Origin of the sequence: Halodesulfovibrio spirochaetisodalis, assembly GCF_001672295.1 — a bacterium.
GTDB classification, from domain to species: Bacteria; Desulfobacterota; Desulfovibrionia; order Desulfovibrionales; family Desulfovibrionaceae; genus Halodesulfovibrio; species Halodesulfovibrio spirochaetisodalis.
Window position 1 is genome coordinate 1 of sequence record NZ_JXMS01000027.1, and the last position, 52,974, is coordinate 52,974.

A 52,974-nucleotide genomic window follows, 5' to 3' on the forward strand; every position below is an offset into this window, starting at 1 on the left:
TCCAAAACGTGGCAACCACGCATTATTCCTTAGCTACATCTAAGCCTGCTTCGGATTTTTTAACGAAACTGTCTCGCGCAATTGTCTCAACACCAGCAGGTTTGACAGCAGGAACCCTCAGGCATATTCCCACGTTTTTTCCAATTTTCTCTTTGCGGAGGGCTCATGTCGCAAAAACTGTTACGCAATGCACTTATCTTATCCATGAATGACAAACGCGAGATGTTTGTTAACGGTGATATCCTTATTACTGGCGACCGCATCAGCGCTGTCGGCACAGTAGAACCCGAGCTAATCTCACCGGATGCTGAAGTCATTGACTGTACAGATTCCATCATTATTCCCGGTCTTATCAACACACATGTTCACTTGTGCCAACAACTCGGGCGTGGACTGGGAGACGATGTAGACCTCCTCACATGGCTGCATGAACGAACATGGCCCTACGAACTGGCTATGACAGAAGAAGACGTTGAAATTTCAGCTCTTGCCTGCTGTGCAGAACTCATCCGCTCAGGTGTGACCTGCTTCGCAGAGCCAGGAGGACAACATGTGGACGCAATGGGACGGGCTGTCACAAAAGCCGGTATCAGAGGCATCCTAGCCCGCTCCACCATGGACTGCGGTGAGGGAATTCCAGAAAACAAACAGGAAAGTACAGACGAAGCACTCAATATCCAGCTTGACCTAATCAAACGCTGGAACGGCGCTGAAAACGATCGTATCCGTTGCTGGTTCGGGTTAAGAACCATCTTCAACAACTCCGATGAACTTATCGTGCGTACCAAGAAGCTTGCTGACGAAATGAACCTCGGCATTCATATGCACGTTGCTGAAATCAAAGAAGAGGTTGATTTTGTACGCAACACACGCGGTGCCACCACTGTCGAACACCTTGCAAAGCTGGGTGCTCTCGGCCCGAACCTTCTTGCAGTACACACAGTGTGGCTTACTGAACGTGAAATTGAACTTTTTGCCGAGCACAATGTTAAAGTCTCACACAACCCGGGTGCAGCCATGCGTGTCCTTGGCTTTGCACCGGTTCCTGAAATGCTTAATAAAGGTGTTTGTGTGAGCATTGCGACGGACGGTGCACCATGCAACAACCGTATGGACATGCTGGACGAACTGTACCTGACTGCCCTTATCCATAAAGGCCGCACGCTTGACTCAACGACTGTTCCAGCGGAAACCATTCTTGAGATGGCAACTGTAAACGCTGCCAAGGCACTGTTGTGGGAGGATCAGATTGGCTCTTTGACTTCTGGGAAAAAGGCAGATCTCGCAATCATCAAACCTTCACTCAAACCGGGCTCTGTGCCAGTGCACGACCCTGTGTCCAGCCTTGTTTATTCAATGCACTCATCTAATGTGACGCATACCATGTGTGACGGGCAGTGGCTTATGAAGGATAAAGCTATTGTCACGTTCGACGAAAGCGCTCTTCTCGAAAAAGCACAACAGCATGCAGATTCCATCAGAGAACGTGCCGGAATACAGTTAAAACCACGCTTCCCTGTTGTGCGCGTCCGTTAACTCATGCATGTATCGTTCGCTGTTTTTGCATATAGCTATCAGCAACGCAAAAGTAGTAAAAAAATACATGTGAAATACACATGCGTTTTTTTTACGATTAAAGTGACAAGGTTCGCTATCAGATTGAGACCATGTTAATCCCCCCTCCCCTTAAAGCAATATTCCCCCATCCTACGCATAAATTATTCTTGAGATTCTAACACAACAGTGCGCAAACGTATCATTAACCAGAAAGCCCATGTGAAATTCACATGGGCTTTGTCGCAGATAAGGGCTCGAGGAGAGCGTAACTACTAAGGGGGAGGAGTTACTGTCCCTTTCTGCCTAGTGCATGGTTAGGAAAATATAAGTCCCGCCTGAAATTACAATTCAGGGAGTACCAGAACTGGCACTCCCTGAAGGAATTACGCTACCTGTTCTCGAATCTTAAACAGGATTACATACAGTGTTGGTACAACAATAAGCGTTAACACGGTTGCGAAAGTAAGACCTGCCATAATTGTTACAGCCATTGATACAAAGAATGCATCGGCAAGCAGCGGGAGCATGCCAAGTACTGTTGTACTCGCTGCCATCATAACAGGACGGACACGACTTACTGAAGCATCAAGCACCGCTGTAAACGGCTCCTTGCCCTCACGTATCTGCAAGTTTATTTCATCCAGCAATACAATTGCGTTTTTAATGAGCATCCCCATAAGGCTCAGGAAGCCAAGCAACGCCATAAAGCCGAATGGCTGCCCTGCCCCAAGGAGTCCCCACGCAACACCGATGATTGCAAGCGGAACAGTTAGCCAGATGATAAGCGGCTCCCGCAGAGAGTTAAACAATCCGATTGTGATAAGAATCATCAACACAATTGTTGTAGGAATGGTTGCAAACAACCCTGCCTGCGCCTTTGTGGAGTCCTCGTACTCACCGCCCCATTCCATAGTGTATCCAGCAGGAAGCGGTATTGCTTCAATGTCGGCACGAAGCTCTGCAAATAACGCAGTCGGCTGTCCAACTTTTGCTTCACATGACACAGTAATGGTCGGCTTTCTGTTTCTTCTATGTACCGCGTTATTCTGAAACTCAGTTTTAAACTCAGAAACGAGCTGCCCGAGTGGAATCATACTGTTGGACACCGGACTGAACACCTGCACAGAGTTCATTGAGCCTGCATCTGTTCTTTCGTCTGCCGGAGGACGCATTACGATCGGAAGAAGTGTATCATCTTCACGGTAGGTACCAACAGCAGTACCAACGTATGCCCCTTTCAGTGCTTTTGCGATATCAGGACGGTCGAGTCCTGCGCGGCGAACAGCTTGCTCGTTCAACACCGGAACAATAACTTTGGCTTTCTGTCGCCAGTTGTCGCGGATACCACGGGAGTTACTATGTGACGCAAAAATAGCCTGTGCTCTCCTAGACAACTCTCTGAGAACCTCAGGATCTGAACCGGAGAAACGCACTTCGATCGGGTCATCACGCCCAGGGCCAAGACGAACTTTTTTGAATTTAAAAAAGGCTTCAGGAAACGTATTACTTGCATACGTTCTGTATTCGTCAATCATTGCCGGAACATCATGATAGTCCTTAACCGTAACAATCAACTGTCCGTAGTTCGAATAATTCTGCTCAGGGTTATATACGAGCATAAATCGAGGCGCACCAGCCCCAACGAAGGTTGAGGTAAATACCACGCGCTTATCTTGAGCAAGCTTCTTCTCGAGGATTTTCAAATCACCATTTACAGCACTCAGATCTGACCCTTCAGGCTTCCAGACATCGATAAAGAACTGTGGCTGTGTGGATGCCGGAAAGAACATCTGATCCACATATTGCATTGCATAACCGGAAACAAACATCAGCCCAAGCAACGATGCAACGGTAAGCCATCTAAAGTTAAGGCAGAAACGCAGGCAGCTCCGGTATGCACGGAACAAGAAACTTCCGTACGGATCAACATCTTCACCACCATCTTTTTTATGCAAAAACATTTCGCATAAAAGTGGTGTAATGGTCAGGGCTGTTACCCAGCTCAGCATCAGCGAAATAAGCAATACCCAGAACAAAGAGCCACAGTATTCACCAGTGGAGTCACTGGAAAGACCGATAGCAGCAAAAGCCAAGACTGCAACCACAGTCGCACCAAGCAGCGGCCACATGTTCTGCGAGACAACAGCGCGTGCTGCCGCCAACTTGTTCTCGCCCTGCTGAATTCGTATAAGCATGCCTTCTGTGACAACAATGGCGTTATCAACCAGCATTCCCAATGCAATAATCAAGGCACCCAGAGAAATCCTTTGAAGCTGGATATCCATCATCTTCATAAAGATAAAAGAGCCGCACACCGTAATCAACAATACGGCACCAATAAGCAGACCACTTCGCAGTCCCATAAAGATCATAAGAATAACAACTACGATGCCGACAGCTTCAAGCAAGCTGATCGCAAAGCCGTCAACAGCTTTTGTTACGTAATCCGGCTGGAAATAAATCGGTTCAATCTGGAACCCGACAGGAGTAGAGGCATCAAGCTCTGCCAGGCGGGCTGTTACACGTTCACCAAGGTCAACAATGTTACCACCCGAGGCAAGAGAAACACCGACTGCGAGAGCGCGCTTACCGTTCTGTCGCATAATGTTTGTGGAAGGTTCGATATACCCACGGGTAATCTCCGCAAGATCCTGCAGGTAAACAAGCTTACCGGAAGAAGAGTCTGTTATGTAAATGTCACCCAGCGCTTCTACAGAGGTAATTCCGCCCGAGGGAGATATACGAATGTATTCGCTACCCACATGAACATTACCGGAGTCAGCAACAAGGTTTCGCTGCTGCAGTGCATTCATGATTGATTGCGTGGACACACCCAGTTGACGCAACTTAGCGCGGGGGATTTCAATAAATACAGCTTCCTGCTGGTCACCCCAGACCGTTACTTTTGCGACATCCTTGATGAGCTGCAGCTCTTTACGTAAAAAGGTAACGTAATCCTGAAGCTCTTTATATGAATACCCCTCCGCGGTGATTGAGTACAAAATGCCGTACACATCACCAAAGTCGTCAACAACAACAGAGGACTGCGCTCCTGGAGGTAAGTTCTTTTGAGCATCGCCAACCTTTCTGCGCAACTCATCCCATACTTGAGGGAGTGTTTCTTTGTCATAGCTATCTTTTATTTCAACAGTGACAATAGATTTACCCGGAGTTGATACAGAGGTAATTTTATCAAGCTGTGCAAGCTGCTGGATCGCACTTTCAATCGGTTCAGATACTTCTGATGCAACTTCTTCCGCGGTTGCCCCCGGATATGTTGTTACAACCAGCGCCTGTTTAATGGTAAATTCAGGATCTTCTAATCGCCCCATGGACTGATATGCGAACAGCCCACCAACAATAAGTACTACGGTCAGAGTAAGCGTTGTTACACGCTTACTGATCGCCCATTCTCCGATACTCATGGCAGCTATTCTCCAATCTCACCCTGCAGCACACGCACAGTTTGTCCTTCTTGAAGGTAGTGAACACCCGCAGTTACAACCTGTGCTCCAAAATCAAGACCGGATTTGAGGAGATAGTCATCCTGCTGCATTGCACCAAGAACAACAGAAGTCCGTTTTACGGTATTGTCTTTTTGAACAACCCACACAAAAGGGTTTTGTGCTTCATCAACTGCGACAGCACTTACAGGAATTCGTACCCCATCCCCCTGATTCGCAGAATCACCCGGTAAGTATCCGATAACTTCAGCGGTCATACCTGAATAAATGTTTACACCTTCCGGCTGTGGAAGTGTAACTGTTACAGTGTAGGTTCTTGTTGCCGCGTTAGCAGTTGTCTCAAATTCTTTAAGAGTTGCTTCGTACAGACTATCCGGCATAGCAGCAAAACGGACAGAAGGTTTAGGAGCATCCTTTTTAGATTTGAGAAGAGCAATAATCAGCTCAGGCACTTCAACTTCAACATCAAGATGTTCCACATCATCCAGACGTACAATACGTTGCTGAGCCTGAACGTTTTCGAAGTTCTTCACGTAGGTCTGTGCAACCACACCGTCAAACGGAGCGCGGAGCTCAGTATACTCTAAATTCAAGCGAGCCTGCTCGCGCTGCTGCTCAAGCTGCTTTACCTGAGCACGTGCATTTTCAAAACTACTGTGCGCACTGTCATAGGTTGCCTTGGAAACAATATCATCCTTCAGCAACACAGAATTACGTTTAAAATTCAACTCAGCTTCAACTAAAGATGCACGAGCTCCTTCCAGCTGAGAATCAAGGCCGCGCAGCTGGGTTTGAAAATCGCTGGTATCAAGTGTCGCAATTGTCTGTCCGCGCTCAACTCTTTCGCCAGCCTTCACAAGCAGCTCTTTCAACTGCCCTGCTACACGAAAACCAATTTCAGCTTTTTCACCTGCAACAACTGTCCCCGGAAAGACTCTTTCCACATATCCAGCATCGCTATTAACTGTGATCACCTTTACAGGCTTAACAACCACTGTTTCCTCAACAGCTTTGTCGCTGTTACAGCCTTGAAGAACCAATAGCAGTAATCCTGCAATAACAAATACTAAACTTTTAACGTTCAAACGTTCCATGAAATGCTCCCCAGCAAATACAGCACCTCTCCTCGAGTTATTAAAGGTGCTGTAATCATGAATGTATAGTGTTAAAAACAAGGGTGATATAGATCTGGTCATTCCATAACAGCCCGTTTCAAAAATAAAAAAGACTGCCGAAAGGTCCGATGCGGGAACCTCCCGCAAAATAACAGTTGTTGTATCGCACTCCCGTTGATTGACTCATCGTCGATCAACACGGCGAATCGTAAGCCTTCATCAACAACCTGATGATAATGTGTTGTTTTTTTAATTTCGGCAGCTGGCGTATAAAAGCAATCTGCATGCCAAAAAAATATTTCCAAAAAATGAGCACGTTACAACTAAAAAGAATCGTACCCCATCAAAAACTGTTGTATTTAACAGATTGGCTGTTATATTTAACAGAACATAAAAAAGCTGCCATATATGACAGCTTCTCTTTTGTGCGGGGGAACTATGCCACAAACCGATTTTTTTAAAAGCGTTACCCAAATAACGTGCTCAACACTCAACCTGCAAAAGGCCATTACTGACCTATATCGTTTTTTGCAGGACAGAGTACCTGTAGATGCCATCAGCTTTGACACCTATGATGATGAAAAACAGATACTGCACAACATCATTTCAATGCACAAAGGAGAGCAACGATTAGTCGCTGATCTAAAAGTCAACGACGACCTCCACGAACTGTTTATGGCGGATGCCAATAACGACAGTCTTCTCTCTGATTACATTCCCAACTCCGCAGAACTGGAGATATCTGAACAGGTGACAAAACGTTTCAGTTCACGAATTTTTTCTGGTGTAATCTGCTACTTGCGCATTGAAGGGGAAATACTCGGTGTAGCAGGCATTACGCGTGATGTTCCAAATGCATTTAGTAATGAAGAGGTGGAATTACTTTCATCGCTAACTGTTCCGCTAACTATTGCTCTCGTAAATGCTCTGCGCTTTGACGAACTCAAAGCTGTGAAAGATCAGTTGCAAGATGACAACAAATTCTTGCAACGGGAACTTGCCAAGCAAGCCGGAGAAACCGTTATTGGTGCCAACTCTGGCCTCAAAACAACGCTCAACATGCTATCGCAGGTGGCAAACACAGATGTTCCTGTCATGCTTTTGGGGGAAACAGGCGTCGGCAAGGAAGTTCTCGCAAACGCACTGCACCGCATGTCTCCAAGACGTGACAGCCCATTCATAACTGTAAACTGTGGTGCCATACCAGAATCACTCGTAGACAGCGTTCTATTCGGGCATGAAAAAGGTGCCTTTACCGGAGCCGGACAACAACGAAAAGGTCGTTTTGAGCGTGCTAATGGCGGTACACTTCTCCTTGATGAAATAGGAGAACTACCACTGGACGCTCAGGTCAGACTACTACGCGTACTGCAAGAAAAGAAAATAGAACGCGTCGGTGGCGATACAGAAATCCCTATTGATGCCCGTATTATTGCTGCCACTCATAGAGATTTGAATAAATTGGTTGAGGAAGGAAAATTTCGCGAAGATTTATGGTTTAGGCTAAGTGCGTTTCCAGTCGTCATACCACCACTCCGAGAACGTAAAGATGATCTGCCATTACTTCTTGCGCACTTTTTACGAAGCTGTTCAGCAAAGCTTGGAATTTCACCACCACCTGTAACACTGGAAGGTGTGGATAATATCAACAACTATCACTGGCCGGGAAACGTCAGGGAAATGCACAACGTAGTTGAACGACAAATTATCCTGAGCCAAGGTGAGCCACTCACATTTGCATCACTTGCGACATCTAGCAAAAAGTCGCAACCTGCACCTGAGCCTTCTGTGACAATAGATATTGCGGACTCAACCGACGCATTAATTCCAACTTTCCCAGTATCCCCTGCATCATTTCCCACGCTGGATGAAGTAACCCGCATGTATATTGAAAAAGCCCTGCAGCATTGCAAAGGGAAAATTGAAGGGACAGACGGAGCCGCAGCGCTGTTGGGGATTAACCCTTCCACTTTGCGACACCGAATGCGCAAGCTCAACATTACATTCGGTAAAAAACGATAACAGCATCAGGATATCTGCCGACAACTTGCTATCCATACGACCAAGCACTGGTACAGCAAAAGGGTACAAGAAAGCCTAGCCCTCACACTCTTTTTGAGTGCGAAGGCTAGGCTTTTTCATTTACATTTATTTATACGCGATCAAGAACAGAAAGGATATCTGCCGGCTCCATACGGATTGTATAGTCCGTATCAATAAAGTCATACAGAATGGTTCCGTCTTTATCGACAATGTAGACTGCAGGAACAGGAAGCTCCCACTTGTCATTTCCGTTCGCTTTTTCAAGATCGAGCCCGAAGCCTTTATAGACCTCACGCAACTTTTCATCAAAGCTGAATACCAGTCCGAATTGACGGGCAATTTTGTTATCAGGATCTGTCAGCACCTCAAAAGGAATCTGCTGTTTTTCTTCATCTGACAACGAATTATCTGGAAGCTCTGGAGAGATGGCAATAAGCACTGCATCTCTGGATTCAATATCTTGCTGCACCTCGCGTAATGCCTTCAACTGAAGGTTACAATACGGTCACCATCCACCTCTGTAAAAGCAAATCACGACGCGATGATTCTTGCGTAACGCCACAAAATCTACCGAACTACCAGTTACGTTCTGTAATACAAAATCAGGAGCACGATCACCTGTATGCTTTGCACCATCTGTAATACCGGACTCTTTAAGCATTGCAGCGGAGTTTCGCATGACGTCCTGTGCAGATTGTGGTGCCATGCGGGCAAATTCTTCTCTGCGCGCTGCAAGTTGGTCGGCTAATCGTTCAGACATATCTATTCTCTCCTACTAACTATGGAATTATGTCGGAGTAACTACATTCCGATATCGCAAAACATCATAGAGTTCCGTCAAGGTAGCAACAGTCAATGTCGGCTCCACACCCCATGGATCATATATAGAAGCTGAGGAGCGTTTAATCCATACCGCCTGTAGCCCAGCTACCTTTGCACCGATGACATCAAACGGATTAGAAGAGACCAGCCAGACGCGTGTACGTTCTTCGTATGAAGCAGAAGAATTCTGCCTAGCCACTGTGTTCTCCTGTTCTTCAAGCCCCGCTTCCACATAATGGAGACATCCTTGCGGTGAACATTGAAACACACCCACAGACTTCGCCTCTTCAGAACCGACCGATGCCACCTTACGCGCTCTTCTATCCCTGCCTTCCTGATAAGAGGCGATACGCTCAAGCAGATACGCATATGCAATACGTGACGGCTTAAATACCTTCACGGCATCTACACTTATGACATCCTGAAAATATGGCCTGATATTGGTAGCAGTTAAGACTGTTTCAATCTCGCTGACTGTTCCGTTGCTAAAGGCAAAACACGTAGCATCAGTCTGAGATAGTTTTTTTAATGCATCTTCCGCATCATCGAAGGCAGGAAAAGACAGACTGCGTAAAAAGAGTGCTTCCTTTTCTTGCTCAGAAAAAACCACACCAAATTCTTCACATGTATACTCAAAAGCATACCGTGCGCACTGAGAAAATGGCTGATACCAACGCATCAACCCCATTCTATAGGCATACTCAAGCTGCTTGTTACGCCACTGCTTAACAAATACAACAGCACGTTCACCAAGCTTCGTTTCAAGAGCTGCTGGTATACTCGTCGTATCAACCAACGTTCCATATACATCAAAAACAAGAGTATGCATGTCCGCTCCTGCCTGTATGAATGTTCTTTCCGATACTGCACAATACCACAGGAGCAGCGGGTCAGCGATATTTTTTTCGTATCCAACAAGTCGACAAGCTGAATGTGCCAAGGTGGGGAGCAAGAAAAGCAATCGGGCTAAAAACGAATGAGACCGGTGATAATTCACCGGTCTCCCCCATTGGCTCACTCTACGTTGCGAGAAGAGTTAGCTTTCAGCCCCTTGCATGGGCATGATTGGTATCCATACAGGCCTGCTGAACCTGTACGAACGTCATTCGTGTCTGCCAAAAAGAAATACTCCGAGATTCGCTACTGCTGGAAACGAATACCGGCCCCGCAACGCGAGGATATTCTTTGTGACAAACAAATTTGTTTAAAAAAACAAAGAAGAACTAAAATGAAACCTTTGATTTATTCAAAAATGTCATTTCTGCTGTGATTTCTGTGTACCCTTAAATTTACAAAAAAGTCAATACGCTTAGCGTAAAACTGCTCCATCCTACAGTGACAAGCAGAAACAACACGTACACCAAGCAGTTCAACATATTGATAATAAATACAAAACCGAAAAAGACACATGTGTTTTACTTTTTTGTAATCAAAAACAAAAAAACCCGCCAAATGGCGGGTTTCGTTATCGGCATAGCAATGCAGTGCCTTTAAGTGCAGCATATCAAACTGCTATTGTGCATTCTTATCTAATTCATTCTGCACTGCTGTGTACACATCAGCAACATGCTTGCCAGCCAGCCAGCGTACAGCACCAGTATGCAGATCATACACACCACCAACGATTTGAACATCACCAGCAGCATATATATCGCGAATCAGCTCGCTCTGCATGAACAGGTCATGCAATCCCTGCCAGATATTCTGCTCTACAGAAGCATCCAGAACGCTTTGTCCTTTCAGCTCCTCATCTCGATTGAGCACATTAAGTACGGCAGGTTTAATCCTTGCAACAATTGCATCAATACTTGGAGTCAGCTCTTCATCTTTGTTGTACAGCTTATCAATAGTCGTTTGAACAGCACCGCAATTGGTATGTCCAAGAATAACCAGTAAAGGAGTTTTTACCACTCCTACACCATATTCAATGGAACCGGTCTGTTCAACACCGATAACATTACCTGCAGTACGAACAACAAATGTGTCCATAATGCCTACATCAAAGATACGTTCAACTGGCATTCGGGAGTCAGAACACGCAACTACCGTTGCAATCGCATGGAAGTTCTGATTGAGCTCCTTTTCCATTATCGTCTGCTCATAGCTCGTGCGCGGGTGTGCAGATTCGTTCGCTACGAACCGCTTATTCCCATCTTGCAAGGCCTTGAGCGCGCTTTCTGGAGTTCTATCGCGCATATTCGCCCTCGCTTCATTTTTTATTGTCAAACACAGTATACAACAAATAGCCAGCGCATAGCATAATGCCTTTCGCATACATTCCTCCTGATGCTGCTACAGCATTCAAGAAAATTCCCAACCCTCGACAGGGAAACTGAACGACTGCACAACACAAGATTAAGTATGCAAAAGTTCATTGTGATACACTTATGATTAAGAGTAAGCAACAACGAACTACTCATAAGGCTAATTTATTCTAAGTCAGTAGACACAAAAAAAGCGCCCTTCATACGAAGGACGCTTTACATGAGCTTACATAGCTAGAAAGTGAGTCCCGGTAATTCAAGATACATCTTATAGCTATCTTCAAACGGTGTAAACTTTGCTTTGAAGATCAACCTAAAACACTGGTGGTTATAAGCTAAAGCGTAACTCTGTTCAAATGTTTCTTTCTTATTGAAGTCATACTCGTAGTACACTTCCGCAGAAAACGGATCAAAGTAATCAATTGTCAGGGTATTTTTCCAGACATTCAAGTTTGTTAAATCAGTACCTGCGTAAGTAATGTCTTCGTTAAGATTACGTCGGAAATCGACACCGGTTGAGAACTGGCCATAATCTGGCGCAGCAACGGTTACGGTATGGTCATGGCGATTGAGTTGCTTATCATAGTACGAGAAGAATGTTCTGGAAGAAATCCAAACATTCGTCCACGGATAAAATCGAAGCTCCCCTTCAAGATCGCCCCACGGCCTGCGCTTGTACAACCGGTCACTAATTTTAATATTTTCGTTGCGTTTAGCTTCTTCAAAGTCATATGACTGAAGAATTCGGAACCAGAGAAGCTCGCTAAAGGACGTTTTAATTGTCGGCAAGACATCTTTTTCTTCATCGCCGGAAACAACTGTCGCTTTTTTTCTGGTAATCAAGTTAACAAGAGAGACAGTCAACTCGTCTTCATTGCTTTTCTTATCTACATCATCATACTGCGGTGCATCTGTAAGGCTGCTACCGGATACATGACGATATTCAAAACGAGGCTGAATAGCGTGTTTAAGTCCGATAGTTTCGCTCTTTCCTGCATTTTCCTGTGTAGGTGTCAATGTTGAGGCGTAGTTGTATACGCGAGCGACTTCAGAATAACCGGAAACACCAAACTGGAAGAGAGTACGGGAATCCCTGCCGTCATCTCCGGTCGCAGTCGGAAGCGGATCACGCTCTGTTGTGTTGTACCACAACTGACGCATACCTACTTCCGGTGTAATTGTACCGTACGACGTCACAAGAGGAAGCCCCATGGTCGGAACAATATCAATACGGTTACCGTCAGTTCCTTTTTGACGAGCGAACTGTACGGACTGAAAATCCGCAGTTAATGTCAGCGGAACCTGATCAAACAATCTGTTTTTGAAAAGGTACCCGTCAAATTCTGGCAAACGCTGAAGCGTTGTATCTGTTGAAGACTTTGCGTTGCCATGCCCAAGAGCAGAGTTCTGGTTATACTCTCCAAGCAACGCAGCACCGAATCGGTTCCAGTCTCGAGTAAAGAGCAAACGCGACGTACGGATAGGGTTACTGATGTCATTAAGAGATCTACCAAAGGTATCTTCAAGTTCACTCTGCGAGTTATCGAACCCGGACATAGTATTGTCAAACTCTCTCAACATGTCCTGATCGGAAACATAGTCGATATCAGCTTTAAACTTCCACTTCGGATCAGCGAACGTCCCATTAAACATACCACGAGCCCAGTAGCGGTTCTCGTTGGTACGCAACAGCTCATCATATCCGAAATCTTTTGCTTGAGATAAGGAACTTACAGTCTTCGCATCGTCAAGCCAGTCAAAACGCATCCACAGTTTATCTTCTTTTGATGTTGCAGAGCGGTATTCAACCCCTGGCATAAAGCCACGTTTGCTCATGTACTGAGCATAAAAGGTCATATCCCGCTCCTGATCAATCGCCCAAAAATAAGGCTGGGCATACCAGAAACCTAAACGGTTTGTTGTACCGAATTCAGGGCGGAGAAAACCGGATTCACGGCGAGTTTTAATCGGCAGGACAAAGTACGGCATCCCCATTACAGGGTAGTCTTTGATCTCAACATTGGCTCCCCTGATAACAGCATAGCCTTCAAGTTCAAGGGTCGCCTGATTTGTATTTAATGACCACGCAGGAACATCGCCGTCACAGGTGGTAATTTTTGCGTTGGTAAATGTGTAGGAATCGCCCCAGTTTTTTTGGATACGATCACCGGAAAAATATACATGTGGCCCGTCAATAAAGACCTTGCCATTTTTCATCCAGCCGACCTTGTTCCCAAGGTCGAACTCGGCGGTACTGGCGGATAAGTTGTCATTATTCATGAAGACCTGAACGTTACCGGACAGGTACACCCAGTTTGTAGCAGCATAGTATCGGGCAAAATCAGCTTTCAGGTAATCATTACCCTGCTTAAGAACAACTTCCCCCTCAGCTTCAATAACTTCCGCGTCATTTAGTGATGATACTTTTTGTGCAGACAACTGCCATTCAACAGTTTCCTGATCATCATTTGTCGCTGTAAGTGTTGCACTCATAGCAACAGTAGATGCTGACACAATGAAAGCACACACAAAAAAAACCACAAGTACCTTGCGGAATGATACTAACATACAATATTCCCAACGATTTCAGATAGAAAATAGAACACGTTCCAACGCAATATCTAATCATGCACAACAGCATTCAAGCTATAACACAGCTTAAGTGGCAGGGAAAGCCTATAAACTTAACGCTATCTTCATATATAACTCATGCAGCAAGTTTTGACGCCGCCATTTTCTTCAACAGTGATAATTGGTTCTCGCCCCCCTCTCTTTTTTTTTGCCCAACGGCTCTCTTCTAATCAATTTTCTCTTTTACATCAGATGACAAATTCTTACCCTTCTGATATTGTTCCGCACAGAATTAGGTTGACAGGTTTTTCCTGCTGCTATATTAACCCTCGTTCTGCCTTGCTCCCCTATTTATAGATGGGCGGGCCAAAGTCCATAAGGAGATTGGAATGAGAAAATTCGAAACACTTTTGCTTCTCTCCCCAGAGTTAGCAAGTGATGCTCGCGAAGAACTGCTGAGCACTCTTACTGGTGTTATCGAGCGCGTTGAAGGTAACGTACTCGAAGCTGACCACTGGGGCATGCGTGACCTCGCATACCCTGTTCAGAAATTTATGCGCGGCTACTACGTTCGTCTTGAGTTTGAAGCTCCTGGCACCGCTATTGCCGAGCTTGAGCGTATCATCCGTATTACAGATGGTATCTTCAAGTACGTAACTGTTAAGCTTGAGGAGGCAAAATAAGATGGCTTTTAAAAGACGTTTTACTCCACGCCGTAAATTCTGCCGCTTCTGTGCAGATAAAGACCTTCCATTGAACTACAAGCGCCCGGACATCCTCCGTGATTTTATCACCGAACGTGGTAAAATTATCGCTCGTCGTATCACTGGCACATGTGCTTTCCACCAGCGTGCTCTCACTCGTGAGATCAAGCGTTCCCGTCAGATGGCACTTCTCGTCTTCACTTCCACTCACGCAAGTGAAGTGAAAAAGAAAAGCACCTTATAGGAGGATCGGTCATGAAACTTATTCTCCGTGCTGACGTAGAGAACCTTGGCGTTCTTGGCGATATTGTAGAAGTTAAAGCTGGCTACGGCCGTAACTACCTTGTTCCACAGGGTCTTGCTATGGTTGCTACTGCATCTAACATGAAAGTTTTTGAGCTTGAGCGTAAAAAACTTACAGACCAGATGGAAAAAGTACGTGGCGCAGCTCAGTCTCTGGCAGACAAACTGGAAGCAGCTGAAGTTATCATCGAAGTTCGTGTTGGTGAAAACGACAAGCTCTACGGTTCTGTTACCGCAAGCAACATCGCTGATGCTCTTGCAGCTCTCGACCTCGAAGTTGATCGTCGTCGTATCCTCCTTGACGCTCCTATCCGCGTTCTTGGTGACTACACTGTACGTGTACGTCTCCACGCTGGTGTTGTAGCTGAAGTTAAGGTTGCAGTTAAAGCTGAAGGCCGCATCATCGAAGAAGAAGCTCCTGTAGAAGAAAATGACGCAGAATCCGCAGTGGAATCCGCAGAAGAATCCGCAGAATAGCTTTAATACCGAAACCTTCGCCCATGAGGGCGAAGGTTCGGTTTCCGATACATTTGAAAATGTGTCGGACGAATTGCTGCGCAATGTCCCCCCCCACAGTATCGAAGCAGAACAAGCTGTGCTCGGGGGTATTTTTTTGCGTGCGGACGCACTCAACACCCTTGTAGATATCGTCACCGAAGACGACTTCTACGCTCCTGCCCATAAAATTCTCTTCGGCGCCATGATGGAACTGCACAGGCAAAGCATCGCTGTTGACCCTGTTACCATTGGTCAATACCTGCGAGACAAAAGCCTGCTGGAACAAGTCGGCGGTGCTGTGTACATCGGCGAACTCGTCAACTCCATCATCAGTGCAGCCAACGCAGAGCACTACGCTAAAATCGTCCGAGACAAATCTCTTCAACGCAGTCTCATTTCTTCTTGCTCAGACATCATCGGCAAATGCTATGATCAAGGCACTGAAGTAGACAAACTGCTGGACGAATCAGAACAATCTATTTTTGCAATTTCTGAAAGAACTTCCGGTCAAACATTTATCGACTCAAAAACACTTATTAACAGAGTGTTTGATCAGCTTTCGATCCGTATCGACAGCAACGACCTTGTTACCGGTGTAACAACCGGTTTTTACAACCTCGATAAAATGACCGCAGGTCTTCAGCCTACAGACCTTATCATCATCGCAGCACGTCCTTCTATGGGTAAGACTGCGTTTACGCTTAACCTTGCGGTTAACGCTGCACTTGAAGGCAATACTCCAGTTGTTTTCTATTCTCTGGAAATGGGAATGGAACAGCTCATGGTACGTATGCTTGCAACCGTTGCCGGTGTTGATATGAACAAGCTCAGAACCGGTCGCGGCATTGACAATGACGACTGGGGACGCTTGCACTATGCAGCGGATGTGCTAGGTAAGGCTCCAATCTTTATTGATGATACTCCGTCTCTTTCTACGCTGGATCTTAGAGCTCGAACACGACGCCTGAAGGCAGAAAAAGACATTGGCATGGTTGTGGTAGACTACCTGCAGCTTATGCGCTCCAGCCGCAAGACTGACTCCCGAGAACTGGAAATTTCTGATATTTCCCGTAACTTGAAAGCACTTGCAAAAGAACTGAATATTCCTGTTGTTGCCCTTTCACAGCTTAACCGTAAGGTTGAAGAACGCGCTGACAAACGTCCAATGCTCTCTGACCTTCGTGAATCCGGCGCTATTGAACAGGATGCTGACGTTATTATGTTTATCTACCGTGACGCTGTGTACAACAAAAAAGAAGACCGCGCAGAAATCCATTCTGCCGAAATCATCATCGGTAAGCAGCGTAACGGCTCCGTAGGCACAGCCCAGCTCCAATATAATGGTGCATTCACCCGGTTTGAAAACCCGACAGATCTTTATCCTTCAGAGGAAATCCCTGACGACGGCAGCATGTAGCTATAAATAAATGTAATATTCTGTTATTCAATTCTTCAGGTAACAACCTGAAACAATGAGATTACGACGCCGATCCGGACTCACGGGTTGGCGTCTCCTATTTTATATTCATAAAAACAAGCACTTACTTACAAGTCTTTTATAACTTCCATACTTTCATTTCATTAAAAAATGCTCGACTATTCAACGTATAGCTCTTATCTAATACTCACTTTTGCACCGGTTTTTTTACCTTCCTTAACGAAAAAGTAATTCCCCGCAAGCTATACTGCTCATCTCCCAGACACTAATTTGCCGGATGCATATATTTACCTTCAACTCTTTTTAGAGAATTATGTTCGCAATACGAGAATTATACGCAGCCTTTACTATTACGGCTATTTTATCAACTGGCATACTGCTCTGGTTATATGTGAGTACCCTGTCTACCCGTGGAGTACTTTACTGGGCTGCTGCAATGTGCTCTTTCAGTGTCGGACAGCTACTCATTATTTTTCGTGGATATGTTCCATTTTATATTTCTTCAATCGTAGCTTACGACATCCTTTTACTGGGTATCTTCCTTTTATGGTTAGGTGTTCGCAATTTTCTTACCCTTCAGATTTCAAAGAAGATATATGTCTTTGGTCTCCTAAGCATTATTGCACTAACGACACTTATTTACTGGTTTTCCGTACCCGCTCCGAATATTGCCGGAAGAATCGGCGCATTGAACCTGATGGTTCTCCCTTATGCCATTGCCATTACCCATAACCTGCTTACAAACACCAAAAAGTATCAATCCACCTGGATTCTCGGGCTTGCTACTGTAGTCAGCTCAATTATTTATATTACACGGATAGCCAATGCATTTTCACCACTTGTATTTGATAACTACGTCATTTCCGGATGGAATACTGTCTATGCAATATGGGCAATCACGTACCTGATAATTGCCACAGCATCATTTGTTATGATGGCCATTGAAAACAAGCAGCAGGCTCTGTCTGTCCTGTCCCACAAAGATACACTGACAGGCCTGTTTAACCTGCGAGCATTCAATGCCATGACTACCACGCAGGACAATGCAACTATCAGCAGTTCAAACAGTATGGGATTGTTCCTTGTTGAAATTGATGACCTTGATCATATCAATGAAACATATGGGGATATTGTCGTCGACAGCCTGCTAAAAAATACTGCTGTCCGTTTATCAAATTTTCTCCGTGCAGAAGACCTCATATTCAGAATCAGTCATCGTCGCTTTCTTATCCTTAGCCCTAACTGTCCTCCCGCGCAGACTCTCCAGTTTGCAGAACGAATCAGATTGGATATTGAAAACTCTCCGTTACACATCGATGACCTGACTGTTCCCTTTACCATTACCATCGGCTGTGCCGCGTCCGGTGCATCTGCATACTCAGTTAACTCGCTCTACTCGCAAGCAGATTCCGCACTAAATGCTGCGGCATCACGAGGCATCAACAACACAGCCATGTTTGCTGAATAAACAAAATAACTTTAAAACAAAAAAACGCCCTGCTTTAGACAGGGCGTTTTTTTGTTTCAAAATATCTTATTGAGCAGGCGCTTCCTCATCCAGCAGCAATGCCAGCGGCACAAACGGACCAAGAGGAATCAGGTCAAAATCAATAAGCCCAGCCTGAACCATGGGCATTTTATCAATAAGGCCACGTGCATCTTCTACAGAAGGTGCTTCAAGCACCAGCACGGTACCGGAACGATCCTGACGGAAGTACATTTCACGAACTACATCTGCAAGATACATCTTCACAGTGTGGTTAACTTCTTTCATAAAGTTTTCTTTCACTTTTTCAGGCGTTGCATCCGGCTGCACTTTATCAATCGCAATAATTTTCATGTAATTTCTCCTTTCTAACACACGGCGCAGCAGCATACTTAATCTGCTTGACTACAGGAACCAATCTGCCAATAGAGTTCCTGTACGCAGCGTTGCTACTGCCAGCGAAGGTTGACAAGATACTGTATCTGTCACGGGTTGCGCTTCTTCGCAAAAAAATAAGCACACAAGAAGTACGAGATTTTTCAACGCACCTCAATCTATTTTATGCCGAGACTCCTACCGCAATGGCCTCATCATGTGCCACAGGACAAAAGTACCCCTCGTTGTTGTACAGCACGCTAAAACACTTGTTACAACTAATGCACGCTGCCCTTCTCAAATCTCCTGCAGCCCAGCGTCTGGCAAGAGCGGGTTCACGCAATAAAGGCCTGCTCATTGCAATAAAATCTGCAACACCATCATGCAACACGCCTTCAGCGACACTAAAGCTTCGCACCCCGCCAACAAGCATTACCGGAAGTTTCGTCCGCTCTTTAACTCTCCGTGCAGCATCTCTGTACCAGACCTCTTTCGCCGGAGTATCAAAATTACCCACACGTACAGAGGATGTAGACGGGCTGTTCGTCAACAATCCACCGCTGATCTCCACAGCATCAAGCCCGACGCTTGCCAACCGCTCAACAGCATTGACACTGTCTTCAACGGTAAGACCACCTTCAATATAATCCTCACAGTTTATTTTGAGCAGGACTGGATAACTGTCTCCAACCACACGTCTTACAGCTTCATAGACTCGAACGAGAACACGGATACGATTCTCAAATGTTCCGCCATAAGCGTCAGACCTTTTATTCAGATGCGGCGACAGAAACTGGCTAATGCCATATCCATGTGCTCCATGAATCTGTACCCCGTCAAATCCCGTCGCAACGGCTCGCGCTGCTGCCTGCTGAAAGGCATAGACCATATTATCGATATCTTCTTCGGTCATCTGTTTACAGACTTCACCATCACGGCGAGTAAACGGACTCGGTCCCGCTGCCGGTAAACCGCTTATAGCCTGTGCGGCCTGCCCGCCAGCATGTGCAAGTTGAGCAACAATAACACCTCCAGCATCATGTACCTTGCCGACCATTGAACGCAGCCCGCTAATATGTTTATCCGTATGGATACCGAGCTGCCGCTCACCTGCACGTCCCTGCTCCGCAACAAAAGCATGTCCGGTAATGATCATGCCGACTCCGCCGCTCACCAGATCAAGCATTGCTGTTTCAAGAGCTGGAGTAACAAAGCCCTCAGAGGAGGCCAGACCTTCCCAAGTTGCTGACCGTACAAGTCTGTTCTGTACAGTCATTCCATTAATCGTAGCTTTATCGAAAAACATCCTTTTCTCCGTACAGTCTGAATGCAGATTAGCTGCCCATTCGTAAGCAGATGTCTAAATTTTTAATCTATCAATATTACCAGTAAATATAAAAAAGCCGCAGAAGCTGCAACACAGCATCTACGGCTTATTACTATTCTCAAAACGTTTTTTGCGACGCGCTATACTTTTTCCGCATGTAAGAATCGTCTGGAGCGCTGCAACCAGCTTTCACCGGAATATAATGCAAGGGCACTCCAAATAAACATAAAGGTCAGCAAATGCCCCATGGAAAACGGTTCATTAAACAGGAAAACACCCTGTAAAAATGCAAGGCTTGGGGCGATGTACTGCAAAAGCCCAAGGGTCGTCAGACGCAACCTGCATGCAGCATAGGCAAACGCCATAAGCGGCAAGGAAGTGATTACTCCGGCTCCAACCAAATACATATCTGTCATGGTGTTCACATGCATAAAGGACGCGGTGCCCTGCAATTCCAGTGTAACCAGATAGTAAAGGACAAACGGAACCAGTAATACCGTTTCAAACATAAGCCCTGCCAATGATTCTACATTGGCAAGTTTTCTGAGCAATCCATACAAACCGAAAGAAAAAGCAAGAACCAGTGATACCCACGGTAACTCACCTACCATCACAAGCTGTGTTCCCACGCCTGATACTACAAGCAACACAGCACATAACTGAATAGGGCGAATCTTGTCTTTAAATATAGCTACACCCAACAGCATGCTGACAAGAGGGGTGATATAATATCCAAGACTTGTCTGAAGAACCATCCCGCTATTCACAGCCCAGATGTACAGCCCCCAGTTACCGCCAATGAGCAGTCCACTGAGAGTCAGAAGAAACATTGTCCGTTTTGATGTAAATATTGTTTTGAAGGCTCCCCAGCCGGAGCGAATACTCAACAATATGCCCACAAAAAACAATGACCACAATACTCTGTGACACAACACCTCAAATGCAGGTACATGTGCAAGCTGTTTCCAGTATACTGGTGCCATACCCCAAAAAACAAATGCACAGATGGCAGCTATCGCTCCTGCAGTACCTTGGTCATTCTTATCCACTATGGTTTCCTTTTATGCTGCCCTGATTTTTGGACACAAAAAAAAGCGGGAGGCAGGCTCCCGCAAAATTATACATTTTGATCTACCCGAAGGACTTCTTAAAAAGCTCTTCAATAGCTTTTTTACCATTCTCTTCAAGGAAGCGGGTGCCGGTTGCAGTGAAGTGCCTATGCGAAATCGTAGGTGTCTCCACTTCAATCCATTCATTCTTTTCCCAACGGAACCAGGCGTTCTTTGCCTGTCCGAAAACGTACAGAGGCTTATTGCAAATTTTAGCAAATTCAGCTCCCCAACCAGTACCACCTTTAACCGTATTATCTTCCTGAATAACACCAACCACATAAACTTCATGCCCGCTGGAAATCTGCCAGCAAATGGACTGAAGCACTTTGCGGAACAACGGCGCAACAGAGTAAGAGCGGTTCATCAAACGGGAAACATAGGTAAGGCTTACGTCTTTCAATTCCAGTTCATCAGCAGTCAGAACCCGTAAACCACGGGAACGCTCAAGCTTATGACCATCAAAGCTGTAGTTAACTTCCTGAAGCCCGTACTTTTCTGCAAGTTCACCAAAGTAAGCTTCTGTGCCTCGTGCACCACCGCTATACAGAATATGTTCTGAAGGATTCGCCATTGTGAGACCTCTCAGTGTTGGATTAATAAACTGCGCACCCTATGCTGAAAAAGCCGCAGGATACGCTCTGCAAAAACAGGTGCTTCGTACTTAGATACCTATCTAAGAGCGTTCTCTTTTACAAGCAATTTCGAATATTGCAGCGCAGCTCCCAACCTACAGCAACGTAAAAAACTTCCCTCTTTTGTGTTCACCTGATCACTAATCATTTTAATTAACTGCCCCCTGCTTCCTCTCGGAGCCACAGCCTTGATCGTCGACAGAATACTACCTCGACAAAAACTACCACTACACTTCTGAAGCCAGCATTTGCCTGTTCATCACCCTACTTAACCAATGCAACTCACCTGTTGTAAGCGGCGCAAGGGGAGAGGTTACAGCAACGGCAGTAAAACTCTTTCCGGATCGTTGGACTATTTCAATCCGCCCTTTCCCTGCGCGAGGCACTGCTATTCGAACAGCGTCTACATCCCGCAATTCCAGCAACACTGAAGAGTATTCCTTACCAAAAATTGTTGCACCAAAACGTACACTCTCATTATCCCAGACAACAAATCCCTTCCCTGCCAATGCTCTGACAAGCCGCCAGAAAACCATATATGCAAAAAAGCCGCACACAACGAGCAAAGTTCCTCCTGCCCACCAGCTGCCACCTTCGTTAGATGCATTCCAGAATCCTGTACCGCCGCCGTAGAGTAACCCAGCAGTGGCTAATGCCATTAACGTTATGTAGAGCCCACCTGGAGACAACGACCATGTAAAGCCTTGTCTTCCATTAACGGCGTATGGTCTGAGAACAGAATCTGTTGGCAGCTTGTTGTCGAACGCTGAAGGAACGAGTGTGTATTGCTTACGTTCTGGCCGAGAAAAACCGACACCTGCTTCATCTTCAATCGCAAAGCCGGTCAGCTCAGCTATATCCAAAGCCGTTGCCGCCAAGTCTGGGCCAAGTACAGACCTGTCCAAAGTCTCATAGCCAGAGTTTCGCAGCATTACATCTAAATGGAAGGGGTACCGCCCTTTGCTTCCCTCTCTCGGAGAAAACTCAGCAGACACGAGATTCCCCTGAGCATTCCGCCTTGTCAGCCTGAGTGTGGTCACCATACCGAATGGTATGGCGTAGACATCTGTCTTACGCCTTCCAAGAAAATAGATACAGCGATCAGGAACACTTATTTCAATGGTACGTTGCTGTCTTCGCAAGATCATACCTACAGCCATAAAAATAATGCAGAGGTACAGCACTGCAAAACGCACCAAGGTTACGCCATCCATCAACAATCCAATAAATCCAAGACAAAGTGCACAACCAACAAGCGCTCCAACAGCAGTCTGCTGTTCTGCAGAAGGAACCAGCCTCAACGTGGATGAAGATTTTTTCTCTACAGTAGTTAGACTCATACTCTCTAGTAACCTGTTGTAATGCATACTTCAATTACAATATCATAATCATCCTGTTACATACTGCACAAAACAGCAAGGACGGCTCTGTTTACACAGAGCCGTCCAGTGTATGTGGTCATACCGCACACGTTGCCCTCGACTACGCCGAATCAAATTCCGGCGTGCTGCAGCCCCCCGGTTAATTGGTATCCATCGTCTGTTGACACCTGAGCATGGAGAGTAGGAGGCTCCTTTCCCCTCAAATGATTTTCACTTCATACATGCAATGCTACTCTATATATTTATCCCTGATTGCAGAAATCTCACTCTGTATTGCATGCTTCGAAAATTAGATTTTATCTATGGGCATTCTTTTTTACTTTCATTGCAACTCGCTATCAATTTTTGAACTTCATCCATACTCCACTGCAAAACAAAAAAAAGATAGTTTGTTTTTCTTATTATCGCCTTAATAACACAGGAAATAATCTGACTATATTTTTTCATGCAGTCAGAATAACAAAAGAAAAACAACTACAACCTAATAATAGTGACTATACAGCATGTAACAACACACGGTTGAATCCAAATCATCAGATTCCACAAAAAAACGTTCAATCAACTCACTGCAATAATACAGTGTGCCAATTGAACGCATAAGATTTGCCTGGATATTACGTTAATTGCCGGTATAAATCTCGCGGTATACTGTCCGCAGTGCCCCTGCCCACTCAGCCAGGTCGAACCCCTTTGGGCCTCCCTGACAAACAGGCGCCTTTCCGTATTTGTTCAGCTGGGCGGCATAGGCTGGTATCAACCAGCGCTCTGCTCTATAAGATGCGGCAACATAGACCTGCGCCAATCTCCGATACTGCTCTGCTGAATATGCCGGAAGCGGGATACAAGGCTTCCCTGTTCCGGCGGAATCTTTTCGTATCGGCTGAACCAGCCCCACATGGAGAAATCGCCCTTTGCTTCTGGCTCCGGCATCCCGTGTTTCAAAATACGTAGAACGAAGCGGCTTAAAAAAATCAATCAATGTTTGTGAATTACCGTTACGTCCTATCAGGACATGCCATCGTCTTCCAAACTGCTTTAAGTCATTTATCCGCTCGGAAACATTAATATCCGGAGAAAACGTCTTTGTTCCAAAGCTTGGCCCGTTTGAATCATGAAGAACAAAGTATGCAGCAGGCTTACCACGGGCACGGGAAACGCGAAGACTTAACATCCCACCCAGTTCATCTTCAAACAAACCTTGTTCTGTAAAATATTCCTCTACAGCTTCACGGGAAAAATCAAATTCTCTTCCCACAAGTTCATCAAGCGTGGATGGTAATCCATCATCCTTCCCCCCTACGACCCCATTCGTCCGCACCGGCGGAGTAAGACACAATGCCTGCTGCACAGCATCACCTGTAAAGAGCATCGTTCCGTTATTCCAATAGCACGTTCCGGCGGACGCTGCTGATATCTGGACAAGCACAATACAAACGCTCATCCACATTCCTGCAAAACTATTTTTCATACCTCAACGTTCCTGTCAGTCAATTACAGAGGAGGGGGAAACCAAAGCCTTTCATCATAAATTACCGCATATTCGCAGCGAATCTAATGCCTCAGCTGCGTCCTCCGCTTGTCACACAACAGAATAAATAAATCAATTGAACATGTTACATATTTTAAGTGAATTTCCACTTACTCAACATTTTTTTCCATGCTATACATGCGCACCGGAGGGGCTATGAAAAACTATATCGGGTACTTACAGATTCTGGCTGCTGCTACGCTATGGGGATTACTTGGCCCTATTTCAAAATACGGACTCCAAGATGGCATCACACCACATGAGCTTGCCTTCTGGCGAGCAGGCCTCGGCGCTGTATTTTTTCTCCTGCATTCAGCAAAGCACGGAACACTTGCTGTACAACGCAAGGATATTCCAGTTTTTCTCGTGTTCGGCGTTATGGGCATATCCATATTTTTTGGTTCCTACCAAATCGCGATTAAGCACGCAGGAGCAGCTGTCTCCGCAATTCTGCTTTACACAGCCCCTATATGGGTAGCCATTTTCTCCCGAATACTGTTTAACGAACTGCTTTCTCCAGCCAAACTGACTGCGCTTGGCATAGCCCTGTTCGGTACAGGATTAGTCTGCTTCAGCGGACAGGGAACGGATGTTTCGTTGCCTCTTACCGGTATTTTCTTCGGACTACTGTCCGGCTTCACATATTCGCTCCACTTCATCTTTGGAAAAACATTCCTCAAAAACTATGCACCCGCGACACTCTATGCATGGTGCCTTCCTGCCGGTGCGCTGGGTCTGCTACCGTGGGTAACATTCAGTGCCTATTCGCACGCAAAACTTATTGTAATTGTCGCGCTCGCGTTCCTTTGCACCTACCTTGCCTACTATGCATACTGTGCAGGCCTTAAACGCTTGGAAGCCACACAGGCCGCAATTATCGCCAATATTGAGCCAGTGATAGCCGCTGCCATTGCTGTGCTGTGGTGGAATGAACAACTTACGGCCTCTGCATACCTTGGTGGCGCTATGGTCATCAGCGCAGTCATCATCATTGCACGAATTCCGTCAAAAACGAAAAAATCTGCACTTTCTGCTGCAAAAAATTCTGTGTAGCTTCCAACCATGTATAACTTGTAGATTTATCTATTCCTACAAGCTGCAAGGTATAAAAAGAAACTTTTCCCTCTGTTATAATTTCAGCATATTACAAATTATACTTTGGATTTTATGGGTAGAATAAGACTTCACATCGATACACCTTAATGCTACCTAGGCTGAATACGCCATACTCTGTATTCAGTATGGCCTTGAGTCATACAAACATTACACTCTCATAACACTACAACAGGGTGGACGTTTTTTCGGGGATAACCAAGTTTATGATTCCCAAGGGGGGTATCATGTCCAATACAAAAGCGCCAAAAAAACAGCATACCAATCTTAAGCGAGCACTTTGGGTCGCGCTTGTCATTCTCGCAATCGTTCTCACAGGTCTATGGACATTTGAACCCGAAATTGCCGAGACAGAAAGACAACTCGAGCCGGGCGGAGACGTAACAACACAAGTACGTATCCCGTTACGACCAGCCAATGCGGAAACACAGGTGCCTCAAACAGAAAGCGGCACTAACGCAAATATATCATCTTCTCCTGAATCCACTTCAGGCACTAAAGTAGAACCAACTCCCGTAATTAAAAAAGTGACAGAAGACAGCGTCGTCCGTCCTTCTTTTATTACTGATTTATCACGTCTTATTGTTAAGTCATACCACCCTAAGGGAAGCGATTCAGCAGCAGCGGGTTACTCCACCCTGCTAGACGCGAAGGTTATTAACGTTCATTACGGCGTCGAAATGACCGGCCTGTCATGGAGCGGCGATGACTTAGCTGTAGGAAGACGTTCTGTAATGCGCTATGCGTTACGTCCGACAATGATCAGTGCGCTGTACGCTCTATACAAAGAACGCTTTATGAATGCTGTCACTACCGAGATTAATACAGCAAAGCGCTCCTTTGACGGCACAGAACGCCTTCTGACCCAAGAAGAACGCGACGCATTTTACACCGTTGCCGCCACTCAATTACGTGCGACAGCCGGTGTAATTAAGAGCTGTGCAAAGGTGGACTCCGCCATGAACGACATCGGAGTCTGGCTTGAATCTGAACGCGAGACACTGGCAGCAAACCAGCGCTTCCAGTCTGCACTGCACGACTATCAGGTTTCAAAAGAAATGAAATCCACCCAGTCAGTAACAGATGCTGCGGAACGCAAAATGAAAGCTGAAGGCACCGCTTATGAAGAAGCAATCCGTTCCCGTGAAGACCATAAAACAGCACTTGCCGATATGATCCGCAAATTCAAGTGGACAAAGGCACAGGATGACCAGACCAACCTGTATATTGCTTCATGGGTATTCAGACGCAGCAAAGATCTTTCAAACCCTAAAGAGGTTATGATGACCATTCAGGACAAGCTGCTTGATCTTGCAGACGCCATGGATGCTCAAAAAAATCTATAAGTTAACCCGCAATCTATAAGCCGCACCCTGTGCGGCTTTTTTTATCTGTAAAATTTGACGCGCCTATCTTTCTTCAGGCACAACATTTTTTTCACTCAACAGACAGAAGGGGTCACTATGGCAAAAAGCTACGTTCCTCATATGCATACAGCAGAACATATTCTCAATGGAACGATGGTCAGCATGTTCGGGTGCGACCGCTGTTATTCTGCGCACATCAACACAAAGAAGTCTAAATGTGACTATACCTTCGATCGCCCTTTGACTGACCTTGAGGCTGTCGCACTTCAATCAGCAGTCAATGATCAGCTTAAGCGTAATCTAGATGTGCAAGAAGAGATTCTCCCAATTGAAGAAGCGCAAAAGCGCTTTAATCTGTCCCGACTCCCTTCTGATGACATCACCACCATCCGCATTGTGCATATAGGTGACTATGACAGTTGCCCATGCATCGGTGAGCACGTGTCCAACACTTCAGAGATCGGTGAGTTCATCATAAACTCATACGATTATGAAGACGGACGCCTGCGTATCCGCTTTAAATGCAAACCAGCTGAATAGACGAGGATACAATGTCCCCACGAAATTCCACCATCCTGCACTGTTGCCTGCTCTGCTTATTCATGACTTTAAGCACGGGATGCATCCGCTCTCTCCCGATGTTTGGTGAACCTGCAACGGTTGTTTCTGACAAATACTTTTCCGCGACGCGTGATCTGCCTGAAGAGCTACAGGACAAACTTCCGTCCGATGTTATATACTACGAACCGCAAAAAAGCTCTGCTCTCGACTACTATTCCCCGAAGCAATTCAGCAAAACAGCGTATAACAATCTCTCGCTGAACTTCCTCTGGACAGGCGAGCAGCACAGTCTGCCCATAAACGGCACAACATACGCTGCAATGCCCTCCTCCGGACAAAAAACGGTTCATCGGGGAACTGAGCTCACAATATCTAATGAATTCAGCAAAGAGACCCTAAAACTTCTCGCCATTCTGGATTGGGAGAATACCGGCAGCAAAGACTGGCTGGTGCTCTATTCCTTTGAATCTCTGGTACAACCGGAAACATCAACCAGACTGCTCCTTGTGCGGGATGTTCAGCCAGGCAGAACACTCACTGCAACCGTACTGAGCGCATCCGAATGCTTCGGCAACAACTGTCAGGAATATTCCGGTTACAAGCTTTCTGAATTTCTTGAGTACGAACCAGCTTTCTAACTGACAGCACCTTCAACCGTACTCATCAGCGGGATGCCTTCGGCGTCCAGAGGTTCTTAAGAACCTCCAGAAACTTTATATGCGCTACCAGCCCGTTTTTCATCTAAACCGGCTGCTTTCACACCACTATCTTTCTCTAACTATAAAAGGGTTGGTCTCATACTCGAGGCCAACCCTTTTTATTTTAATAACGGAAAGATAGCGTGTTCGCGGCTTCCAACAAGAGAATACACAGATTGAAAACGCGTATAAACGGGGTCAAGGGGACGCGTCCCCTTGCGGGGGTGCAGGGGGCAGAGCCCGCCTGCCCGTCGGAGACCAACCAGAGGCAGCATCAACTAACATTACTTTTCAAATTTTTCTTTCTCATGCTCTGGCATGGCAAACGAATGTTCAGAAGCAGGGAAACTTCCGTCTTCTACTTCGCGTTTATAGTCACTGATTGCGGAGGCAGCCACTTCTCGCAAGTTACCATACTGTTTAACAAACTTGGGCACAAAGCGATCAAAAAGTCCGAGCAGATCATGGAAGACAAGCACTTGGCCGTCACAGTCCGCACCAGCGCCGATGCCGATTGTCGGGATCGTTAACTCCTGAGTAATACGGGCTGCAATAGGAGCTGGAATAGCCTCCAGAACGAGGCAGAATACACCGGCAGCTTCAAGAGCTTTAGCCTCTTCAAGAAGGGCATTGGCAGCTTCTGCTGTTTTCCCCTGCACTTTAAATCCACCTAGGCTTGCTACCCGCTGCGGGGTCAACCCGATATGACCGACTACCGGTATTCCAGCATTCACCAGCGCCTGAACCTGAGGCACTACAGTATGTCCACCCTCAAGCTTCACAGCACGAGCCCCGCCTTCCTGAAACAGGCGTGCAGCATTGCGCATGGCATCCTCAACACCTGTCTCATAGGACATAAACGGCATATCAGCGATAACAAGCGCACGCTTTGTCCCTCGTACAACCGCTCTGGTATGATGCACCATTTCGTCGACAGTCACGCTGATAGTATCTTCTCTGCCAAGCATGACCATGCCCAGAGAATCCCCGACAAGAATCATGTCTATATCACATTCGTCCACAAGCGTAGCCGAAGAGTAGTCGTAAGCGGTCAGCATAGTAAGTTTACGGTCACCCTTACTCTGCCTGATATCCAAGGAAGTAACAGGCTTCACTCCTGTTCCGGCTGTGTGTTTGCTCATAGTCGCTCCTTTTATGTGCATGGGGGATACTTTACTCAATATATAAAGAAAAAGTATCACGCTAAGTTCTAATTATCACGGGTAAAAGCCAGTATCACCTATTGCGTTACAGACATTTTCGCAACGAGTCTTGACCTTAGCAAATTCTGATTTATTATTGGCCTAGTTATTGTTTCAATCTTTTATGAACTCTACAGGAGCCTCTTCGTATGTCACAATCATATGAATTTAAGACTGAAGTTAGAAAGCTTCTTCATATTATCACACATTCTCTGTACACCAACCGTGAGATTTTCCTTCGCGAACTGGTTTCAAACGCATCTGACGCACTTGATAAACTTCGTTTTGCAGAAGCCAAAGGTGAAGATATTTCGGCACCGGAACTAGAAGCTTCCATCAATATTGCTATTGATAAAGATGCAGGCATCATCACCGTTACTGATACCGGTATCGGCATGAGCAAAGATGAGCTGGTAGATAATCTGGGTACCATTGCCCGTTCCGGCTCAGAACGCTTTCTTGCAGAGCTTGCAGAAAGCAAAGACTCTGCAAGCAACATCATCGGTCGCTTCGGTGTAGGGTTCTACTCTGTGTTCATGATTTCAGACAATGTTACAGTCACCACCCGCAGCTATAAACCGGGTGCAGAAGCATTTACCTGGAAATCAGACGGTCTTGGTGCTTTTGAGATAACATCGGCAGAAGAAGCACCTGAACGTGGTACAATGATCACTATCCACGTTAAAGATGATGCTAAGGAGTTTCTCGAAACATTCCGGCTGCAGACTGCACTCAAACAGCACTCCAGCTTTATCCCGTTCCCTATCTACCTTAACGGAGAACACCAGAACACTACTCCTGCGTTATGGCGTGAACCTAAAAGCTCTATTTCCAAAGAGCAATACAAAGAGTTCTATAACTATCTTACCTTTGATGACAAAGAACCTTTAGCGACTATCCACAGCGCAGTTGATGCACCAGTGCAGTTCACCAGCCTTGCATTCATCCCGACATTCGGACGCGATTTAAACAGCATCGGCCGTGATGATTACGGCCTTGACCTGTATGTACGTCGCGTACTCATTCAGCGCGAATGTAAAGACCTGCTCCCTGACTACCTTTCCTTTGTGAAAGGTGTTGTGGATACAGAAGATCTTCCGTTGAACATTTCCCGCGAAACATTACAGGAAAATGTTCTCATCCGTAAAATCAACCAGACCGTAACCAAGCAGATTCTTTCTCACCTTGAACGCACAGCGAAAAATGATGCTGATGCCTACAAAGAGTTCTGGAATGTGCATGGTAAAATATTCCGTCTCGGATACAGCGATTACGCAAACCGTGACCGTTTTGCAAAACTTTTACGCTTCAACACATCTACGCACGAAACTGCAGACGAACTCACCTCTTTGGAAGAGTACATTGAACGCGCAAAAGAAGGTCAGAAATCCATCTACTATATTTCTTCAACCAGCCGTGAAGCAGCCAAGCTGAATCCGCATCTGGAAATCTTCACCCGCAAAGGGATTGAAGTTCTCTTCTTATTTGAGCCTGTTGATGAATTTGTTATGGATAACCTTGGCAAATTCGAAGAATTTGATCTGGTAGCAGCAGAAACAGTGAATCCTGACAGTCTGAAAGATTTTCCTGACGTAGTTAAGAAAGAAAAAACTGAAGAACTTTCAGATGAAGAGACCGCAACCTTAAGCGATCTTCTTGCGCACATCAAAACTCTTCTGGGTGACAAAGTAACGGAAGTTCGATTGTCAGAACGCCTTTCAGGCTCTCCAGCAGTGCTCAGCAGCCCTGACGGTGCGACATCATCCATGGAAAAAATCATGCGCATGATGAATCAGGATGAATCCATTCCGAAAAAAGTATTCGAACTGAATGCTGATCATCCTATCGTCCGCAACCTGCTCCGCATCTATAAATCAGACAAAGACGATGCACTGGTTAAAGAAACTGTTGAGCAGCTTTTTGAGTCCTCCCTCCTACTGGAAGGATACCTCAAAGACCCGCACGCAATGGTTTCGCGTATCAACGACATTCTTGAAAAAGCTGGCAGCTGGTACTCAGAAATTAAAAAAATCTAAACAGACTCGCATAGGCGGCAGGCAACAGCTTGCCGCTTTTTTGTGCCCACCCTCAAAAGAAAGGGCACGTGGCAACACTTGCGACGTTGCTGCTACCAATCAGGCATAAAAAAAACGGCGTTTCACATACCACTGTGAAGCGCCGATTCTTAACCGATTGCCATATCGGTGTGCAGAATTTTCTGCAAACGGTGAGAGGATCATTCGCCAAAACTCCTCTCCTGATCTGAAGCACTACCATCAGACCATAACTCTTAACAAAAGATGCCGGTCTTTTCCTAAGAGCTGATGCACATCCCTCAAAGAGGTCTGGCATCAAGACAACACAATTTCCTTCTACAAAGGAAGAGACTTGCCGTATCAGTTGCCACAACAAGTAACGTCAACCTACACAGCCAGTTTTTTTTCGTCCATCTCTCCCTAAAATCTATGTCATCCTTTTTTTTGCTCCGTTGCGAAAAAACTTTTCACCACTCCACATTTGTAAATATTTTCAATACATTATAGAAGAAAAAAGTTTCCTACCAGTTTCAGAGGGTACCAACCATTTTTCTAAAAACAGTTGAATTGGTTGTACCAATACAACCTTTTCTCCAAATAATTCAGTCAGTATTGCAAATTGATTGCACAAAAAAAGTCCGCCGCTGCGGGGGCAGCGGCGGACACCGATCATGCTACAAAATCACATAGACGGGAGAAAGGTCTCTAGCCCAAAGCCTTCTCCGCTATCATCCGAAAATGCTTAAGTCCTTTAGAGTCATTCTTAAATTCACAGCTCGGGCAAACATGACATTCATCACCATAACGGCGATAAATGGTGGCAACTTTGCCTTTGGAAATGTTCTTTCCACCGTCAGTAACAATATTACCTGACTGGGTGAACTTAACACCTAAACTTTCTGCAGTTGCAAAGAAATGGTCTGCGTACTGTTCAGGCTTTGCGAATTTCACTGGTTTCATGACAACCTCCGTTGACTCTACAGGATTCAGCAATCAGCATGATGGCCACCTCTCACGGTGGGAGCGTACTCATTGCCTCAACCTACATGATGCGCTTCGACCCACAAAGCAACATCTATAGAGAGAGAGGACTTCTCCAGCGACGCTATAAACACATAAAACCAATACAAGGTCAAGCTATTAATACTGTTTGACCATTCAGTTCGTACTGTTTTGTGTATCTCCATCATGTACCTAATACCACACCAAAACCAATATTACGGTGGCAAAACTTACTTTTTACTATGCAAATATTCTTTACTACATTCCTTTTCGTCTTTTTATCGTACACTGCAGCACACTGCGAAGCTGGCAATAGCCATCATTCACAAAATACTACATTCAACAATCTGTAGCCCACAGCAAAAACAGAAGATTCACTCGAACTCTCTGAATGAGCGCGACAGATTAATTATATATAGTTCCTGTTTAGCCCAGCAAAATTGAAAAGTGCATTATTTTATATTGATGAGTCTCTTCTTTACGGCGCTGTGGGTACCTATAGATCTCATTCTCGATCCGCCACCCCAGTCATGCTTCCACCACTTCTTAGTGGGACTAAGTAATTGTAGCGGTACCTTATAAAGCTCCCTAAAAAAACCTCATCAACACACCGAATTCATTATATTTAAATTTATTCTATTTTTTCTCTTGACTCTTATTTGGTAATAGTTACTATTAAATCAACACGAAGAAAAACATTCCTTACCTTCACAGGCAGAATATAGCGGGGGGAGTGTGGCAGTTCTCCCCGCTACTTACCCGAAATAGAATAGGACTGGAAAATATAGCGTTTGATTATATTGGAGGAACCATGAGCAACCTATCACAATTCAGCGATTTACAGATTGACTGGAACATGAGCCCCGAACATGCTGTAACAATGTACCTTGAGTGGGGGAACAACGACTGGCATGCCGAGTACCCTCCCGTACGCTCTAAATCAGATTACTCAACATATTTTGTAGTAGACACATGGGGTGATCAACCTGTTGTACGGCTCGTACGCCGCAACTCTGAAGCAGCAATTGATCTTATAGAAGTACCGCTTCCACCACGTGTCGCAAATGCCTTCCTCGCTGAATACGGCGACTTGAAAGGCTTATTTGAACCTACACCTGAGATTAAAAAGTGGCTCAAAAAAGAGCTTTACGAAAAATAACTCGACCTCCTTACCACTCATTCATTTAGATTATGAATACTGGTGGTAATTCCCTGGACCGGTAGCATCATCGGGGCTGCTATCGGTCCTTTTTTTGTGTTTTCTTTTTTATTTAATTTTTTTTTGATATTTTTTTCATTTTTTTGTTATTTTTTTGCTCATAAAATCACAAAAAATCATACTTTCCTCTAAAAGCCCTGTACACATTGGCTTTACAGGCGCAGCACGTATATGTACTCTAGCGAAAAATGAAAATGCCTAGAGGAACTATGCGCTATGAATGAATTCCCAAGAATCGACAGATTACCACCCTATGTATTCGCAGTTGTTAATGATTTAAAAATGGAACTGCGTCATCAAAACATCGACGTCATCGATATGGGTATGGGCAACCCCGACTTGCCTACCCCTGACCACATTGTGGACAAGCTCACCGAGGCGGCGCAAAAAGGTGTTAACCATCGTTACTCGGCCTCAAAGGGCATTCCGAACTTGCGTAAAGCCATTTGTGACTGGTATCAAAGGAAATATAATGTCTACCTTGACCCGGAAACTGAAGCTATTGCAACAATGGGTGCTAAAGAAGGCCTTGCGCATCTCGCCCTTGCCATGCTCTCACCGGGTGATGTAGTTTTCGCTCCGGACCCTACCTACCCTATCCATACATATGCGGCTATTATTGCAGGTGCAGATGTACGCAGGATTCCTATTGGTAAGGGACGAGATTTTTTTGAGGATTTGACAACAGCCACGAAACAGACGTGGCCGCAGCCAAAAGTTCTCATGCTCAGTTATCCGCACAATCCGACAACTGAGCTTGCGACTCCTGAATTTTTCCAAAAAGTCGTAGATTGGGCAAAAAAACATAATGTGTATGTTATCCACGACATGGCATACGCAGATCTTACTTTTGACGGATATGTTCCCCCGAGTTTCCTTCAGGCTGAAGGCGCAAAAGATGTAGGGGTAGAATTTTATTCCATGTCAAAAAGCTATTCTATGGCCGGTTGGCGTGTGGGTTTTTGTGCCGGTAACAAAAAACTTGTCCATGCTCTTACCAGAATCAAGTCGTACCTTGATTACGGTATCTTCCAACCAATTCAGATTGCTGCGACTGTTGCACTAAACGGTCCTGATGATTGTGTGCACGAAATAGTCGAAGTATACCAAAAACGCCGTGATGCATTAATCGACGGTCTTCAGCGTGCGGGATGGGATGTTCCTTCACCGAAGGCCACCATGTTTGTATGGGCGGAAATTCCTGAGCCATTCAAAAAACTAGGTTCTGTTGAATTTGCGAAAAAGCTCCTGCTCGAAGCAAAGGTTGCTGTTTCACCGGGGCTTGGTTTTGGACACTTCGGAGACGATTATGTTCGCTTCTCACTTATTGAAAATGAGCACCGTATCAATCAGGCATGTCGTGGAATAAAAAAATTTTTCCAGAAAGAAGGATGTACTTGTGCCAAGGAATAACCCCCTCGTTTTAGCCATTGCCGGTTTCGGTACTGTAGGCAGTGGCCTTCTTAAAGTTATCAAAGAGAACCGTGAAGCTATTCTTGCACGCACCGGTCGTGAGATTGTTGTAAAGTCTGTCCTTGTACGGGACCTGTCAAAGCCGCGTGCGGCCGACCTTCCTGAAGGTACTATCCTTACAGATGACCCCAAAGTACTTGTGAATGACCCAGAAGTTGATGTTCTTGTAGAACTTATTGGTGGCATTGCTGCTGCAAAAACACTTATTGCAGATGCCATTAAGGCAGGAAAACATATTGTAACCGCCAACAAGGCATTGCTTGCTGAAGACGGTCATGATCTGTTTGCTCTTGCAGAAGAACACAACGTGCACCTCACCTATGAAGCGAGTGTGTGTGGTGCTATTCCGATTCTGGATAGCTTGAAGCAGAACCTTGCAGGTAATCAGGTGCAAAGTCTCGTGGGTATTCTTAACGGGACTGCAAACTACATCCTGTCTGAAATGACAACCAAGCAGCTTGATTTTGACACTGCTTTGAAAGCTGCACAAGAACTTGGTTTTGCTGAAGCAGACCCGACTCTGGATATTGAAGGTTTTGACGCCGCACATAAGCTGTGCCTGCTCACACGACTTGCATTCGGTGTAGAATATCCTTTCAAAGATCTTCCAGTTGTCGGTGTTTCCAAAATTCATCCTAAGGACATCGAATTTGCACGCGAATTCGGCTACCGCGTAAAGCTGCTCGGTCAGGTTCGTAATGTAGACGGAAAGATTGAAGCCGGTGTGTTCCCTATGCTGGTACACCACACGCTGCTTATTGCCCGTGTTGGTGGTGCATACAATGCCGTGCGTCTTGAAGGTAATGCCTGCGGGCCTATTTTCATGCACGGTCAGGGTGCAGGTGATCTTGCAACAGCAAGTGCTGTAATGGGTGACATTCTCACCATTGCCCGTGGTGCAAACCCTAACAACACAGGGTATGTAAAACAGGTTCCGCCTCTGGCAGACATCCTTGCTCCGGAAGATGCTACATCCAAGTACTACTTCCGAGTCATGGTTAAAGATGTTCCTGGTGTACTTCGTGATCTTGCCGGCTCCCTTGCCGAAGAAGACATCTCAATTGCTCAGGCAATTCAGAAGGACGGTACAGAAACTACAGCAGCAGTTGTATTCCTCACTCACGAAGCCCGAGCAGAAGCTGTTCACAAGGCAGTGGAAGGAATGAAAGAAAAAGGACTGGTTCTTGAAGAGCCAGTATTCTACCGGATTCTCTAATGCCTAAACGTATCATCTGCATTGCTGACGGCGCTGCAGATGCTCCCTCTCTTTGCCCCGACGGTACGCCGCTGGAACGCGCAAAGACACCAGTTCTAGATTCTATGACCCGCCACAGTGTGGCGGGTCTTTGCCATACTATTCCCGAAGGTTTCCATCCAGACTCTGATGTGGGAAATATGTCGCTATTCGGTTACGATCCCAGACAGTTCCATCAAGGACGTGCACCTATTGAAGCAGCTGCACTTAAAATCAATGCTTCTCCTGATGATTTAATTTGGCGCGTGACACTATGCTCCGTCACCGATACTCAAATCACAGAACCCTGCGCATCTTCAATCACTCAGGTCGAAGGCGAAGCACTTATACAGATTCTCAATAATGCATGTGCCCAGTCTGAAACTTCTTTTTCCAACAGTTCCTTCATTGCCAATAGCACTTACAGGCACCTGTTGATTCAAAAAAATGGACGTGCTCTGCTGCAAGCGCATGACAAACAACGACTCTCCAAAGGGCAACCTGCATTCTCAATCTGTGGGCCTCATATGCTGCAACAAGCCCCTTTACCACCGTACATTGCTCGGTATCCACTTGAACTGCAGCAGCTTATACAGACTGCGTCAGCCGCATTGCGCAAACATACTGCGAAAGCAAACCAGATCTGGCTATGGGGACAAGGCAGCCCGTACTCATTGCCTGATTTTCATTCAATGCACGGAGTGAATGCCTGCATTATCTCTGGCGTTCCCTTGTTGCACGGCCTTGGACACATGGCTTCTATGCATGTAATTTCCGATTCCTCTTTCACTGGACGTCCTGACACTGACCTTGCGGCAAAAGCATGTGCCGCAATAGAGTTTTTGCGCCATCCGGAAAATGACATCGCTTTTATTCATGTTGAGGCACCGGATCATTGCGGACATCTGGGAGACAGCGAAGGGAAAAAAGATGCTATTGAACGGATTGATTCAGAGCTACTCCCCCTCTTAATGGACAAGATGCCGGAGGCAAGCATTGCGGTGACGGCAGACCATCTTACCCCCGCCGCAACAAAATCGCATGCACATGGAGCTGTTCCTTTCGTGCTCTACCATCCCTCACTGCCAGCACAAAACGAAGTGGCACGATTCACAGAAAAAGAATGTCAAAAAGGAGTGCATCTTTCAAAAGACACACTCCTTCTCTCGCTGCTCGCCAAACTCAAGCTATAGTTAATTCCACTCACCTATGTCGGCAGCAAGCACATACTTGAATCAGTGAACGTTAATTCAAACTCGGTTCCACTGCATGACGTAATTTTAAGTGAGGCAGAAAGTTGCTCAACAAGTGCATGCACGACCTGCATCCCCAACGAGTTGGATTCTGCAATATCAAAATCTTCAGGAAACCCTACACCGTCATCAATAACCTTAAGAACAATGCTCCCTTCCCGCAGCTCTGAGAAAAGATATAACCTGCCCCGATCTCTTCCGATAAAGGCATGCTTGTATACGTTGGAAATAAGCTCATTCAAAATCAACCCACAAGGCACTGCTGTATCCACTGAGAGATGAATTTTTTCCAGATCCACAACCAGCTCTACAGGAACAAGTGATAAAAAGGCTTGCTCAATGCGCCGTGCCAGTTGCTCCACATAGTAGCTGAAATCAATACAGGAAAGATCATCCGTCCGGTACAGTTCTTCATGAACCAGTGTCATTGACTGGATCCGCCTCTGGGAATCAAGGAAGCGCTCTTTGTCCTCAAGATTAGAAATACGTTGTGCCTGTAAACTCAACAAGCTGGAAACAAGTTGCAGATTATTCTTAACCCGGTGGTGCACTTCCTTGAATAAAATATCTTTTTCACGAAGAGAAGCACACAAGGCATCATGAGCATACCTTCTCTCAGTGATATCCTCCGCTACACCTACATATCTATATACTTCCCCCTGAGCATCCGTAACGGGAAAAATTCTAAATCCAACCCACTTAACAACCTGCTGCTTACCCACAACAAAGCGGTATTCGAAACTTACAGGCGAACTACTGCTGTAGATTTGAGGGAGCCTGCTCAAAGCATCTGGACGATCTTCAGGATGCAATAAATCGACAAGCAGCTCTGAATTGAGCGCGAACTGGTCTGGGGTAAGCCCGAACAGTTCCGTCGCTGCGGGGCTCACATACACAAATTCACGAGTCTCAGCATTACGCACAAAAAATACTTCGCGAACGGTCTCGACAAGTTGTCTGAAGCGGGCTTCGCTCTCGGTCAATGCAACCGCATCTTCTTTACGTTCCTTGGCTTCACGTCGCAGTAATGCGTTTGCCCGCTCCAGCTCTTCCGTGCGGCTGCGTACAAGCTCCTTCAAATGCTCTCCTTCAAGAGCGGCTTCTTTCATCAGCTGTGCACGGGTCAAATTTCGTTCAATAGCCTCAATAAGAACATCCATATTCATGAGCGGCTTGCGCAAGTAATCCCATGCACCACGCTGTAAGGCTATAATAACCTCTTCAACCTCATCAGTACCGGAAACGACGATAACCGGTATGGCAGGGTTTACACTTGCAAGTCTGGACAGTACTTCTCCTCCGGAGATGTCAGGAAGACGCCAATCCAGCAAAATCGCATCAATATTTTTCTCTTTAATTAGTGCAAGTCCCTGCAAACCGCTTTCAGCCTGTGTGACACTATACCCTTCATCGGTAAGGTATGCCGCAATTGTCTCCCGCACAACAGGATCATCTTCCATTGTCAGCACATTAGTCGAAACAACCACGCTTCACTCCAGATATTTTCAACGCTTATCCAGTCGTCAGGCATCCCCAGATACTCTGTCTTTGGTTATAATTCCTGCCTACCATACTAAGTGGCGTAATGAACTGTAAAGATGAGAATAATCCGTTATAAAAAAATCCCTCCAGTCACTCGAACCAAAGGGATTTTTCTCATTTTCGACAAAGCTTGCTATGAAAAAGTGCTTATTGCAAAAACTCGCTTAACCGTTGTGCTAAGTAAGTAAAACGTTTTTGCATTTTATTGTTCTTAATCGCCATCGTCAGCGCTTTAGGAGAGCCCACCAAAATAACCAGTTTTTTGCCGCGGGTTACCCCTGTGTAAACAAGGTTACGCTGTAGCAGTACGTAATGCTGGGTAAGTACCGGAATAACAACAGCCTGATATTCAGAGCCCTGAGACTTGTGAATAGAAATTGCGTATGCCGGAACCAGCTCATCCAGTTCATTGAAGTCATAAATAACGTTTTTTTCGTCATCAAAACGCACCGTAAGCTTTTTGTCTTCTGTGTTCACCACACAAATACGTCCGATATCTCCGTTAAAAACATCTTTATCATAGTTATTACGCAACTGCATGACTTTGTCATCAAGACGATATTCACGGTCGCCTCGCTTCAGACAAAGCGGCTGCGGATTCAAAGCCTGCTGCAACAGATTGTTCAGATTGCCGGAACCGGCAGAACCTTTATGCATAGGAGTCAGTACCTGAATCTGATCAATCGGATCAAAACGGAACCGACGCGGTATATGATTCTTTACCAGATCCACAATCATTGCTGCACAACGTTCTGGGTCATCCTGACGGATAAAGTAAAAATCGGATAACCGCTCTTTTGATGACTCCAAAAACGGAACTTCGCCTGCATTAATCTTGTGCGCGTTTGTAATGATGTCAGACTCCTGCGCCTGACGAAAAACTTCATGCAACTCAACAACATCCACCACGCCTGAAGAAATAACGTCTTTCAACACGTTACCCGGCCCTACAGACGGCAACTGGTGTACGTCACCCACAAAAATGACTGTGGCTCCAAGTGGAATGGCCTTAAGCAAATGAAACATCAGCATGGTGTCCATCATCGATGATTCATCAATGACTATCAGACTACACGCTAGCGGGTTATTTTCATTTCGCTGAAAACCGTCTTCACGCGGTGAATATTCCAACAGACGATGGATGGTTTTTGCTTCCACCCCGATAGTTTCAAACATACGTTTTGCAGCGCGTCCTGTAGGAGCGCACAACAAAATTTTAGCTTTAAGCTTTTTATATGCCTGCACTATCGCTTTTGTGATTGTTGTCTTACCGGTGCCCGGCCCACCTGTGAGCACCATCATTTTAGTGCGTACTGCAGTATGCACAGCTTCCAACTGTTCTTCAGCCAAGCTTATGCCTAGTTTTTCAACTACATCTTCGACGATTTCATCAGGATTAGGGATATGAACAGTTTTTGGAGAGCCAAGAATCTTTTTGATGTAGGTTGAAATACCCGATTCATAAGCATAATAGCGACTGCGATAGACTGCTACTTGTCCGTTGGAAAGCTCTTCAACAATAACCCGTTCTTCTCGCTCCAACGTATCAATGGCATCTTCAACCAAGTCTGCACGGATATTAAGCGTGTCAGAAGTTTTGGTCACCAGTCCATCAAGTGGAAAATACACATGGCCTTCATCGGACGTTTTTGTGAGCATGTACAGAGTACCAGCTTCTGCACGCAGTGGTGAATCCACCCCAAACCCAATTTTCTGGGCAATGGTGTCTGCTGTCAAAAAGCCGATTCCGTTGATATCCATTGCAAGCCTGTATGGATTCTCCTGCACAACACTCAGTGCATGCTTTCCATAAAACTTGTAAATGCGAACCGCATACGCTGTCGAAACACCGTGCGGCTGCAAAAACATAATCAGATCACGAATACCACGATGTTCTGACCATGCCTCCTGAATGCCCTTTGCTGTACGTTTACCGATACCTTTCACTGTAGAAAGCCGCTCCGGCTCATTATCCAGAATAGCAAACGTGTCTTCCCCGAAGGCACCAACAATACGTTCTGCAGTCTTAGGGCCAACTCCCTTAATGAGGCCGGATGCCAGATAATGACGAATACCAGCCACTCCTGCCGGAAGGCTGGTTTCATATGTAAGCATTTTAAACTGGCGGCCGAACTTGGCATTCTCCACCCACTCGCCGGTCAACTTCAAAGAGCTTCCCACTTGCGGGTCTGCCATGTTCCCTACAACAGTATAATTATCACCTGCTGAGGTTTTAAATCTGAGCACGGAGTAGCCGTTTTCTTCATTATGAAAGACTACCCGCTCCAGTGTACCGTTAAGTTCGGCAGCGTTCGAATTTTGTGTATCGGTAGGTAAGGTTGGTTGCATGTTGCTCATGTACTGACAGTTATACTATTCGTCAAACCCTCGGGGTTCTACAACGCCTGAAACGGGCGAAAAGAATTGCTTGCTCTGCTGCAGCAATAAATCTGCAAGCACAAGTGCAACCATTGACTTCAACACCGGTACAACCCGCGGAATTGCGCAGATATCATGACGCCCTTTCACCTGCATGGTGCATGGCTCGCCACTTCGAGTTACAGTCTGCTGTTCTTTTGCAATAGACGGGATAGGCTTAATAGCAGCACGGGCAATAACAGGCATACCATTTGAGATACCACCAAGGCTTCCACCACAGTTATTTGAGGTAAAACCTTGTGCATCCATGCCGTCATTATTCTCGCTTCCCAGCATACGTGCAGTCTCAAAGCCCTGTCCGATCTCAACACCTTTTACAGAGCCAACGCTCATAAGGGCATGAGCAAGCAATGCATCCAGCTTATCAAATACCGGTTCTCCCAATCCTGCGGGAACTCCGAGTGCTTCAATCTGCACAATACCACCAAGGGTATCACCATCTTTTTTTACAGCCAGAACGCGCTCATTCCACGCGTCAACAACAGCATCATCTGAAGCAAAATACGGACGTTGCTGTGCCCCTGCGGGGGTAATAGATGGCGCTTTAATTCCACCAAGTTCCACCGTATACGCGTGAATACTGATACCTTGAGTTGCGAGCAGTTGCATTGCAACAGCTCCACCGACAACACGGCTTACGGTTTCACGACCTGAAGATCGTCCCCCACCGCGGTAATCACGAAAACCATATTTCTGATCAAATCCGAAATCAGCATGACCGGGACGCCATTTTTCCATTATGTCCCCGTAATCACGTGAGCGCTGGTCGGTATTCTCAATAATAAACCCGATAGAAGTACCGGTTGTCTTTCCTTCAAAAACACCTGAAAGAATCCGTACTGCATCTGGCTCCTTGCGGGCGGTGGCTGCAATGCCGCCTTGTCCCGGTTTACGTAAGTCAAGCTCACGTTGGATATCCGCCTCAGTCAATGCAATACCGGATGGGCAACCCTCAATTGTGCCGCCCAAGGCCGCACCGTGGGATTCGCCGAAGGTGCTCAGGCGAAACAGTGTGCCGAACGTATTACCGCTCATTGTCTGGCTCCTTACTTAAATCGTCATTGGTTGCCGTATAAACACAAAAAAGGGAATCTTCCATTATGAAAAATTCCCCGGTCAGATACTGAAAAATTATTTCTTAACGAATTACTGTCACAGGACACTCTGCAAGCTGCAGTACTCTATGCGTTGTACTGCCAAGGAACAAGCCTTTAATGTCTGAATAACCGCGTGACCCCATTATGATCATGTCACAGCCTTCACCTTTGGCTACTTGCAGAATAGTTTCTTCTGGAGTTCCGCCAAGCACCATATCTGTCACCTCAACATGGGCTTTTGCAAAAACTTCTTTATACGGATCAAGTAATGCTGCCGCATAGGCATCTAAGTCATTAATAGCTCTTTCATATAGGTCTTTACTGAGCAATGACGTAACTTCAAGGCGACAAGTGAGCAATATAACAGACGCTCCGACCATCGGGGCAAACTTGGCAGCATAATCAACAGCTTTTCTGGAAAATTCCGAGCCATCTACCGGAACAAGAATCTTTTCGATCTTCATATTGCTCTCCTCGCATGATGTTAGGAAGATATTTTCATTGAGTATGTACCATCTAACTATGAAACTGGTTTGGTTTCAAGTAGTTCCAAGATGTTATCAATAATTTCTCCCACCCCCTGCGCTCCATCCACCGCTATATGAGCAGATTCCATATACAGTTCTAACCTTGCAGCTAGAACTTCTTTGATTTCCTCTAGTAACGGCTTATCTGTCAATGAGGGGCGTTGTGCATCCAGAGGATCAGCACGTAATCGCCGTGCCAGCTCCTGTGCAGGGACATCCAGAAATATAACTACTCCATGATCACGCATGAACTCTCTGTTCTGCGCCCGTAAAACCATGCCTCCACCAGTGGCAATAATACGCATCTCACCTTCAGATGCTTCAACCAATGCAGACGACTCGCAGTCACGAAAAGTTTCCCAACCTCCCGCTTCAACAATCTTTTCCACTGTTTTCCCTTGTGATTCACACAAGTATGCGTCTGTATCCACAAAATCCCACAACAACTTTTGGGCAAGTCCCTTTCCCACAGAAGTCTTCCCGCTCCCGCGAGACCCTATCAGATATATTCGTTTCACTTGTTGCATCTGTACTTACCTGCTGTACGTAATGTGCTTCGAGATGGCATGCTTCAACAGTTCCACGGCACAGCCTTCTACAGAGTTGTATGCCAACGGCAATGTAGTCCACCCACCAGCAGCCAGTGGAATTTCAAACGAATCTGCAATATGCAACAACACCCTGTTGTATGCATCATGAACAGCGTCCTGACACTGTAGTGAATATTTTATGCTTGATGGATTCAGCCTGCACCAAAAACGAAACTTTGTTGAGATCCATGTTCGACAGACCATAGGCCGCGCCTCGTAGCAAGAACACTCATTGTCATGCAAAAATGGACACGGGGCAGTCAGCTTTTTGGTAAGCTCCCCCAGTTCATCCCACCTGTCTTCCTGTAACGCTTTCCATAATAACGGCTGTTGCGGGGTAAAATTTGTATGCCATGCTGGAAAGCCTTCTGCAAATGCAGTTGTTACCTGTTCAGTATCCATACAGTGCAAACAAGCTACAGCTTCAAATACATCCATAAAAATTGGCTGAGAACAACAATGGCTGCATCCTTTTACACAGGTCTGCTTACCCTGACCAACCTCACGCTCTACACAGCTATCAACATATTTCCAGAATCCCTGCATCATCGCAGAAATACTGCCTGCAGCTTCTTCAGGAGTCTCAAACAGCAACTCAGGCAACTCATCAGCAGGAGTAACCAATGCAGTAAATGTTGCCTTACGAATAATTCGTTCTTGTCTTGTTTCTGAAACCAAAATGTTTCCCTATCCAATATATAAAAGATTCTAGCATTACTTATAGTAGCTGTAACCGAGCCATATTTTATACAATTCCGTCAACATCAAAGAAATATTCATCACCATTCGATAAAAAGTACCGGTGGTTCGGGCTTTGAGCCTGAAATATTCCATGCTACAGAAGCTAACCACACACTGTACTGGAGGACGAAATTGACTGTCAGACATATTGCCCGAATTCTTGCTACCCTACTTGCTTTCACTACCCTTTTCTTCGTAGGCTGCAGCCAGCCTCCAAAACCTGTTGTGCAGGAAAACATACCCTCACCAGTTGAGGAACAACCCGAAGGCGAGCGCTTCATACAGCTCAGCGACTCTGAAGCCCGTACTGTGAGCCAATCCCTTGCAATTAGCAAACAGGGAATGCGATCCTGGATGAATTTTGCGCCGGCTCTTGATCGTTCAATTGCCTATGTTGCCAAAAAGCCGCAGCAAAAACTCGCGCTCGACCAATACGGCTTGCAGGTCTCATGGAAAACAATGGCGGTTTCATTGCAGCGTATGCGTGCATTATTGCCAAAGCTTGATGCTCACCCTGAACTTCTGGCAGAAAACTTTACCTTTTTCCGTCTGGACTCTGATCCGCAGTTTACCGGTTACTATGAACCTGCGCTAAAAGCGAGTCTGGAGAAAAAAGCAGGATATGCCTACCCGCTTTATTCAAAACCGGCTGACCTCTTCATGCTGAATCTTGAAGATATCCATCCTCGATGGAAAGGCCAGCGTGCATACTACCGTATTGAAAACGGCAGAGCCGTTCCATACTATGACAGAAAAGCCATTGATATGAAGGGAGTGCTTCACGCACAGCAGCTTGAAATTGCATGGGCTAAAGATCCACTCGATATTTTCTTCCTTCAAATTCAAGGTTCAGGAAGACTTATCCTTCCTGACGGCTCTACAAAGCACATTTTATATGCCGGAAAAAACGGCCGTCAGTACGTCTCATTGGGTCGCGTTATGTGCCGGAAAGGACTACTGCCTAAAGACGGTATATCCATGCAGGCTATTCGCAAATATTTCACGGAAAATCCAGAAGATACCTACAAGCTGTTAGCAACAAACCCTAGCTATGTATTCTTCAGACTTTCAGACTCCGGCCCGTACGGTTCCATGGGACAACCTCTTACTCCTCGCGTTTCTCTTGCAACCGACCCTTCCTATCTTCCATTAGGAAGTATGCTGCTGTTCGATGTCCCAATGCCTGAAAAAAGTGCTGCAGGAACATTCCAATATGGTGAAAACCTTGCCGGATTCGGCTTAGCACAAGATACAGGCGGTGCAATCAAAGAACACCATCTGGACTTTTTCAGCGGATACGGAGAAGAAGCAACGTGGATTGCAGGTCATATGAACACAAATGGTGCAGTTTGGCTTTTACTGCCTAAATAAACCACCCAATACCAAAATTTAACAGCCTGAACTCACTGGTCAGTGCAATCATAGGACTCACAGGTCAGCTGCTCGCATAAATTCGGTTATGCGGACAGCTGACTTTTTTATTAGCCAAACAGCGAAGTTCATCGTTACCTTCAAGTCTGATTCCTCTTTATCTACCCCTTAATTCTAGAAGTTGCCTTGCTTCAAATGCAAGTAGTTCGTTTTTTCTCTCCTGTGTTGCCAATGCAACAGACTCACGTTCAATTTTATTCCACGGTTAATCAAAACCTGTATGTCTGTCATACTCGACTGTTATGAACAAAAGCCTGAACGGAGTATCTCACTCTGTTTACTCCTGTTCCAGAGCTCTGCATGAACATTATTCCCGCCTGTAAGGAGTTGTTATGAGTGTAGAAGAGAAAAAACCGTCGTTACTGTGGGCTATTTTAACTTTCTCCCTTCCGGTTGCCGTCATTCTGTACGGCACTGTTGTTGTGGGAGTCCGTCCCCCTGTTCTTCCGTTGCTCGTGGCTGTTGGACTTGCAGGGATCATGTCTCTTCGCATCGGGTATTCCTGGAATGAATTACAGGAAGGCATGCTTGCCTCTGTAGGCAGAATTCAGCTTGCCGTTGCCATTCTTATGCTTGTCGGAATGATCATTCCAGCTTGGATGGCTTCAGGCACTATCCCAGCCATCATCTATTGGGGACTTACTTTTATCTCACCGGAACATTTCCTCGTTTCAACATTCATACTTTGTGCAGTTGCCTCATTGGCTACAGGAACCTCTTTCGGCACCATGGGCACCATTGGTGTAGCTTTACTCGGAGTTGGAGGGGTAATGGAATTTGACCCCGCATGGACAGTGGGTGCCATTGTGTCCGGTGCATACTTCGGTGACAAAATGTCCCCTATTTCTGACTCCACCAACATCACAGCTACTGTATGTAACGTTCCACTGTTCACACATATATCCTCTATGCTCTGGACAACAGTTCCTGCTGCCTTCATTACAATTGCCGGCTACTGGATGCTCGGTTCTATGCATACAGGGGACACTGGTAATATCGCGAATATCAATATCATTCTCACCAACCTTGAGTCTTCGTTCAATTTATCACCTCTTGCGTTCATCCCACCTGCTCTCATGATTGTACTAGCGTACAAGCGCCTTCCAGTACTACCGGTAATGGTCATATGCCTTATCAGCGCTCTTGCCATCGCTATGGCTGAAGGTGCTACTCTTGCAGAACTGGCCGGTCAGTTGACTCGTGGTTACAAAGCCACCACGGCTTCACCGGAACTGAATAAACTCCTCTCCCGCGGTGGACTCATGAGTATTATGGTCACAATTCTGCTGTTAACAAGTGGAATGGCTTTCGGCGGGATTCTCGAAAAGGCACGTGTCCTTGAAGTGCTGCTCGATGCGATGCTCCGCGGAGCTAAATCTGCCACCAGCCTTGTAGGGGCTACACTTACTGCGGCCTATATCATCCTACTGGGTACCGGCAGTCAGATTCTTGCTGTCGTCGTTCCCGGGCGAGCCTTCACTAATGCATACAAGCATGCAGATATTGCACCGCAGGTACTTTCCAGAACATGTGAAGATGCAGGTACTTTGGGGTGCCCTCTTATCCCGTGGAGTGTACATGCGTTCTATATTCTAGGGGTTCTTGGAGTAAGCGCAGTAGACTTTATGCCGTTTGCTTTCTTCAACATCATTATCCCTGTGATCTCTATGACGTGCGCTATCACCGGATTTGGTATTTTCAAAACAAACGGTGAACCTGTACGCCCTCTTGTTACCGCGAAAGACACAACGACTGCCTAAGCATCAAAGGAAATATATGTTCAAAAAATCGATTCAAAATGTCGTATTCATTATGCTGGATACGTTGCAGTTCAACTATCTTGGCTGTTACGGCAATACAAAAGTGAAAACCCCTAACCTCGACAAATTTGCAGAAAAAGGCTTTCTCTTTGAAAATGCCTACAGTGAAGGACTTCCAACCATTCCAGCACGTCGCGCGTTGATGACAGGTCGATTCACCCTTCCCTATGGCGGCTGGAGACCGCTCACTACAGAAGACACTACGCTGACGGATATGCTCTGGTGTCGAGAAGTCCAAACAGCACTCGTCTATGATACGCCACCAATGCGGCTCCCAAAGTACGGGTACTCTCGTGGCTTCGACTATGTCCGCTTTTGCAACGGGCACGAACTGGATCACGAGACATTCAGCCGTCTTCCGCTTAATGCAAAGCTCAAGGGAGAAGACTTTCTCTCTCCTGAATGGCTCAAGAAAAATGCTGATGGTGAATACGACGATTCAAGCAAATCGTTGATCCGTGAAACTGAATGTTATCTCCGCCAACGCCAGCATTGGCAATCGGATGCAGACAACTATGTCTCCGTTGTCATCTCAGAAGCAGATGAATGGATAAAAGAAAAACGGGATCCTAATCGTCCGTTTTTCCTATGGGTAGATTCCTTTGATCCCCATGAACCTTGGGATCCGCCTTCTGTGTGGGAAGGAAAGCCTTGCCCGTACAATCCAGATTACGAGGGCAATCCGCTTCTAATTGCACCGTGGACAGAAATTGACGGCGTTATGACTGATGAAGAATGTAAACACATTCGTGCCCTCTACGCTGAAAAAGTCACTCTGGTAGATAAATGGCTCGGCAAGTTATTTGACTCAATCAAAGCCCAAGGCTTGTGGGACGAAACTATGATTGTCATCACATCTGACCACGGACAGCCTATGGGTGATGCAGAGCATGGACATGGAATTATGCGAAAATGCCGTCCATGGCCTTATGAAGAGTTGGTGCACATACCTTTACTTGCTCATGTACCAGGTGTGCCAGAAGGAAAACGTATTAGAACTTTTGTCCAAAACGTTGATATTACAGCTACTATTCTTGACGCATTAGGGCTTAATGATTCAGAAGCATTAGAAGAAACGGGACATGAAGGCATCAGCACATTCGATGCTGATGAACTACAAGGTATCAGTCTTCTCCCTGTAATGCGCGGAGAAACAGATACTGTGCGGGATTTTGCTATTGCAGGCTACTATGGAATGTCGTGGTCAATCATTACAGATGAGTACAGCTATATTCACTGGTTACAAAAAGAAATTGATACCGATTCCATGAACGCCATCTTTTATGATGGCTCCGGCTCCGGCGGTAATGCAGGAGAACAGTCTGCAAAACTGGAAGTAAAAGAAGAAATGTGGACTTGCGTTCCCGGTGCTGAAGTTTCAGTACCGCAAACAGATGAAATGTACGACCGTAGGATAGATCAGTTCCAGCTGAACAACATTATTGATAGTCACCCAGATAAAGCTAAAGAGCTTCTGCAGCAACTCAAGCTGTATATCGGCGAACTACGCACAACATAACACTCACGCAACGGTGCGCCAGCTCTCATGCATGACAAGGAAAAATCATGATACACAATGTAGACGAATTCTGGAGAGTTAACGTTGATAGCAATGTCTGGGAGCAGGTATTACATCTTGGGCATAAAAAAGAATTCAAACAAGGTGACGTGATCATTAATGCAGGAGAGTTGGTTCATGAGCTATGTTATTTACAATCTGGTGTAGTGTGTATGAAACGAACCTCGTGGGACGGTGCTGAGAAAATCATTATGCATGTTGAACAAAACTCTTTGTTCAGCGAAGCACCGTTCTTTATCAACCGCCCTATCCGTAGCTTTTTTACCTGCTATAAGGATGCAACGGTGTATTTTTTCTCAAAAAACACCGTGGAAAAGATGCTCACAGGGCATCCTGAAATTGCACGAGATATCATACAAACGCTCTCTGAAAAAATGAGTGTTCTCAGCAATCAGTCAGCCTCGCTGGGGCTGGATACACTTGATCAACGCATCATTAAATTTATCCTGCTCCGCTATAACTCCATGCCCCTGCATAACAATGAAGTAATATCGTTAGGTTCACTGCGAATGAAAGATATCGCCAGTATTCTGGGAGTACACAGAGCTACATTATACAAGTCACTTAAAGAGCTAGAAAAAAGCAATTTGATCAAAATTCTTCCTAAAAACAAACTGCATATACTCGACATCGACGGGCTTTCCGCACTCGCATACGAATAATGCTGGAGACACACCATGAGTACAATCCCACCTCTTCCTACAGTTCACCTTGAAAATGACTTTGCCTCATTAACCAATGCTGTAATATTTTTCCATAAAGCTCTTTGTCCTCATTGCAAAAATATGGAAAAAGTGTTGGCTAAGTTTTCTGCGAAAGTTTCAGCTGTAGAGCTCTTCAGCATCGATAGCGAAGTTAACTCGGAAATTATGGAAAAACTCGCTTTGGAGCGAGTTCCGACACTTGTGTTTATTCGAAACGGCTCAGTTGCAACTGTTCATTCCGGATTAATGAACCCTAGGGAACTGAAAGCACTGTACGAAAAACTGCCATAACCTCAGAGGGAACCATGAGTACGGAATATGATCTGATTATTCTGGGTGGTGGTGTCGCTGGAATGACCTCTGCGATCTATGCGGCTCGAGCAAACTTGGAAGTTCTGCTTTTAGACGAGAACGCATGCGGCGGACTTGTCAACTGGACACAAGTCGTCGAAAATGTGCCTTCCCATATGTCGATTGGTGGTATGGAACTTTCAGAGCGCATACAAGAGCAAGTGGAAGCGTTAGGAGTGGATATTGAAGAAGCGGCCTGTATCGACCGCATAGAGCTTACGGGCGATATCAAACTTGTCGAAGCAGACGATGAAAAATACACAGCTAAAGCAATCATTATCGCAACTGGCCGAAAGCCAGTTCCCCTCCAAATAGCCGGAGAGTGTGAGCAAGTTCATTTCTGTGCAATCTGCGACGGAGCTGCTTACAAAGATAAAAAAGTACTCGTTGTAGGCGGTGGTAACAGCGGCTTTGATGAGGCAATAGCCCTGCTTGACCAAGGTGTCTCAGAACTGATTCTCATCGAAAAAATGGATCAATTCTTTGCAGCTCAGACAAATCAGGATGCTCTTTCATTGCGCCCGAACTCTACCCTTCTTCTTTCAACAGAAGTCTCCGCTATCAATTATACTGACAAACTCCATTCAGTCACGTTACGTAATATAGAAACAAACGAAGAAACTACCCACGACTGTGACGGTATTTTCGTTTTTATGGGACAACAACCTGGAACTTCGATCTTTCAGGATCAACTGATATTGGATAGTGACGGATACATCAACACAGATGAACAGATGACAACCTCACTGTCAGGAGTATTCGCTGCAGGTGACGTACGAAAGAAAAAATATCGTCAAATAACAACAGCAATGTCTGATGGAACTATTGCTGCACTTGAGGCAGAACGATACATTCACAGCCTCTGACTACTGCCCTCAATCACAAAAAAAATACAGTTACTAAAAAAGGCGCTGGTTCAGTACAGCGCCTTTTCTCATTTCCATATATATTAAAACAGCAATTCATTTCTATTCAAAACTCATACTATACCGTGAAGACTGATCATTAAGGTGATCAAAAAAATGGGAATACTTAGCTACAGCTGCGTACGGGTCTTTATCATACTCCTTGGCAAATTCTTTGTACTCATTGCATGCATTCACCAAAGAAGTAAGGGCACTAGCTTTTCGAAAATTATTTTCCAACTCAGGATTATCTTCAAGCAACTGCTCAATTTCTTTTTTTCTGAGGATGGCTGCCATTCACCCGAATTGAACCTTTTTTATCTACAACTAATTCAATCTTTGGGCTCGAAGAAATATCATTTGCTGCAAACAACTCATCTAACTTTAAGCGTACCCTATCTTCAGCCTTTTGCTGCCCCATCTGCAAATCTTCAAGCGAAATGACCTTCCCGGGTGTATAGTCCACTCCCATCTGAGAGAAAAAGCTTGCTACTAATCTACTTGGACTTGAAAAATTTATCGCATCTCCAGTTACCTGCTGCTGCCCTGCTGATGGTTTAACTGCGGCTTTGCAGGACCAATCTATTTTATTAACTGAATAGCCGTTCTGTATGCCTTGAATCACAACCTTTTCTCCTGTAATCATAGGAAGTTTTATCCACACGTAATTACTAAAGCAAAGTTTATACCGTAACCACCTGTATTATTTTATCATCAAACAGTAAGAAATAAGTCTATAGTTACGTTCAATCTACTTAACGAATACACATTCCATTAATTCCAACAGTAGATAACAGCCCATTCAACTTAAGGATCCTCCTTAATGCATTCCAACCCAACCTCGCATTGAAGTCATTATTCTCGGCATTGTTTTTCGTGCCTGACAACATGCGTGGGACTCATTACGACCCACCGTGAATATTCCGAGAATAATGACGGAGAGAGGACGGAAGGGGTGACGCGTTAAAGCGCAGAGGGAATGGAAAGGGAGATCTGCGCTAGCATCTCCCGTCCCCCCGCGGGAGCGTGGGAAGAGAAAGCTTGGGACTCGGTTTGATTCAAAGAAACGAGATGGAATAGGTAAGCTTAAGCAAGGAAAGCCATATTGCAAATTGATATGGCAGATTATTTCGGACGAACTCTTTTCGATGAATGCAAAGACAAAGAAGAAGGCCAATCTACTCTTTTCTGACTCGGCTACTTTTTGATTTCATAGATTAGTTTGACCATCGGCTGTCGCCTTGGATCAAACCTCGCGCCGGTAGGCGCTCAACGGCTTCGCCGCGGCTCTTATCGCCTGTGGGAAAGTAGGCAAAGCATATAAACAGAGAAAGCCCGTTAGCTATAAAGCTAACGGGCTTTCTAAAATAAATCTTGGCAGCGACCTACTTTCCCACAGGCTCCCCTGCAGTATCATCGGCGATGGCCGGCTTAACTTCCGAGTTCGGAATGGGATCGGGTGTACCCCA

At 45.6% G+C, this 52,974-nt stretch carries 44 protein-coding genes, 1 rRNA gene and 1 pseudogene; 22 read left to right on the forward strand and 24 right to left on the reverse strand.

The features are described 5' to 3' along the window. The first annotated feature begins 165 nt into the window (after positions 1-165). A complete protein-coding gene (locus SP90_RS13180) occupies positions 166-1,536 on the forward strand; it encodes an amidohydrolase (protein ID WP_066857159.1) in 1,371 nt (456 codons plus the stop codon). A 404-nt stretch (positions 1,537-1,940) separates the two neighbouring features. On the opposite strand, the gene SP90_RS13185 is transcribed toward SP90_RS13180, so the two are convergent. Both SP90_RS13185 and SP90_RS13190 read right to left on the reverse strand, forming a co-directional pair. Beyond that, entirely contained in the window at positions 1,941-4,982 is a 3,042-nt protein-coding gene (locus SP90_RS13185) for an efflux RND transporter permease subunit (RefSeq protein WP_066857162.1), read from the reverse strand. Between the two features lie 5 nt (positions 4,983-4,987). Further along, on the reverse strand, positions 4,988-6,115 hold the full coding sequence (locus SP90_RS13190) for an efflux RND transporter periplasmic adaptor subunit (RefSeq protein ID WP_066857165.1): 1,128 nt from the start codon (positions 6,113-6,115) through the stop codon (positions 4,988-4,990). Positions 6,116-6,574: 459 nt separating this feature from the next. Here SP90_RS13190 and SP90_RS13195 point away from each other — a divergent pair, with 459 nt between their 5' ends. Next, a complete protein-coding gene (locus SP90_RS13195) occupies positions 6,575-8,158 on the forward strand; it encodes a sigma-54 interaction domain-containing protein (protein WP_066857168.1) in 1,584 nt (527 codons plus the stop codon). Between the two features lie 130 nt (positions 8,159-8,288). On the opposite strand, the pseudogene SP90_RS16540 reads toward SP90_RS13195, so the two are convergent. From SP90_RS16540 to SP90_RS13225, 5 genes and pseudogenes are all read right to left on the reverse strand, one after another. After that, positions 8,289-8,672: pseudogene (locus tag SP90_RS16540) on the reverse strand (redoxin domain-containing protein); the annotation flags it as partial. Between the two features lie 12 nt (positions 8,673-8,684). Then, entirely contained in the window at positions 8,685-8,939 is a 255-nt protein-coding gene (locus tag SP90_RS16545) for a thioredoxin domain-containing protein (RefSeq protein ID WP_082936456.1), read from the reverse strand. Between the two features lie 27 nt (positions 8,940-8,966). Continuing rightward, complete coding sequence (locus SP90_RS13205) at positions 8,967-9,830, reverse strand: HAD-IA family hydrolase (protein ID WP_066857171.1); 864 nt, start codon at positions 9,828-9,830, stop codon at positions 8,967-8,969. Positions 9,831-10,513: 683 nt separating this feature from the next. Then, a complete protein-coding gene (locus tag SP90_RS13220; protein WP_197498801.1) occupies positions 10,514-11,197 on the reverse strand; it encodes a carbonic anhydrase in 684 nt (227 codons plus the stop codon). A 302-nt stretch (positions 11,198-11,499) separates the two neighbouring features. Then, on the reverse strand, positions 11,500-13,833 hold the full coding sequence (locus SP90_RS13225) for an LPS-assembly protein LptD (RefSeq protein WP_066857182.1): 2,334 nt from the start codon (positions 13,831-13,833) through the stop codon (positions 11,500-11,502). Positions 13,834-14,225: 392 nt separating this feature from the next. Here SP90_RS13225 and rpsF point away from each other — a divergent pair, with 392 nt between their 5' ends. The 5 genes from rpsF (at position 14,226) to SP90_RS13250 (ending at position 18,247) form a co-directional block, all read left to right on the forward strand. Then, the gene (gene rpsF / locus SP90_RS13230; RefSeq protein ID WP_066857186.1) at positions 14,226-14,519 is read left to right on the forward strand and encodes a 30S ribosomal protein S6; all 294 of its coding nucleotides are present in this window, start codon (positions 14,226-14,228) and stop codon (positions 14,517-14,519) included. Between the two features lies 1 nt (position 14,520). Continuing rightward, positions 14,521-14,784, forward strand: coding sequence for a 30S ribosomal protein S18 (rpsR, locus tag SP90_RS13235; protein WP_019999353.1), 264 nt, complete (start codon positions 14,521-14,523; stop codon positions 14,782-14,784). Positions 14,785-14,795: 11 nt separating this feature from the next. Next, the gene (rplI, locus tag SP90_RS13240) at positions 14,796-15,320 is read left to right on the forward strand and encodes a 50S ribosomal protein L9 (protein WP_066857189.1); all 525 of its coding nucleotides are present in this window, start codon (positions 14,796-14,798) and stop codon (positions 15,318-15,320) included. After that, positions 15,274-16,758: a replicative DNA helicase gene (gene dnaB / locus SP90_RS13245; RefSeq protein WP_157471302.1), complete on the forward strand. Its 1,485-nt coding sequence runs from the start codon at positions 15,274-15,276 to the stop codon at positions 16,756-16,758. The genes rplI and dnaB overlap by 47 nt, the downstream gene beginning before the upstream one ends. A gap of 334 nt (positions 16,759-17,092) precedes the next feature. Then, positions 17,093-18,247, forward strand: a complete 1,155-nt coding sequence (locus SP90_RS13250) for a GGDEF domain-containing protein (RefSeq protein WP_066857191.1) — start codon at positions 17,093-17,095, stop codon at positions 18,245-18,247. A gap of 66 nt (positions 18,248-18,313) precedes the next feature. On the opposite strand, the gene SP90_RS13255 is transcribed toward SP90_RS13250, so the two are convergent. The 6 genes from SP90_RS13255 to SP90_RS13280 all read right to left on the reverse strand — a co-directional run bounded on the left by SP90_RS13255 (position 18,314) and on the right by SP90_RS13280 (position 24,561). Then, positions 18,314-18,619: a YciI family protein gene (locus tag SP90_RS13255; RefSeq protein WP_066857193.1), complete on the reverse strand. Its 306-nt coding sequence runs from the start codon at positions 18,617-18,619 to the stop codon at positions 18,314-18,316. A gap of 205 nt (positions 18,620-18,824) precedes the next feature. Beyond that, positions 18,825-19,946 (reverse strand): NADH:flavin oxidoreductase, encoded by a 1,122-nt coding sequence (locus SP90_RS13260; RefSeq protein WP_066857195.1) that lies wholly within the window; start codon positions 19,944-19,946, stop codon positions 18,825-18,827. A gap of 161 nt (positions 19,947-20,107) precedes the next feature. Then, positions 20,108-21,016, reverse strand: a complete 909-nt coding sequence (gene rarD, locus SP90_RS13265) for an EamA family transporter RarD (protein ID WP_066857199.1) — start codon at positions 21,014-21,016, stop codon at positions 20,108-20,110. Between the two features lie 82 nt (positions 21,017-21,098). After that, entirely contained in the window at positions 21,099-21,650 is a 552-nt protein-coding gene (locus tag SP90_RS13270; protein ID WP_066857202.1) for a hypothetical protein, read from the reverse strand. A gap of 288 nt (positions 21,651-21,938) precedes the next feature. Continuing rightward, positions 21,939-23,051 carry a hypothetical protein gene (locus tag SP90_RS13275; protein ID WP_066857205.1) on the reverse strand — a complete coding sequence of 371 codons (1,113 nt, stop codon included), beginning with the start codon at positions 23,049-23,051 and terminating at the stop codon, positions 21,939-21,941. Between the two features lie 661 nt (positions 23,052-23,712). After that, positions 23,713-24,561, reverse strand: a complete 849-nt coding sequence (locus SP90_RS13280) for a hypothetical protein (RefSeq protein WP_157471304.1) — start codon at positions 24,559-24,561, stop codon at positions 23,713-23,715. A 216-nt stretch (positions 24,562-24,777) separates the two neighbouring features. Here SP90_RS13280 and SP90_RS13285 point away from each other — a divergent pair, with 216 nt between their 5' ends. The 4 genes from SP90_RS13285 (at position 24,778) to SP90_RS13300 (ending at position 28,300) form a co-directional block, all read left to right on the forward strand. Then, a complete protein-coding gene (locus tag SP90_RS13285) occupies positions 24,778-25,674 on the forward strand; it encodes a DMT family transporter (protein ID WP_066857211.1) in 897 nt (298 codons plus the stop codon). Between the two features lie 287 nt (positions 25,675-25,961). Continuing rightward, entirely contained in the window at positions 25,962-27,080 is a 1,119-nt protein-coding gene (locus SP90_RS13290; RefSeq protein ID WP_066857214.1) for a hypothetical protein, read from the forward strand. 117 nt (positions 27,081-27,197) lie between these two features. Further along, positions 27,198-27,641 (forward strand): alanyl-tRNA editing protein, encoded by a 444-nt coding sequence (locus SP90_RS13295; protein WP_066857216.1) that lies wholly within the window; start codon positions 27,198-27,200, stop codon positions 27,639-27,641. Positions 27,642-27,652: 11 nt separating this feature from the next. Next, positions 27,653-28,300 (forward strand): hypothetical protein, encoded by a 648-nt coding sequence (locus tag SP90_RS13300; protein ID WP_066857218.1) that lies wholly within the window; start codon positions 27,653-27,655, stop codon positions 28,298-28,300. Positions 28,301-28,644: 344 nt separating this feature from the next. On the opposite strand, the gene panB is transcribed toward SP90_RS13300, so the two are convergent. Next, positions 28,645-29,502, reverse strand: coding sequence for a 3-methyl-2-oxobutanoate hydroxymethyltransferase (gene panB / locus SP90_RS13305; RefSeq protein ID WP_066857220.1), 858 nt, complete (start codon positions 29,500-29,502; stop codon positions 28,645-28,647). A gap of 209 nt (positions 29,503-29,711) precedes the next feature. Here panB and htpG point away from each other — a divergent pair, with 209 nt between their 5' ends. Beyond that, positions 29,712-31,598: a molecular chaperone HtpG gene (htpG, locus tag SP90_RS13310; RefSeq protein WP_066857222.1), complete on the forward strand. Its 1,887-nt coding sequence runs from the start codon at positions 29,712-29,714 to the stop codon at positions 31,596-31,598. Positions 31,599-32,303: 705 nt separating this feature from the next. Here htpG and SP90_RS13315 read toward each other — a convergent pair. Then, complete coding sequence (locus SP90_RS13315; RefSeq protein WP_066857227.1) at positions 32,304-32,558, reverse strand: hypothetical protein; 255 nt, start codon at positions 32,556-32,558, stop codon at positions 32,304-32,306. 853 nt (positions 32,559-33,411) lie between these two features. Here SP90_RS13315 and SP90_RS13320 point away from each other — a divergent pair. From SP90_RS13320 to SP90_RS13335, 4 genes are all read left to right on the forward strand, one after another. Further along, positions 33,412-33,759: a DVU0772 family protein gene (locus SP90_RS13320; RefSeq protein WP_066857238.1), complete on the forward strand. Its 348-nt coding sequence runs from the start codon at positions 33,412-33,414 to the stop codon at positions 33,757-33,759. Positions 33,760-34,035: 276 nt separating this feature from the next. Continuing rightward, positions 34,036-35,232 (forward strand): aminotransferase class I/II-fold pyridoxal phosphate-dependent enzyme, encoded by a 1,197-nt coding sequence (locus SP90_RS13325; protein ID WP_066857240.1) that lies wholly within the window; start codon positions 34,036-34,038, stop codon positions 35,230-35,232. Continuing rightward, positions 35,219-36,508, forward strand: coding sequence for a homoserine dehydrogenase (locus SP90_RS13330; protein WP_066857243.1), 1,290 nt, complete (start codon positions 35,219-35,221; stop codon positions 36,506-36,508). The genes SP90_RS13325 and SP90_RS13330 overlap by 14 nt, the downstream gene beginning before the upstream one ends. Beyond that, positions 36,508-37,719: an alkaline phosphatase family protein gene (locus SP90_RS13335; protein WP_066857245.1), complete on the forward strand. Its 1,212-nt coding sequence runs from the start codon at positions 36,508-36,510 to the stop codon at positions 37,717-37,719. The genes SP90_RS13330 and SP90_RS13335 overlap by 1 nt, the downstream gene beginning before the upstream one ends. Positions 37,720-37,733: 14 nt before the next feature. On the opposite strand, the gene SP90_RS13340 is transcribed toward SP90_RS13335, so the two are convergent. The 6 genes from SP90_RS13340 to SP90_RS13365 form a co-directional block, all read right to left on the reverse strand. Next, entirely contained in the window at positions 37,734-39,266 is a 1,533-nt protein-coding gene (locus SP90_RS13340; protein WP_066857249.1) for a response regulator, read from the reverse strand. A gap of 202 nt (positions 39,267-39,468) precedes the next feature. Beyond that, on the reverse strand, positions 39,469-41,670 hold the full coding sequence (recD2, locus tag SP90_RS13345) for an SF1B family DNA helicase RecD2 (RefSeq protein WP_066857251.1): 2,202 nt from the start codon (positions 41,668-41,670) through the stop codon (positions 39,469-39,471). A gap of 24 nt (positions 41,671-41,694) precedes the next feature. After that, positions 41,695-42,795: a chorismate synthase gene (aroC, locus tag SP90_RS13350; RefSeq protein ID WP_066857253.1), complete on the reverse strand. Its 1,101-nt coding sequence runs from the start codon at positions 42,793-42,795 to the stop codon at positions 41,695-41,697. A 103-nt stretch (positions 42,796-42,898) separates the two neighbouring features. After that, a complete protein-coding gene (locus SP90_RS13355) occupies positions 42,899-43,321 on the reverse strand; it encodes a universal stress protein (RefSeq protein ID WP_066857255.1) in 423 nt (140 codons plus the stop codon). A gap of 56 nt (positions 43,322-43,377) precedes the next feature. Next, positions 43,378-43,911 carry a shikimate kinase AroL gene (gene aroL, locus SP90_RS13360; RefSeq protein WP_066857258.1) on the reverse strand — a complete coding sequence of 178 codons (534 nt, stop codon included), beginning with the start codon at positions 43,909-43,911 and terminating at the stop codon, positions 43,378-43,380. Between the two features lie 6 nt (positions 43,912-43,917). Further along, on the reverse strand, positions 43,918-44,652 hold the full coding sequence (locus SP90_RS13365) for a YkgJ family cysteine cluster protein (RefSeq protein ID WP_066857261.1): 735 nt from the start codon (positions 44,650-44,652) through the stop codon (positions 43,918-43,920). A 195-nt stretch (positions 44,653-44,847) separates the two neighbouring features. Between SP90_RS13365 and mltA the strand changes: the two genes are divergently transcribed. The 6 genes from mltA (at position 44,848) to SP90_RS13395 (ending at position 51,466) form a co-directional block, all read left to right on the forward strand. After that, positions 44,848-46,086: a murein transglycosylase A gene (gene mltA, locus SP90_RS13370; protein WP_082936457.1), complete on the forward strand. Its 1,239-nt coding sequence runs from the start codon at positions 44,848-44,850 to the stop codon at positions 46,084-46,086. Positions 46,087-46,478: 392 nt separating this feature from the next. Further along, on the forward strand, positions 46,479-47,906 hold the full coding sequence (gene nhaC, locus SP90_RS13375) for a Na+/H+ antiporter NhaC (RefSeq protein ID WP_066857267.1): 1,428 nt from the start codon (positions 46,479-46,481) through the stop codon (positions 47,904-47,906). Positions 47,907-47,922: 16 nt separating this feature from the next. After that, on the forward strand, positions 47,923-49,485 hold the full coding sequence (locus SP90_RS13380; protein ID WP_066857270.1) for a sulfatase: 1,563 nt from the start codon (positions 47,923-47,925) through the stop codon (positions 49,483-49,485). Positions 49,486-49,532: 47 nt separating this feature from the next. Continuing rightward, entirely contained in the window at positions 49,533-50,207 is a 675-nt protein-coding gene (locus tag SP90_RS13385; RefSeq protein ID WP_066857273.1) for a Crp/Fnr family transcriptional regulator, read from the forward strand. Positions 50,208-50,222: 15 nt separating this feature from the next. Then, positions 50,223-50,540, forward strand: coding sequence for a thioredoxin family protein (locus SP90_RS13390; RefSeq protein ID WP_066857276.1), 318 nt, complete (start codon positions 50,223-50,225; stop codon positions 50,538-50,540). 14 nt (positions 50,541-50,554) lie between these two features. Beyond that, positions 50,555-51,466 (forward strand): NAD(P)/FAD-dependent oxidoreductase, encoded by a 912-nt coding sequence (locus SP90_RS13395; RefSeq protein WP_066857278.1) that lies wholly within the window; start codon positions 50,555-50,557, stop codon positions 51,464-51,466. Positions 51,467-51,568: 102 nt separating this feature from the next. On the opposite strand, the gene SP90_RS13400 is transcribed toward SP90_RS13395, so the two are convergent. The 3 genes from SP90_RS13400 to rrf all read right to left on the reverse strand — a co-directional run. Further along, a complete protein-coding gene (locus SP90_RS13400) occupies positions 51,569-51,802 on the reverse strand; it encodes a hypothetical protein (protein WP_066857280.1) in 234 nt (77 codons plus the stop codon). Further along, positions 51,771-52,151 carry a hypothetical protein gene (locus SP90_RS13405; RefSeq protein ID WP_157471308.1) on the reverse strand — a complete coding sequence of 127 codons (381 nt, stop codon included), beginning with the start codon at positions 52,149-52,151 and terminating at the stop codon, positions 51,771-51,773. The genes SP90_RS13400 and SP90_RS13405 overlap by 32 nt, the downstream gene beginning before the upstream one ends. 726 nt (positions 52,152-52,877) lie before the next feature. Next, positions 52,878-52,974: ribosomal RNA gene (gene rrf, locus SP90_RS13410) — 5S ribosomal RNA — on the reverse strand; the annotation flags it as partial.

What these genes read in the sequence shown, in the direction of transcription:
- rpsR (WP_019999353.1), top strand. Translation starts at nt 14,521, where the DNA reads ATGGCTTTTAAAAGACGTTTTACTCCACGCCGTAAATTCTGCCGCTTC.
- SP90_RS13185 (WP_066857162.1), bottom strand. Translation starts at nt 4,982, where the DNA reads ATGAGTATCGGAGAATGGGCGATCAGTAAGCGTGTAACAACGCTTACT.
- SP90_RS13260 (WP_066857195.1), bottom strand. Translation starts at nt 19,946, where the DNA reads ATGTTTTTCGATAAAGCTACGATTAATGGAATGACTGTACAGAACAGA.
- SP90_RS13285 (WP_066857211.1), top strand. Translation starts at nt 24,778, where the DNA reads ATGAAAAACTATATCGGGTACTTACAGATTCTGGCTGCTGCTACGCTA.
- SP90_RS13380 (WP_066857270.1), top strand. Translation starts at nt 47,923, where the DNA reads ATGTTCAAAAAATCGATTCAAAATGTCGTATTCATTATGCTGGATACG.
- SP90_RS13225 (WP_066857182.1), bottom strand. Translation starts at nt 13,833, where the DNA reads ATGTTAGTATCATTCCGCAAGGTACTTGTGGTTTTTTTTGTGTGTGCT.
- SP90_RS13180 (WP_066857159.1), top strand. Translation starts at nt 166, where the DNA reads ATGTCGCAAAAACTGTTACGCAATGCACTTATCTTATCCATGAATGAC.
- SP90_RS13290 (WP_066857214.1), top strand. Translation starts at nt 25,962, where the DNA reads ATGTCCAATACAAAAGCGCCAAAAAAACAGCATACCAATCTTAAGCGA.
- SP90_RS13190 (WP_066857165.1), bottom strand. Translation starts at nt 6,115, where the DNA reads ATGGAACGTTTGAACGTTAAAAGTTTAGTATTTGTTATTGCAGGATTA.
- SP90_RS13255 (WP_066857193.1), bottom strand. Translation starts at nt 18,619, where the DNA reads ATGAAAATTATTGCGATTGATAAAGTGCAGCCGGATGCAACGCCTGAA.
- SP90_RS16545 (WP_082936456.1), bottom strand. Translation starts at nt 8,939, where the DNA reads ATGTCTGAACGATTAGCCGACCAACTTGCAGCGCGCAGAGAAGAATTT.
- SP90_RS13270 (WP_066857202.1), bottom strand. Translation starts at nt 21,650, where the DNA reads ATGGCGAATCCTTCAGAACATATTCTGTATAGCGGTGGTGCACGAGGC.
- rpsF (WP_066857186.1), top strand. Translation starts at nt 14,226, where the DNA reads ATGAGAAAATTCGAAACACTTTTGCTTCTCTCCCCAGAGTTAGCAAGT.
- SP90_RS13275 (WP_066857205.1), bottom strand. Translation starts at nt 23,051, where the DNA reads ATGAGTCTAACTACTGTAGAGAAAAAATCTTCATCCACGTTGAGGCTG.
- SP90_RS13325 (WP_066857240.1), top strand. Translation starts at nt 34,036, where the DNA reads ATGAATGAATTCCCAAGAATCGACAGATTACCACCCTATGTATTCGCA.
- dnaB (WP_157471302.1), top strand. Translation starts at nt 15,274, where the DNA reads ATGACGCAGAATCCGCAGTGGAATCCGCAGAAGAATCCGCAGAATAGC.
- aroC (WP_066857253.1), bottom strand. Translation starts at nt 42,795, where the DNA reads ATGAGCGGTAATACGTTCGGCACACTGTTTCGCCTGAGCACCTTCGGC.
- SP90_RS13250 (WP_066857191.1), top strand. Translation starts at nt 17,093, where the DNA reads ATGTTCGCAATACGAGAATTATACGCAGCCTTTACTATTACGGCTATT.
- SP90_RS13405 (WP_157471308.1), bottom strand. Translation starts at nt 52,151, where the DNA reads ATGATTACAGGAGAAAAGGTTGTGATTCAAGGCATACAGAACGGCTAT.
- SP90_RS13335 (WP_066857245.1), top strand. Translation starts at nt 36,508, where the DNA reads ATGCCTAAACGTATCATCTGCATTGCTGACGGCGCTGCAGATGCTCCC.
- SP90_RS13355 (WP_066857255.1), bottom strand. Translation starts at nt 43,321, where the DNA reads ATGAAGATCGAAAAGATTCTTGTTCCGGTAGATGGCTCGGAATTTTCC.
- SP90_RS13390 (WP_066857276.1), top strand. Translation starts at nt 50,223, where the DNA reads ATGAGTACAATCCCACCTCTTCCTACAGTTCACCTTGAAAATGACTTT.
- SP90_RS13395 (WP_066857278.1), top strand. Translation starts at nt 50,555, where the DNA reads ATGAGTACGGAATATGATCTGATTATTCTGGGTGGTGGTGTCGCTGGA.
- SP90_RS13295 (WP_066857216.1), top strand. Translation starts at nt 27,198, where the DNA reads ATGGCAAAAAGCTACGTTCCTCATATGCATACAGCAGAACATATTCTC.
- SP90_RS13280 (WP_157471304.1), bottom strand. Translation starts at nt 24,561, where the DNA reads ATGAAAAATAGTTTTGCAGGAATGTGGATGAGCGTTTGTATTGTGCTT.
- SP90_RS13320 (WP_066857238.1), top strand. Translation starts at nt 33,412, where the DNA reads ATGAGCAACCTATCACAATTCAGCGATTTACAGATTGACTGGAACATG.
- rplI (WP_066857189.1), top strand. Translation starts at nt 14,796, where the DNA reads ATGAAACTTATTCTCCGTGCTGACGTAGAGAACCTTGGCGTTCTTGGC.
- SP90_RS13385 (WP_066857273.1), top strand. Translation starts at nt 49,533, where the DNA reads ATGATACACAATGTAGACGAATTCTGGAGAGTTAACGTTGATAGCAAT.
- SP90_RS13195 (WP_066857168.1), top strand. Translation starts at nt 6,575, where the DNA reads ATGCCACAAACCGATTTTTTTAAAAGCGTTACCCAAATAACGTGCTCA.
- recD2 (WP_066857251.1), bottom strand. Translation starts at nt 41,670, where the DNA reads ATGCAACCAACCTTACCTACCGATACACAAAATTCGAACGCTGCCGAA.
- htpG (WP_066857222.1), top strand. Translation starts at nt 29,712, where the DNA reads ATGTCACAATCATATGAATTTAAGACTGAAGTTAGAAAGCTTCTTCAT.
- SP90_RS13205 (WP_066857171.1), bottom strand. Translation starts at nt 9,830, where the DNA reads ATGCATACTCTTGTTTTTGATGTATATGGAACGTTGGTTGATACGACG.
- SP90_RS13220 (WP_197498801.1), bottom strand. Translation starts at nt 11,197, where the DNA reads ATGCGCGATAGAACTCCAGAAAGCGCGCTCAAGGCCTTGCAAGATGGG.
- SP90_RS13315 (WP_066857227.1), bottom strand. Translation starts at nt 32,558, where the DNA reads ATGAAACCAGTGAAATTCGCAAAGCCTGAACAGTACGCAGACCATTTC.
- SP90_RS13400 (WP_066857280.1), bottom strand. Translation starts at nt 51,802, where the DNA reads ATGGCAGCCATCCTCAGAAAAAAAGAAATTGAGCAGTTGCTTGAAGAT.
- aroL (WP_066857258.1), bottom strand. Translation starts at nt 43,911, where the DNA reads ATGCAACAAGTGAAACGAATATATCTGATAGGGTCTCGCGGGAGCGGG.
- SP90_RS13300 (WP_066857218.1), top strand. Translation starts at nt 27,653, where the DNA reads ATGTCCCCACGAAATTCCACCATCCTGCACTGTTGCCTGCTCTGCTTA.
- panB (WP_066857220.1), bottom strand. Translation starts at nt 29,502, where the DNA reads ATGAGCAAACACACAGCCGGAACAGGAGTGAAGCCTGTTACTTCCTTG.
- nhaC (WP_066857267.1), top strand. Translation starts at nt 46,479, where the DNA reads ATGAGTGTAGAAGAGAAAAAACCGTCGTTACTGTGGGCTATTTTAACT.